The following is a 55296-nucleotide window of genomic DNA, read 5'->3' as shown; positions in this document are numbered from 1 at the left end:
ACAGCGTGGCGTCAAAAAGATCATCAACGGCGATCGTCATTCGGATATCGAGTATCATGTCGGAAAATGCAGCGGGCGCAGTCATCGTCATTTCCAGCCATGTTGTGCGTGGCTCGGTCGGAAACCGGGCAGCCGTCTTTGCTTTGGAGACGCTCGGTCATCCGGTCTGGGCCATGCCGACCATCGTGCTTCCCTGGCATCCCGGCCACGGCCGCTCGACGCGACTGACTTTTGCGGAAGCGGATTTCGACGCGGCGATCGACGACCTGATCCGCGCACCCTGGATCGGCGAAGTCAAGGCGGTGCTTTCGGGCTATTTCGGCAATGCTGCCCAGGCGCGCTCCGTCGCCCGGCTGATCGGTGCGCTCCGGCAAAACAATCCCGAGCTGCTGTATGTCTGCGATCCCGTCATGGGCGATCTCGGCGGCCTTTATGTGCCGGAAGCGACTGCAGAGGCCATTCGCGATCATCTTATTCCGCTTGCCTCGCTCGCGACGCCGAACCGGTACGAGCTCGCATGGCTTTCGGGGGCGGCGCTGGAAGACAACAGCACGATCATGGAGGCGGCGCTCGCGCTCGGACCATCGCGCATGCTCGTCACTTCAGCCGTTCCGATGATGGCAGGCGGTACCGGCAATCTTTATCTTTCCGGTCGCCACGCGCTTCTTGCCGAGCACCGTGTCGTCGAAAACCCGCCGAATGGTCTAGGCGACCTACTTGCCGCCGTCTTCCTGTCGCGCCTGCTTTCCGGGCTCGAGGACGAAAAGGCGCTGCAACTTGCCACGGCCAGCGTCTTCGAGGTGCTTGCGCGGGCCGTCAAGCGCGGCAGCAACGAGTTAATGCTGGCGAGCGATGCTTCCAGCCTTTCGACGCCGATGGCCATGGTGCAGATGCGCCGGCTCGTGCACCCGGCGCAGCGACGGAAAAAGTGACCCATCTGCCAATATGTTCATTTTGCGGTGCAGCAGTTGATCTTGTCGTCCGCGCGCGCTAATCCAGAAGCATGCAGCGTTTTCCAAACCCTCTTCTGGACGGCTATCGCAACTTCATGAACGGGCGCTATTCCGACGCCCGCGACAGGTATCGGCAGCTTGCCGAAAATGGTCAAAGTCCCCATACGCTTGTCATTGCCTGTTCGGATTCTCGCGCGGCACCGGAGCTGATCTTCGATGCCGGCCCGGGCGAGCTCTTCGTCATTCGCAACGTTGCCAACATGGTCCCGCCCTACGAGCCGGATGGCCATTTTCATTCGACGTCGGCCGCACTCGAATTTGCCGTGCAGGTGCTGAAGGTCTCGGATATCGTCGTGATGGGTCACGGCCGCTGCGGCGGCATCCGTTCAGCGCTCGATCCGAATGCCGAGCCATTGTCGCCCGGCGATTTCATCGGCCGCTGGATGTCGCTGGTCAAACCTGCCGCCGAGCAGATCCAGAGCAACGACGTGATGACGGCCGCCGAGCGGCAGACGGCGCTGGAGCGTGTCTCCATCCGCAATTCGATCAACAATCTCAGAAGCTTTCCCGACATCAAGGCGCTCGAGGAAGCGGGAAACCTGCATCTCCACGGCGCCTGGTTCGACATTTCGACTGGTGAACTCTGGGTCATGGACGCCGAGACACGCGACTTCATTCGTCCCGAAATCTAGGGACATGCCGGTTTATCAGTTTTTTAAGGATTGTTGTTAAGCTCGCCGTCAATTGGTCGCGCACGACCGACGTTTTGATCACCGTGGCGATTGGCGATGAAGTTCGAAACCATTAAAAAGGTTATCCTGGCCGCCATCATGCTGCCCTTCGTCTTCATGCTCATTGAAGGCGTCGTCGTCATACGTTCTTCGGTCAATCATTACTGGAACCTCGAAAAGGACCGGCAGTTCGCCGATGTGCTTGCCCGTGGCGGGTCGATCGCCGCCACGGAGATTCTGACTGAAATTGGCGCCACCCGCCGCTACCTCGCAGATCCCAGCGACATGACTGCTATCGACATGCAGCAAAGCCGGGTGACGCTCGATCGCGAACGCCGCGCTTTTTATGCCAGCCTGCCCTCCCGCGAGGCGCTCGACGAGGGGCTCGTCGGCGAATTATCGATTCTCAGCCTTGCCTACAGCCGTATCGTCGCGGCGCGCAGCGCCGTCGACCAGGGCCGTTATGCCGGCAGCGATCCCGGTTCCATTTACTGGTATGCGGCTCTCAAGCAGCTTGCCGTCGTCGATGCGCTTTCACCGCTGATCAGCGATCCGGTGCTGCTTGAGAAATCCAACCAGCTGATGGGCATCCTGCTGACCTATTACGGCGAAAGGCTGATCACCGGGATCGGCACCCGTTATCTCAACTAGGGGGTTTCCGCCAGATTGCCGGTCGAGCTCTTCGTGCAGGGCAAGGTCATGCTCGGCGAGGGCATGGATCACATGGTTTTCCATTCCTCCGCGCCGGTCGTGCGCAACATCGTCGCTTATCTTGGCAGCGCCAGCCAGGTAAAGGCGAATGCGATCACCGATGCCATTCTCGCCGGAGCGCGGCCGACACGCGCGGTGCATGACGTCTGGGCCGCCGCGCAGAGCGAGCGCATGAGCTTCCTGCAGCAGAGGATGATCGAGGCCGCACAGGATATTCACGAGACCGGCGAAAACCTGTCGACGCGCTCGCACATACACCTGACGCGGATCCTGGCGCTGTGTGCCGGCCTGCTGATTCTCGCCACATTGGTGCTGCTGCTGGCGGCAAAGGGCCTTCGCCTGATCGACCGACTGACCCAGGATCGGGAGACGCTGGTCGGCGAGCTGCGCAGCGCCGCCCAGACCGATCTTCTGACCGGGCTTTACAACAGGCGCGGCTTCGAGGTCGCCGCATCCGCACTTCTCACACAGGCCGAGCACGGATCACGCTGGATTTCCGTCGTGCTCTTCGACCTCGATCATTTCAAGAAGATCAACGACGTTCACGGGCATGACGCCGGCGATGCTGTGCTCCGGCATGTCGCGGGCGTCGCGCGTAAGAATTTTCGTTCCTTCGATCTGCTGGTGCGCCATGGCGGCGAGGAGTTCCTGGCGCTTCTGCCGGATTCGACGCCTGACGATGCTGCAATCGTTGCCGAGCGTGTGCGGCTGGCGATCGAGGCGGCGGAAATCCCCCTGCCGAGCGGCGATGTTCTCAAGGTGACGGCAAGTTTCGGATGCGCCGGACGGGCAAATGAAGCCACCAACCGGAACTTCGAGGATCTGGTCAAACGCGCCGACCTGGCGCTTTACGCCGCCAAGGCCTCCGGCCGCAACTGCGTCGTCTCGGGACCGACCCTGCCGGCCCCGGCCCAGGAGGAGCGACGCAAGGCGGTGTCGGGCGGTGGCTTTGATTCCCGCATATGAAAAACGCCGCATATCGCAGCGGCGTTTTGGCGTATTCAGTCGAGCTTATTTGCCGTCGATCTGCTGACCGATATAGGCGATCGCCTGCTGGTAGACGCTGGCGGCGTTCCAGCCCTGGATGGCGACGAAATTCGGCTCTCCCGGCTGATAGCCGGCGCCGGCGCGCCAGCCGTGGCCCTTGAGGAAATTCGCCGTTGAGGCCAGTGCATCGGCGCGGGAACCGACCATGTCGACGCGGCCGTCGCCGTCGCCGTCGGCGCCGAAGCGCACGACATTACGCGGCAGAAACTGCGTCTGGCCGATTTCACCATGGGCAGCGCCCTTGGCCTGTGGGCTCAGATAACCCTCGGAGACGAGCTGGAGTGCTGCATAGAGCTGGTCGGTGAAATAGTCCGAGCGACGGCAGTCATAGGCAAGGGTCGAAACAGCCGATAGCGTATGCTGGTTGCCCATATAGCTGCCGAAACCGGTCTCCATGCCCCAGATGGCAACCAGCGGGCCGGCCGGAACGCCGAAACGGCGCTCGATCGAGGCAAAAAGCGCCTTATTGGCTGCCTTCATGCTGCGGCCGCGGGAGATGACCGTGGCACCGCCGCGCTTCTGCATAAAAGCGTCGAAGGAGAGCTTGAAGCTCTTCTGGCCGCGGTCGGCGGCGATCGTCGGTCTGTTGTAATTGACGTTGGCGAAGGCGCGGTCGAGGACCGAGCGGCTGACGCCGTTTGCCGCCGCTTCCTGCTTGAAGTCGGCGACCCATGCACCGAAACCGCTGCTATTATTGCCGCATTGAGCGCCCTGGGCCGCTGCCGGCAACGCGTGGAGGACGCCCGCCGCCGTAAACGCCGCCAGAAAAAATGTTGTCATGCGCATGAGAAACCCCGCTCCGGTCTGCTGAAGCGCGCCGCGGCCGATCGAGGCCATGCGACGCGCTCAAAGTCTTCATTCTGTTCATGTCGCTGTCCCGAACCGCTGCACGGTTTTGGACGGCATGCTTTGGCTTGATGCCGGGCAGAATGCCAGCCGAAGGCGATCTTGTCACGATCACCTTTTTCAGCCAGCGCTTATGGACAGAAGCGTCCACAATTCGGCAAAAAGCCCTGCCTTCATCATCAGCAGGGCTTTAGCATATTATGGTTTACAAATGGTATCAGGCAGCCTGCTTGCGCGGCTTGACGAGACCACGATTGACGAGCAGCTCGGCGATCTGGATGGCGTTCAACGCAGCGCCCTTGCGCAGATTGTCGGAAACTACCCAGATGTTGAGGCCGTTTTCGACCGTCGCATCCTCGCGGATGCGCGAGATGTAGGTCGCATCCTCGCCGGCGGATTCATATGGCGTGATGTAGCCGCCATCCTCGCGCTTGTCGATGACGAGGCAGCCCGGTGCATCGCGCAGGATGTCGCGGGCCTGGTCGGCGGTGATCTCGTTTTCGAATTCGATGTTGACCGATTCCGAATGACCGATGAAAACCGGCACGCGCACCGCGGTGCAGGTCACCTTGATCTTCGGGTCGAGCATCTTCTTCGTCTCGGCCAGCACCTTCCACTCTTCCTTGGTGTAGCCGTCCTCCATGAAGACGTCGATGTGCGGGATGACATTAAAGGCAATACGCTTGGTGAACTTCTTGTTCTCGATCGGATCGGCGACGAAGACGGCGCGCGTCTGGTTGAACAGCTCGTCCATGCCGTCTTTGCCGGCGCCGGAAACCGACTGGTAGGTCGAGATGACGACGCGCTTGATCTTGGCGAAGTCGTGCAACGGCTTCAGCGCCACCACCAGCTGGGCGGTCGAGCAATTCGGATTGGCGATGATGTTGCGCTTGGTGAACTGGCTGATCGCATCCGGGTTCACTTCCGGCACGATCAGCGGCACGTCGGCGTCGTAGCGCCAAGCCGAGGAATTGTCGATGACGATGCAGCCCTGCTGGCCGATCTTCGGCGAGAACTTCTTGGAGACCTCGCCGCCGGCCGACATCAGGCAGATGTCGGTATCGGAGAAATCGTAATTCTCCAGATTGGAGACCTTCAGCGTCCGGTCACCGTAGGAAACCTCGGTGCCCTGCGAACGCGAGGAGGCGAGTGCCACGACCTCATCGGCGGGGAAGCCTCGCTCGGAGAGGATATTGAGCATCTCCCGGCCAACATTTCCGGTCGCTCCTGCAACTGCTACTTTGAAACCCATTTCTCAAGCTCTCTTTCTCTTCGCTCCTCTTGTCCGGTGAGGGGAAAGGCGCGATTAATCGCGTCTTCCTGTCCCCAGCCGAGCCGGGGAGAGAGCGGCAGGCCAGAGACGTCAGACGGTTTTCGTCGTCGTTTTGGCCTTGGTTTTGGCAGAAACCGGAACGGCAATGTCCACCCCGGCAACTCGTGCCCGGTCATTGCATTCGGCAATGGCGTGTTCGTCGCGAACCATGGAGATTCCTTTTCCGAAGTTGCTCTTAGAAGGTTTTCCACAGGAGTCAAGGTTTTTGCGCTTTGAGCCGGCAGGCGAAAGCAGCGCCGCAATGCTGCGACGTTTTGTCATGCCGCTGTCATCCTCGGGAGGTATCCCGACCCGGTTGTTAATGTCTGCAACGAAAACGGGGGTTTTCCATGCGTACGCTTCTTGCCGCCTTTGCGGCTACCACCATCCTTGCGGGCGCTGCTCAGGCGACGACGGTCTATCCGCTTGATCGCGCGACGATCCTTGCCGGTTCACCGTTCGATTTCAAGGTCGAGCTCAACAAGCAGGTCAAGCCCGAAGACGTGAAGATCACGGTCAACGGCCAGGACTACAAGACCGTGCTTGGGGGCGAGGCGCAGTTCGTCGAACTGGAAAAGGGCAAGGACGACAAGGCTCTCGGCTCCGCTATCCTGCTGCGCGGCCTGAAGATTTCGGCTCCGGGCGACTACAAGATCGAAGTCGCTGCCGGCGACGAAACGAAGTCCGTCACCTGGAAAGTTTACGAAACAGCCGCCCAGCCGAAGGCCAAGAACATCATCTTCCTGCTGGGTGACGGGCTTTCCGTTGCGCATCGCACCGCTGCCCGCATCATGTCCAAGGGCATGACCGAAGGTAAGGCGAATGGCCGCCTGAATATGGACGATCTCGAGCGTATGGCTTTTATCGGCACGTCGGCGACGAATGCCGTCGATACGGACTCAGCCAACACCATGTCGGCCTACATGACGGGTCACAAGACGGCCGTCAACGCGATCGGCGTTTACGCGGACCGTACGCCGGCCTCCCTCGATGATCCGCGTGTTGAAACCTTCGCAGAAGCCGTTCGCCGCCTGACCAAGAAGTCGATCGGTATCGTTGCAACGGCCGAGGTCGAAGACGCCACGCCGGCTGCGGTCGTTGCTCACACCCGCAACCGCAACGACAAGGCCGACGTCGTCGGCATGCTGCTTGACGTCAAGCCGGAAGTCCTCCTTGGCGGCGGCTCGGCCTATTTCCTCGGCAAGGAAGTCGCCGGTTCCAAGCGCAAGGACAATCAGGACTACATCAAGCAGTTTCAGGATGCCGGCTATAAGCTTGCCACCGACAAGAACGAGCTCGCAGCCAATGCATCGGCTGAAGGCAATCTCCTCGGTCTCTTCCACACCGGCAATATGGACGTCACGCTTGATCGCGAGTTCCTGAAGAAGGGCACCGTCGACAAGTTCCCGAACCAGCCGGGCCTCGTCGCCATGACCAAGGTTGCGCTCGACCGCCTCTCGAAGAATCCTGATGGCTTCTTCTTGATGGTCGAAGGCTCCTCGATCGACAAAATGTCCCATCCGCTCGATTGGGATCGTGCCGTCTACGAAACCATCGAATTCGACCAGGCCATCGGCGTTGCCCGCGAATTCCAGAAGGCCCATCCGGAGACGCTGATCGTCGTCACCGGCGACCATACGCACGGCGTATCCATCATCGGTACTGTCGATGATGAAAAGCCGGGCACGGACATGCGCGAAAAGGTCGGGACCTATGCCGAAGCCGGCTTCCCGAACTACAAGGACGAAAACGGCGACGGCTATCCCGATAAGGTCGACGTCAGCCGCCGCCTGTTCCTGAGTGCCAACAATGGCCCCGATCACTACGAGACCTTCCGTCCGAAGCTCGGTGGTCCGTTCGTTCCGGCTGTCCAGAACGAAAAGAAGGAATATGTCGCCAACGAGCAGTATAAGGATGTTCCCGGCGCGGTCTTCGTTCAGGGCAATATTCCGAAGAGCGGCGATAGTGGCGTCCACGCCGTCGATGACGTCGTTCTGCAATCGGCTGGGCCGGGCGCCGAAGGCTTCCATGGTTACATGGAACAGAGCGACGTCTATCGCGTGCTCGCCGACACCTTCGCTCTCGGCGCCGAGCAGACGAACTGATCTGCGGATCCGGCCAGGCCTGTTGCCGGCCTGGCCTCTTTTATCGATCAAGTCCCGGCCGTTCAGCGGCCGGGATTTCATTCTTGGAGATCGCCATGGAAAAGCTCCCTTCGCTGTATCTCAGCCGCCGCGGCCTGATCGGCACCATCGGCACGCTGGCCTTGGCCGCTGTTGCGCGCCCGAGTTCTGCTGCGGATTCCTTGATCAGCTTCGATGAACTTTACGGCAAGTTCGGCGTGCTCGGCCTCGAATTCTCCGACAAGGTGAAGCGCCTTGCCGGCGAAGGGATCAGCATGGAAGGTTTCATGGCGCCGCCATTGAAAGCCGAGGCCCAGTTCTTCGTGCTCACCGAGGTGCCGATGTCGCTCTGCCCCTTCTGTTCCTCGGATGCGGACTGGCCGGACAATATCGTCGTCGTCTATCTCGGCGAGAAGCAGACCTTCGTGCAGTCGCGCCAGACGATCGAAGTGCGTGGGACGCTTGAATACGGTTCGTGGACGGATCCGGAGACAGGCTTCGTCAGCCTGCTGCGGATCCGCCAGGCCGAATATTCCGTCGTCTGAACCGATATGCTCGCTCTCGATATCGAAAACCTGACCGTTGCCTTCCCGGGCCTGTCCTCGCCGGCACTGGCGATCGGCCGCCTGTCGATCGATGCCGGCAGCAGGGTCGCCATTACAGGCGCTTCCGGCTCCGGAAAGAGCACCTTCGTCAATATTGTTGCCGGGCTGGAGCGGACACGGCAAGGCCGCATCCGCTGGAACGGCGAGGATATCGCGGGTTTTTCAGAAAGCCGGCGCGACCGGTTCCGTGCCGCCAATATCGGCCTGGTCATGCAGGAGTTTCATCTCTTTGCCGGCCTGTCGGCGCTGGAGAACGTACTCCTGCCGGCGCGGCTTGCCGGCGCTGCCACGGCTGATGTCATCGAGCGGGCGCATGCGCTTTTGAGCACGGTCGGTCTTTCCCGCCCCGGCCAGAAAATCGAAACCATGTCGCGCGGCGAGATGCAGCGCGTGGCGATCGGCCGAGCACTGCTGCGCAAGCCCGGCGTCATCATCGCCGACGAGCCGACCGCAAGCCTCGATGCCCAAAGCGGCGAGGCGGTCGGCGATCTCATCCTCGATCTGGCCATTGCCGAAGGCAGCACGCTGATCGTCATTTCACACGACCACCGCTTGGCCAGCCGCCTCGACCGGCGCATCACCTTCGGTTCCGGCCGGATCCGCGAAGATTCCGCGGCAACGGCGGGAGAAGCTGCATGATCTGCTTCATCCTTTCCGATCTTCGTCGCCTCTGGGTGGGATCGCTGGTGGTCGTGCTGCTGGTGGCGCTTGCGACCGCGCTTGGCGTTTCTGTCGTCCTGCAGGAGCGGGCGCTTCGTCTCGGCAGCGCACGCGCTGCCGACAAGTTCGATCTTGTCATCGGCGCCGGCGGCAGCGAGACGCAGCTCGTGCTGTCCTCCGTCTTCCTGCAGCCCTCGCCTTTGCCGCTGATGCCAGGCGAAGTGCTGGGCAAGCTTGCCGCGGATCCACGGGTCGATTGGGCAGCTCCGATCGGCTTTGGCGATTCCTTCTCCGGCTATCCGATCGTCGGCACGACGACCATGCTGGCGCAGAACCTGTCCGGCGGCTTGGCCGAAGGCGAGATTTTCTCACACGAGGGCGAAGCCGTGATCGGCGCGGCCGTCAAGCTGTCGCTCGGCGGCGAGATCAAGCCGATGCACGGGTCGCTGGAAGAGGGCGGAGAGACCCATACAGAGCTTGTCTATCATATCGCCGGCCGCTTGCGGCCGACCGGCACCGCCTGGGACCGGGCGATTCTCGTTCCCATCCAGGCCGTCTGGCACATCCATGGCATGGAGGCGGAGGAACATGCGGAAGACGGTGAGCACGAGCATGAAGCGGCGTCCGGAGCGGATAACGCTGAACCTGCTCATGCGCCTGAGAAAGCCGGCGCTGACCACGATGGGCATGAGCATCACGGCGAGGCCGATCCGGATGCCGCGCTTGATGAGAGCTGGACTGCGGGCGCTCCAGGCCTTCCCGCCATTCTGGTCAAGCCGAAGACGATTGCCGATGCCTACAAGCTGCGGCAGGACTATCGTAGCGGCAATACCGTCGCCGTTTTTCCCGGCGAGGTGCTGACCAATCTCTACGCCACGCTCGGCGACGCCAAACAGATCCTCGTCGCGGTCGCCTCCGGCGCGCAGGCTCTCGTCGCAGCCTCGCTGGTGCTGGTCACGGTCATCCATATCGGCCAGCGCCGTCGGCAGATCGGCGCGCTGAGGGCCTTCGGCGCCCCGCGCGGGGCGATTTTCGGCATCGTCTGGCTGGAATTCTTCTTCCTGATGGCGGTCGGCATCGCCCTCGGATTCGTACTCGGTTATGCCGCGGCTCTCATCTTGTCCGGCATGTTTTCGCAAACGAGCGGGGTCGCGATGCCGGTCGGCTTCGCCCGTGAAGACGCCTGGCTTGCGGCAGTGCTGCTTGCCTTTGCCACAATTCTCGCTGCGCTGCCGGCAGTGCTCGCCTATCGGCAATCGCCGGCGCAGGCGCTGAGAGCGTAACGGGTCCACATCACAAACCGCGTGAAACCTGCTTCGAAAGCTCCGGCAGCGCAATCCTCGCGGGCGGCGGCGGGCCTGATACGCATGAGAACCGCGCGTCATTCTTAGACTAAAGTCATAATCCGAAAGCCTCTCTCTTTTTGATCTGTCGTTTCTGGCACACTCCCGTCAGGCGTGTCGCGGCCAGGGGTATGCTTTGAGGAGAGTAGGTCGCGCGCGTGATCATCACTCTGTGGAGGACAGACAATGGCAAATGTCGCAAGCATCGACGGCGCAAAGGCCGGTCCGATGACCGGTGAGGAGAAGAAGGTCATCTTCGCCTCTTCGCTCGGCACCGTTTTCGAATGGTACGATTTCTATCTCTATGGTTCGCTCGCCACCTATATCGGCGCGACCTATTTCACCCAATATCCCGAGGCAACGCGTAACATCTTCACGTTGCTCGCCTTTGCCGCCGGCTTCCTGGTGCGCCCCTTCGGCGCGCTGGTGTTCGGCCGTCTCGGCGATCTCGTCGGCCGTAAATACACCTTCCTGATGACGATCATGATCATGGGTCTGTCGACCTTCCTCGTCGGCATCCTGCCGGGTGCCGCCACGATCGGTATCGCAGCCCCGATCATCCTGATCGCGCTCCGTCTGCTCCAGGGTCTGGCGCTGGGCGGTGAATATGGCGGCGCGGCCACCTATGTCGCCGAACATGCGCCGAACGGGCGCCGCGGCTACTTCACCTCGTGGATCCAGACGACGGCAACGCTCGGCCTGTTCCTGTCGCTGATCGTCATCGTCCTGGTTCAATATCTGATGGGTGCGGCTCAGTTTGCCGCCTGGGGCTGGCGCATTCCGTTCCTGGTCTCGGTCGTCCTGCTCGGCATTTCCGTCTGGATCCGCCTGAGGATGAACGAATCGCCGGCGTTCCAGCGGATGAAGGCAGAAGGCAAAGGCTCCAAGGCGCCGCTGACCGAGGCCTTCGGGACGTGGAAAAATGCCAAGATCGCGATCATCGCGCTGCTCGGCGCCACCATGGGCCAGGCGGTCGTCTGGTACGGCGGCCAGTTCTATGCGCTGTTCTTCCTGCAGAACGTGCTGAAGGTGGACCTGTTTTCGGCCAATGTCATGGTGGCCATCGCACTTCTCCTCGGCACGCCCTTCTTCGTCATCTTCGGCGGTCTCTCCGACAAGATTGGCCGCAAGCCGATCATCATGGCAGGCCTTTTCATTGCGGCGGTGACCTATAATCCGCTGTTCAAGGCGATGACCTGGACGGCGAACCCGGCGCTTGCCGAAGCGCAGGCTTCGATTCGGGCAACGGTGACGGCCGATCCGGCTGATTGCAGGTTCCAGTTCAACCCGACCGGGACGACGAAGTTCACCAGTTCCTGCGACGTGGCAACGGCGTTCCTGACCAGGAACTCGGTGCCTTACGACGTTGTGCCCGGTACCGCCGGACAGCCGGCAACGGTGAAGGTCGGCAACGCGACGATCCCAAGCTTCGACGTCGTCGCTGCCGGCGACAAGGCGAAGGGGATGACCGCCGCCTTCGAAAAGAGCGTCAACATCGCGCTCCACGATGCCGGCTATCCGCTGAACCGCGGCGCCGTCAAGGTGCCGGATGCCAAGCTCGACGCCTTCATCGCAGCCAATCCCGAGCTGTCGCTCAACGCCGATGCCGTGCGCGCCGGCGAGAAGGAAACCGTGCCTGCGGCCAAGCTGGTCGAGACCAAGCTGCTGACCGCGGATGAGGCCAATGGCGTCACCGACATGACGGTCTACAATATCGCCAATGGCGGCACCTTCGCCATGGTCGCCGATCCGGCTCGCGTTAACTGGATCGGCACGATCGCCGTGCTGTTCGTCCTTGTCTTCTATGTGACGATGGTCTACGGCCCGATCGCCGCTCTGCTGGTCGAGCTTTTCCCGACCCGCATCCGCTATACCGGCATGTCGCTGCCCTATCACATTGGCAACGGCTGGTTCGGTGGCCTGCTTCCGGCGACGGCCTTCGCGATGAGCGCTGCCGCGGGCGATATCTACTACGGTCTCTGGTACCCGATCGTCTTTGCGACGATCACGCTGGTGATCGGCTTGATCTTCCTGCCGGAAACGAAGAACAGGGATATCCACGCCATGGATTGAGCGGCGGATTGAGCCAATCCTTGCTTAGAAAAGGCCCGGCGCACAAGGCGCCGGGCTTTTGCATATTACAGCGCCGCGCGTCTTTTCGGACGCAAAGGACGCTGTAACATTTTGAATCATGCAGTGCGAAACAGCCGCTTCGAGAGCGGCCAGCCATCCGGCGCCAGCTTGAAGAGCAAGCCGCAGCGGGCAAAGACGATCGCCGTCAGCAGCGAGAACCAGGCGCCGAAGGCAAGGCCGGCGATGACGTCGCTCGGATAATGGGCGCCGACCATGACACGCGTCATGGCGAGCCAGATGGCGCAGGCTATGAAGGCAACACGGTAGCGTGGAAACAGCAGGGCGAAGGCGGCGAAGAAGGCGCCGACCGTGGTGGAATGGCCGGACGGGAAACTTTCGAAAGCGGAATGGCCCGAAAAGGGCGTGAAGGAAAACATACCGTAGTCATGGAAATGATCGGGACGTGCCCTGCCGATCGCCCGCTTCAGCAGATTGGCGAGAAGCCCGGAGAAGACGACCGTGATGAAGAGATAAGCGCCGATCCAGCTGACATAGAGCGCCTGCGCCTTGGAGCGCGCTGTCTTCACAAGCTTGTAGCCTGCCCGGCCCTGAAAGAACAGCAGGATGCTGGTGTAGATCAGCCAGGCGGAATCGCCGAAACCGGTCAGCATTTCGCCGAGGTGCTTCACCGGTGCAGGAGCCTTGCTGGCGCCGATCGGTGCATCGAAGAGCAGCATGGAAAGGATCACGGCATTCAGCGTGATGAAAAGGCAGGTCTGCCAGCGCAAAGGCGGCATGCCGGCATTGCTCCGGTGCCAGCGCCTGTTTAGGGAAGCCCAAAATGCCCGCATTCCGTCGTCCGTTCGAATTTTGCTCTAGAGCGCCGCGCGTCCAACAGGATGCACTAAGGACGCTCTATCACTTTGAATTGGCGCACAATGCTTTCCGAACATCGATTCCGATTTCGAGGTTATGCACTGGTTAAAATCCGGCGCGAAAATACACGAGATTGTGGCCGAGGATAGTCTGCTTGGGATAATTCGACCGAGCCGATAGGGCTCGCGGTCTTGAGAAAAAAGCCCTCCGCAAGAATCCTGCGAAGGGCCGGAACTGTTTCACGTGAAATATCAGGCGGAAAGCGTCTTGAACTCGGCGAGGATCGCGTCGCCCATCTCGATGGTGCCGACCTGCCTTGCACCATCGGCCATGATGTCACCGGTGCGGATGCCCTTGTCGAGCACGTTGGCGATCGCCTTTTCCAGATCGTCGGCTTCCTTCACCAGATTGAAGGAGTAGCGCAGGCACATGGCGAAGGAGGCGATCATGGCGATCGGATTGGCGATACCCTTGCCGGCGATGTCAGGGGCCGAGCCGTGCACCGGCTCGTAAAGCGCCTTGCGCTTGCCGGTCTTGCCGTCAGGCGCGCCGAGCGAGGCCGATGGCAACATGCCGAGCGAACCGGTCAGCATGGCGGCGACGTCGGAGAGCATGTCGCCGAAGAGATTGTCGGTGACGATCACGTCGAACTGTTTGGGCTGGCGCACCAGTTGCATGCCGCCGGCATCGGCCAGCATGTGTTCGAGCTGGACGTCGGAATATTTCGCCTTATGCGTTTCGGTCACCACCTGGTTCCAGAGCACGCCCGACTTCATGACGTTGCGCTTTTCCATGGAGCAGACGCGATTCTGCCGCGTGCGGGCCATTTCGAAGGCGACGCCGGCGATGCGCTCGATCTCGTAGGTATCGTAGACTTGCGTGTCGATGCCGCGCTTCTGGCCGTTGCCGAGGTCGATGATTTCCTTCGGCTCGCCGAAATAGACGCCGCCCGTCAGCTCGCGGATGATGAGGATATCGAGGCCTTCGACCAGCTCCGGCTTCAGCGACGATGCCGCAGCAAGGGCCGGATAGCAAATGGCGGGGCGCAGGTTTGCGAAGAGCTGCAGATCCTTGCGCAGGCGCAGCAGGCCGGCTTCCGGGCGCACTTCATAAGGCACGCTATCCCATTTCGGGCCGCCGACGGCGCCGAACAGAACGGCATCGGCGGCAATCGCCTTCTGCATGTCGGCTTCCGAGATCGCAGCGCCATGCGCATCATAGGCGCAACCGCCGACAAGGCCTTCGTCGGTGACAAAACCGGCATTCATCGCCTCGTTCATATAGGCGATGATCTTGCGGACCTCGCCCATGGCCTCGGGACCGATGCCGTCACCCGGCAGCAGGAAAAGATTGCGCGCTGTCATGAAACCCTCCTGGGAAAAACAAGTTGCGGTTTCTTAGACCCCGGAATTGGGCATTTCAAGCGACAGAAGCGGTGAATCGGTACGCTTCGCTCTGAGCAGTGACGGTTGCTCCTGCGTCCGCAAACGGATTAAACGGTTACCCTATCTTTATCCTGGATGGTTCCCATGCCTTTCGTACCTCTCCATCTCGACACGCCCTTGGTTCAGACGGCACCTGGCTATAGCGCCAGCGGCAAACCTCTCTGGCTGAAGCTCGATGCTCTGCAGCCTTCCGGCAGCTTCAAGCTGCGCGGCGTCGGCCGGCTTTGCCAGCACGAGGTGGAAAATGGGGCGCGCGAGATCTTCTGCGCTTCCGGCGGCAATGCCGGCATTGCCGCGGCTTATGCCGGCCGGGCGCTCGGTGTGCCGGTCACGATCGTCGTGCCGGAGACGACGGCGGCCGATGTCCGGCAGACGATTGCCGCAACGGGTGCGAATGTCCTCGTTCATGGTTCGGTTTTCGATGAGGCCAATGCTCATGCAGTCGAACTCGCCCGGAGCCGCAAGGCAACCTATGTTCACCCCTTCGACCATCCGCTTCTGTGGGATGGCCATGCCACGCTGATCGACGAGGTGGTGGCGAAGGGGGCAAAATTCGATTGCGTCATCACCAGCGTCGGTGGCGGCGGGCTGCTTGCCGGCATTGTCGAGGGATTGAAGCGCAACGGGCTTTCCGATGTGCCTGTTATCGCCGTCGAAACGGAGGGGGCGGCCTCGCTGAACGCCAGCCTCAAGGCGAATGAGCGTATCACCCTTCCCGCCATTACTTCGATTGCCAATTCGCTCGGGGCGCGGCAGGTGGCGCAGCATGTCTTCGACTTGCCGAAGCAGCATCCGATCGAAAGTGTTGTCGTCAGCGACGCCGATGCCGTTGCCGCCTGCCTGAAATTTGCTGATGCGCAGCGCATTCTGGTCGAGCCGGCTTGCGGTGCGGCCCTTGCGGTTGCCGATGTACATGCCGGGCTGCTTCAGCGCTTCGATAATCCGCTTATCGAAGTCTGCGGCGGCATCGGCGTGTCGCTCGAAAAACTCAGGGGCTGGAAAGAAAAATTTCTTTGACCCAACCAAAGAAAAAGCCGGGCGAAAGGCCCGGCTTGATCGGTAACCGATTGGATAGGTTCAGGCTGCCCAGGGGTGCGAAGCAGCGTTCTTCTTTTCGAAGCTGTCGATCGCCTTGCCCTTTTCCAGCGTCAGGCCGATGTCATCGAGGCCGTTCAGCAGGCAGTGACGCTTGAACTCGTCGAGATCGAACTTGATCAAACCACCATCGGGGCCGGTGATCTCAAGATTCTCAAGATCGACGGTCAGGACGGCGTTGGAGCCGCGCGAGGCGTCGTCCATCAGCTTGTCGAGATCTTCCTGGCTGACCTTGATCGGCAGGATGCCGTTCTTGAAACAGTTGTTGTAGAAAATATCGGCAAAGCTGGTCGAGATGACGCAGCGGATGCCGAAATCGAGAAGCGCCCAGGGCGCGTGCTCGCGCGAGGAGCCGCAGCCGAAATTGTCGCCGGCAACGAGGATCTTGGCATCACGATAGGCCGGCTTGTTCAGCACGAAATCCGGGTTTTCTGAGCCGTCTTCGTTATAACGAGCCTCCGCGAAGAGGCCGGTGCCGAGGCCGGTGCGCTTGATCGTCTTCAGATAATCCTTCGGAATGATCATGTCGGTGTCGACGTTGACAACCGGCAGCGGCGCTGCAACGCCCGTGAGCTTCACGAATTTATCCATGACCTATGCTCCATTTCAGCAAATCTACTTTCTGAATTTGCATCTAGTCCAGTTTTTCGCCGAAATGAAGGAGAATCTTTCACAGATGGCGGCCACGCGACGTTTCGCGCGGTCCGCCGATTGCGGCCTGTCCCTTATTTGGACGGTGCGTTCAACCCCCAGAGGACGCCGAACGGATCACGAAGCTGGCCATAGCGATCGCCCCAGAACATCAGTTCGACCGGCATGACGACTTCGGCGCCGGCGGCAACCGCGCGATCCCACCAGAAATCGATATCATCGATCACCAGTTGGATGGCAAAGCCTTCATGGCCTTTGAAGGCATGGCCGTATTCGGGATAGGCGTCCGACAACATCAGGGAACTGCCGTTGATGTAGAGATGCACATGCATCGTTCTGCCGCTCTCGTCGACCGGCACGAGATATGCCTCTTCGGCGCCGAAAGCCTTCTTGTAGAATTCCGCAGCTTTCACCGCGCCATCGACCGTCAGATAAGGCAGCAGGCCATTCTTGACCGGCGGCATCTTGGTCGAGTTGCTCTCTGTCGTCGTATCCATGCTCGTCCTCCATACGTTTTTCACGAGCCGGCGGAATGCCTGGCTGTTTCAAGGACGCATGATGGAATCTGGAGCCGACAGTGTCGGTCAAAATTTTTGGAAAATCCGGTGATCAGAGATCGATGATCGTGCCGCGGCCGTCGTTCCACACGCGCATCTCACGCTTACCGTTGTTTGCCTTGGCGCGGACCGGAACGGGCTTCATCTTCATCGAAAGCGCACGTCCGACCATGAGCACGGTCAGGATGCCGCCGACGGCGAGCGTCACCGAAAAGGTGAAAAGCAGCATGGCCACGAAAACGGTGGCGCCGGCAAGCATGAGGAAGATGGAGCGAATGTTCTGCATGGTTAGAGACCTTTCTTCGGAAAGGAATGTGGTCCTTCTCCTTCCTCTCTGCAAGGCAAGCATGGCTTTTTGTTGTTCTGCTAGATGTTCTGGGGTGGGCTGCTTGCTTCGGCTTTCAAAGCTTGGCACTAATTCGCCATGAGCCGAAACCCCACGACCCGCTCCATGCGCCTGCGCCGTTCGGTGCTGAGCGTGCCTGCCATCAATCCCCGCGCCCTCGAAAAAACCCATGCGGTCGATTGCGATGCGGTGATCTTCGATCTCGAGGATTCCGTGGCGCCGGAAAAGAAGGCGGAAGCGCGGGAAAACCTGAGGAATTTCTTTTCGGCTCGACCGCTCGAAGGCAAGGAGCGGATCATCCGTATCAACAGCCTGTCCACCGATTTCGGCCTGGCGGACATGGAGCTGGTGACGGCGCTTGCTCCTGATGCCGTGCTGCTGCCGAAGGTCGACGAACCGCAGGATGTCATGGCGCTCAGTGACTTTCTCTCCGAGGCGGATGCGCCGGAAGATCTGCGCATCTGGGCGATGATCGAGACGCCGCGCGGCATCCTCAATGCGGCTGTTATCACCGAAGCCGGGCGCACGCCGGGCTCGCGGCTCGATTGCCTGGTCGTCGGGCTCAACGACCTGCGCAAGGAAACCGGCGTGCTTCCACAGCCAGGGAGGAACTATCTCGTGCCGTGGCTGATGCAGGTCGTCCTTGCTGTCAGCGCCTACGGGCTCGATGCGATCGACAGCGTCTTCAACGATTTCAGGGACGAACAGGGTTTTGATGCCGAATGTCTGCAGGGCCGGGCCATGGGCTTTGCCGGCAAGATGCTGATCCATCCGGCGCAGATCGAGCCCGCCAACCGCCATTTCGGTCCGGATCCGGCAGCGATTGCGGAAGCGGAGGCGATCATGTCAGCCTTTGCCGACCCCGCTTCCGATGGGCTGAACGTCATCAATGCAGGCGGGCGGATGGTCGAGCGGCTGCATCTTGTCCAGGCGGAAAGTCTGGTCCATAAAGCCCGCCTGATCGCAGCCCGCCAGGCTGCAGCACGAAAGACGATGTGATGAAACTCTACCGCTTCCTGACCGGTCCTGACGATGCTTCCTTCTGCCATAAGGTCACCGCCGCCCTCAACAAGGGCTGGTCGCTGGAGGGCTCCCCGACCTATGCCTTCAATGCCGCAATCGGCGCGATGCAGTGCGGCCAGGCCGTCGTCAAACATGTCGAAGGCAAGGATTACGATCCTGAGATGAAACTCTCCGAGCAGTGAGGTTTTAGCGCATAACCCCGAAAATCGTAATCGATTTTCGGAAAGGATTATGCGTGATTGAAAGTGATAGAGCGTCCTTAGCGCGTCCTTGGACGCGCGGCGTTCTATCGCTCGGCTGCTTCCTCGGCGCTTGCCTCGATCCGCTCCATGTCATCGTCGCTCAGCCCGAAATGGTGGCCGATTTCGTGGATCAGGACGTGGGTGATGATATCGCCGAGCGTCTCGTCGTTCTCAGCCCAGTAATCGAGGATGGGGCGGCGGTAGAGGCGGATGCGGTTCGGCATCTCGCCGGTTTCCACCGTGAAACGTTCGGAAATGCCCCTGCCCTCGAAAAGGCCAAGCAGATCGAAAGGGGTTTCCAGCGCCATGTCCTCGAAAACGTCGTCATCGGGGAAATCTTCGATCTCGATCGTGAGGTTGGTCGTCAGCTGGCGGAATTCATCCGGCAGATGGCTATAGGCCTCCATCGCCAGCGACTCGAAGGCGCTGATCGTCGGCGCATGGCGGTCCCGCCAATCATCGCTCTGGTCTATGCGGGCCATGAATATTCCTTCCTTTGCGGGCCCATATAGAACCTTTATCGCCGATTTTCGAGTGCGGAATCAAAGGCAGGAATATTTTCATAGAAAATGGCCGTTGACTCTTCATTAGCTCTCTGGAATCTATAAGAACATAACAGGAACAAGACGGATCGGAGAACGCCATGGCGCAGCACGCCCTGGCGCGCGAGCGGCTTTTTGCGCTCCGCGAAACCATCGCCAGACTGGAGGGAAGACTCGCGCCGGCACTTGCCGCAGCGGAGCGGGAAGCCCTGGCAGAAGGACGTAAGACCCGCCAGGAGCGCATTCTGCCGCCCCTGGCGTTTGGGGTGGAGTTGCTCGACGGCGCCCTGGAAGGCGGCTTGCCGCTCGATGCGATCACCGAATTCCGTTCCGCTCTGTCTCGCGATGCCGGTGCTGCAAGCGGGCTGGCGATGGCTGTTGCCGCGCGGCTGCAAAAACAGGAGGCGGATGCCGGCCGCCTTCTGCCGTTGCTCTGGATCGGCGATGCCGTCGGCACGCTGGAGGCCGGCCGTCCCTATGCTCCCGGGCTTCGGGATTTCGGGCTGAGCCCGGAGCGGTTTCTCCATGCCGCGCCGCGCAAGCTGGACGAGGCGCTCTGGCTGGCGGAGGTGGCGGTGGAAAGTGCTGCCTTCTCGGCCGTCATCTTTGAAGTCCGGGGCAATCCCGCCCATTTCGGCCTGACCGAAAGCCGCAGGCTCAGTCTCAGGGCGCATGCTGCCCGCCGTCCGCTCTTTCTTGTCCGTCAGGCCGGGGCGGAGGAGGCAAGCAGTGCGGCCTTCCGTCTGCATGTCGAACCGGCCCCGTCCGCTCTGCGGTCGTTGCCGGATGGATCGACACTTTCCGGCAGCATCGGCAATCCGATTTTCCGTCTGACGCTGGAGAAGAGCCGAAATCCGGCCCCGCTCTCCTTTCTTCTGGAGTGGAATCCCCATGAACGCGAATTTCTCCCTGTCGCCGAACCAAACCTCGTTCGTCCTCCAGGCGAACAGTCAGCGCATTCTGGCGCTCAGCTTCCCGCATCTGCCAACGGACCGCATCGCCCGCAAGCGATGGGGGCTCTCCTGGCGTTCGAAAGGGCGTCCTGAGACGCCGCCTATCGTCTGTTCCGGCAAGCTCAACAATGCCATGCGGCTAACGGCACTGGACGAGTTGGCCGAGAGGCTGGGGTTGAGGAAGGAGCTCGGCGTTGCCGAAGCGCGCGCCATGTACCCCATGCTCGAGGTCGCGGAAGAGGATCCGGCGGCCGACCGCCGGTTGCTGGAGGCAATTGCCGACTGGTGCGACCGTTATACGCCGCTGGTGGCGTTCGACGGCAAGGACGGCCTGTTTCTCGACATTAGCGGCTGCGCCCATCTTTTCGGCGGTGAAAAGGCGCTTCTTCGGGATGTGCTGTCGCGGCTTTTTCATATGGGGTTCGATGCCCGCGGCGCGATCTCATCGTCACCCGGCCTTTCCTGGGCCGCGTCCCGCTTCGGGCAAGGCGGCGTGATCGAGGACGAAGAGACGGAACATGTGCTGGTGTCCTTGCCGGTTGCAGCCTTGCGGCTGGAAGGACGGACCGTCGATGCTCTGAAGAAGCTCGGTCTGAAATATATCGGCGACGTCATCGATGCGCCGCGAGCGCCATTGACCCGCCGGTTCGGCCCGGAGCTGCTTCTGCGTCTCGACCAGGCGCTGGGACGTGAAGAGGAGCCGGTCTCGCCCCGGCGTCCTGTTGCCAGCCTCTCGGCCGAAAGCCGGCTGATCGAGCCCATCGGGACGGAAGAACAGATCCTTGCCGTCACCAGGCAGGTCGCCTTATCGCTGCAGCCGTCGCTGGAGGCGCGGGGTGCTGGCGGGCGGGTGTTCGAACTGGTCTTGTTCCGCGTCGACGGCAGGGTCTTTCGTATCTCCGTCGGCGCTTCGCAGCCGCTTCGCGAACCAAAGTTCATCGCCGGACTTTTTTCCGAGCGATTGCAGGCGGTCTATGACGATCTCGATGCCGGCTATGGTTTCGAGATCCTGCGGTTGAATGTGTTGCGGCACGATCCCTTCAACGAGGCGCAGGGTGATTTCGAGGGCGACCGTCAGGGAGAGGTCTCGCTTTCGGCCTTCGTCGACCGGGTCTCGGCCCGACTTGGTGCGGATTGCCTGCAAAGCTTCCAGCTCCGCGAGAGCCATGTTCCGGAACGCGCCGTCATCACGGTTCCTGTGATGGAGAGCCTTCCCAGGCGGAAGGCAGCGCAGGACATCCAGCTTCCTTTCCGCGAAGAGCGCCCGCTGCGGCTCTTTGCAACGCCAGAGCCCGTCGAGACCATCCTTGCCGAAGTGCCCGATGGTCCGCCGCAGATCTTCCGCTGGCGGCGCATTCAGCATCAGGTGGCAAGAAGCGAAGGGCCGGAACGGATCGCCATGGAATGGTGGATCGATGGGAATGACGCCGAGTCGCGCGACTATTTCCGCATCGAGGATGAGACCGGACATCGCTTCTGGATCTATCGGCGGGGCTTTTATGGTCAGGCGCTTGATCCTCGCTGGTTCATGCATGGCGTGTTCGCATGACAATCGCGCGCGCACTCTTCGAGATCGGCACAAGGACGAATTTCTCGTTTCTTGAAGGCGCCTCCGGCCCGGAGGAGATGGTCGTGCAGGCTGCTCGTCTACGGCTCGGCGGTCTCGGGATTGCGGACCGGAATTCGGTTGCCGGCGTGGTGCGGGCGCATGCGCAGGCGGAGCAGCTTGAGGAGAGATACAAGAACAAGGATGCGATTCTGGCCCAAGCGAAGAAGGAAGGAAAAAAGGAGGAGATCCTCGATCCTATCCGGATTCAGCCGGGCGCCCGTCTCGTCTTTTCCGATGGAACGCCTGATATCCTCGCCTATCCCCGGAGCCGGCGAGGCTGGGCGAACCTTTGCCGTCTTCTGAGCGCCGGCAATCTGAAGGAGGAAGCGGTCAAGGGAAGCTGCATTCTGACGGAAGCGGAACTCATGGAATGGGGGGACGAGATGATGCTTGCTCTCGTTCCCGATCGCACCCTTGTCGGTCATCAGGCGGGTCAGCCGACGCTGGAAGATTACCTGGAACGGTTTCGCAGGCGCTTCCGCAAGGCTTTTTATATGGCGCTGGCGCCAGCCTATGATGGCCGCGACAGGCAGGTCTTTGCGGTGCTTGCCATGCTTGCCGCTCGAAACCGTGTGCCGCTGATTGCAACCAACCAGCCGCTTTACCATCATCCTGAACGCCGGCCGCTTTCGGATGTCGTGATCGCGATCCGGGAGCATGTGCAGATATCGCAAGCCGGGTTCCTGCTGGCGCCGAATGCTGAACGTTACCTCAAGGATTCACGTGAAATGGCCCGGATCTTCCGGGAGTATCCTAATGCGATCGAGAATACGCAGACATTCTTCGACAGGCTGACCTTTTCGCTGAAGGAACTGGAGCACAATTATCCGCCGGAAAACGATCCTGGTGAAACGCCGCAGGAGACTCTCGAAAGGCTGACGAGAGCGGGAGCCGCAAGACGCTATCCCAAGGGTATCCCGCCCAAGGTGGCGCCACAGATCGAGTATGAACTCGATCTCATTAAAAAAAAGAAATATGCCTCTTATTTCCTGACGGTTCACAGGATTATCCAGCACGCCCGCTATGAACTTAAGGTCTTGTGTCAGGGGCGCGGATCGGCGGCAAATTCGGTCATCTGCTATTGCCTCGAGATAACGGAAGTCAATCCTGAAAAGAGTACGCTTCTCTTCGATCGCTTCATTTCGATGGACCGGGACGAGCCGCCGGATATCGATGTCGATTTCGAGCATGACCGGCGTGAAGAGGTCATCCAGTTCATCTATAAAAGATACGGCATAGAACATGCTGGGCTGACGGCGGGGGTGACCACCTACCGTACGCGCTCGGCGGGCCGCGAGGTCTCCAAGGCCTTTGGGCTGTCGGAGGATGTCCAGTCGGCGATCAGCAGCCTCGTCTGGGGCTGGTCGGAGGATAATCTCTTGGAGCGGGACGCGAAGGCGGCGGGTCTCGACATCAAGGATCCGGTGACCCGAAACGTTCTTCAGTATGCGACCGAACTTCTCGGCTTCCCGCGCCACCTCACCCAGCATGTCGGCGGCTTCGTCATCACGCGCGATAGGCTCGACGAGGTGGTACCGATCATGAAGACGGCGATGCCGGATCGCTACATGATTGAGTGGGACAAGGACGACCTCGATAACGTCAAGATCCTCAAGGTGGATGTGCTGGCGCTCGGCATGCTGACCTGCCTGCGGAAGGCCTTCTCGCTGCTTGAATTGCATTACGACGTGAAGAAGACGCTCGCAGACCTTGGTAACAAGGAGCATGGGGATGAAGGCGAGCCGGTTTACGAGATGATGGGCCGGGCCGATACGCTCGGCGTCTTCCAGATCGAAAGCCGGGCGCAGATGAGCATGCTGCCGCGTCTTAAGCCGAAGGTGTTCTACGATCTCGTCATCGAGGTGGCGATCGTGCGGCCAGGACCGATCCAGGGCGACATGGTGCATCCCTATCTGAAGCGCCGGGAGCAGCGGGCCAAGAACATTCCGATCAAATATCCGAGCAAGGAGCTGGAAACGGTTCTGGAAAGAACCCTCGGCGTGCCCTTGTTCCAGGAACAGGCCATGCAGATCGCCATTACCGCCGCAGGCTTCAAACCGGCGGAAGCCGACAAGCTTCGCAGAGCGATGGCGACATTCAAGAGAACGGGTACGATCGGCAACTTCGAAAAGCGGTTTATCGAGGGAATGGTTTCAAAGGACTATGATCCGGAGTTCGCGAAGCAATGTTTCAACCAGATCAAAGGCTTCGGCGAATACGGTTTCCCGGAAAGCCATGCCGCCTCCTTCGCACTGCTCGTCTATGCCTCCTCATGGCTCAAGGCCTATTATCCCGACGTCTTCTGCACGGCGATGCTGAATTCCCAGCCGATGGGCTTTTATGCGCCGGCGCAGCTGGTGCGGGATGCACGCGAGCACGGGGTAGCGATCCTGCCGGTCGATATCAATGACTCGAACTGGGATTGCGGTCTGGAAGAGGCCGCTTTCGATCGGAATGCTATCGATTTTCGGCATCATGAGATGCGCGAGATCATCAAGACCCGGCATGCGGTGCGGCTCGGCTTCCGGCAGATCAAGGGCCTTTCGACAGACGATATGGAACGGCTCGTCAGCCATCGCGGCGAAGGCTACAGCTCGGTGCGTGATCTCTGGCTGCGGTCCGGTCTGCAGAAATCGGTCATCGAGCGACTGGCGGATGCCGATGCGTTCCGATCCCTCAAACTGTCACGACGCGACGCGCTCTGGGCAGTGCGGGCGCTGGATGTGAGGAGTGCGACCGAGGAGCTGCCGCTTTTCGAGCAGGTTCGTCATGTCGACCTCCAGGCCGAGCCTGCGGCAAAGTTGCCGGAAATGCTGCCCGGAGAGCAGGTTATCGAGGACTATCGTTATCTCTCACTGTCGCTGAAGGCGCACCCCGTCTCCTTCCTGCGTGAGGAATTGCGCAAGGCCGGCATCACACGCAATGTCGATCTGTTGAAGGTCGCGAACGGAAAGAGGGTGACGATCGCGGGCCTCGTGCTGGTGCGCCAACGGCCTGGTTCGGCCAAAGGCGTGATCTTCATGACGCTGGAAGACGAGACCGGCGTGGCCAATGCGATCGTCTGGTCGAAAATGTTCGACAAATACCGCTCGGTCGTGATGGGCGCTCGGCTGGTGAAAATCCGCGGCAGGCTGCAATGCCAGAGCGGGGTGATCCATACCGTCGTCGAGCATATCGAGGACATGACGCCGGCACTCGGTATCCTGCAACGCGAGGTCCGGCGTTTCGGAGTCTGCGAGCGAGCAGACGAGGTGCTGAGGCCGGGTGCCGATCAGCGGCAGAAAAAGCTTGTAAATGCGCAGGAAACGGCGGACCCGGAAAAACGCATGGTTGCCACAGGCCGCCATGCGGGCGCGGCGGAAACCGCTGAGGTGATGCCGCGCGGACGCAACTTTCATTAAAAATGCATCGCACCGATCGAGACCATGCGGCGCACCTTCATTTGGCTTATGGCGTCATCATCCTGAAACCGCTGCATAATCCCGAACAACATGCATGGAGGCCTCACCGTACATCGCTGTTTGACGCTGTGGGACTCGAATTTTTTCTTGACAGCCACCATCTTCTTTAGCAGAAAACACGATAGTCAGTGTCATGTTTGGAATGAAGACGTGCTTGTCTGCAGCTGCAATTATATAACCGATAAGGAAATCCGGGAGGTTATCACCAACCTTCTCGATGAAGACTGTTGGCAGCTCATCGTGCCTGCGAAAGTCTACCACGCCATGGAAAAACGCGGCCGCTGCTGCGGCTGTTTCCCCAACGTCGTCGACATCATTATCCAGACAACCGAGGAATATCACGCCCGTCGCCACTCGACGGAGACCGAAATATTTGATTTCATGTCCCGCTTGAAACAATTCCATGAGGAAAACAGGAGAGCGGACATTGAAAGGCGACAAAAAGGTCATCGAGCGGCTTAACGAGGCATTGTTCCTCGAACTCGGTGCGGTCAACCAATACTGGGTTCATTATCGTCTTCTTGAGGACTGGGGCTATACCAAGCTCGCCAAGAAGGAGCGCGCCGAATCCATCGAAGAGATGCACCATGCCGACCGGCTTGTTGCACGCATCATCTTCCTCGAAGGCCATCCCAATCTGCAGACCCTTGCACCTCTGCGCATCGGCCAGAACGTCAAGGAAGTTCTGGAAGCCGATCTTGCCGGCGAGTACGACGCTCGCGCGGCCTACAAAAAGTCGCGCGATATCTGTCATGACGCCGGCGACTACGTTTCCATGAAACTTTTCGAGGAGCTGCTGGCGGACGAGGAAGGTCATATCGACTTCCTCGAAACACAGATCGACCTGCTCGGGAAAATCGGCGAGAGCAAATACGGCCAGCTCAACGCCGATTCCGCCAACGAAGCCGAATAATACTCGAAAGAGATGCCGGCCGCCGATGGCGGCCGGTGTTACCTCTCGAATTATCAGCTGCCGTCCTCCGCGATCGGCTGCATCAAACCGGATCGAAACCGGTGGCCCTCATTTCCATCTGCTGAAATCAAAAACGGACCTGATCAATCGCGATCGTGCTGTATCGATCAGTCTTCCGATTGTAGTGCTGCCAGATGCTGGAACTCGGCCACCACCTGGTCATAGACGGCGCGCTTGAAGGGCACGATCAGCCCCGGCAGCTGCCGCATCGGCTTCCATTCCCAGGCATCGAATTCCGGCTCATGGCCGCCAGGCGGCGGATTGATGGCGATCTCGCTGTCGTCGCCATCGAAGCGGAAGGCGAACCAGCGCTGTGTCTGGCCGCGGAACTTCCCCCTGAGCCCGATGCCGATCAGTGCCGGCGGCAAATCATAGTTGATCCAGTCTCTCGCTCCGGCAAGCAGGGTCACCGTCTTCATACCGGTCTCCTCGTAAAGCTCGCGGTAGGCAGCGTCCAATGGATCCTCGCCCTTGTCGATGCCCCCCTGCGGCATCTGCCAGAGCTGCGGCGAGCCGTCATATTCGGAATTGCCGTCGGCGATGCGCCGTCCTGCCCAGACGAGGCCATCGCGGTTCAGGATCATCACGCCAACGCAGGGGCGGTAGGGCAGATCCTCGGCTTTCACGGTCGCCTGGCTCATCATCTTCTCCGTTCAGGAATTCTTCTCAAGGATACTCTCAAGGATTCCGGGGGTCGTTGGAAAGGGCGGCAACGCCGACAATCTCGATGCCGCGCATCGCGGCCTCCTCGCTCCATTTGGCGATGGCGTCAACGCTCTCATCGAAAGCCGAGGCGACGCCGATCGCCTGACCGTTCTTGCGGGCGATGCGCTCGAGTTCGTCGAGCTTCTTCAGGACGGCATTGATATCAAGCTGGCCGTCGAGCTGCAGGTCGGCGAAGGCATAGGGCAGTTCGGTTCCCTTGGCGATTGCCGCCGTCTTCGACTGCGCCGAAGTGCCGTCGTCGAGAAACAGCAACCCGCGCTTGCCGATGTCGCGCATGACAGGTTCCATGGCGGCGGGATCGGACAGGAAACGGCCGCCGAGATAATTCATGACGCCGGTATAGTTGGTGATCTCGCCCATCGCCTTGTGCAGGTTTTCGATGTTGCGGGCGGCAGGTTTCGTGGTCAGCAGCGTTTCGGGGCCCGGATCGTTCGCCGGGTAATCAAAGGGTTCGAGCGGCACCTGGAGGAGGATTTCGTGACCGCCGCGGCGGGCTTCCTGCATCCAGCGCTGCAGGCTGTTGCCGCTTGCAGCAAAAGCGAAGGTGATCTCCTCCGGAAGCTCCGCGATGGCGCGCTGCGTTCCGGTCTGGCTGAGCCCGAGGCCGCTGACGACGATGGCGATGCGGACGCCGCGCGCGCCGGACGAAGGACGCGCATATTGATCCATCGGCCGCCGGCCATCCGGGCCGACGATAGGCAGCCTGCCAAAAGGCGTCTCTTCGAGCAGCGCATCATTGGGTTGGGCTGCCATGCGCGGATCCTGGCCGATCTGCATGGCGTCGACCAGCACCGGCCCGCCGCCGTCACGCGGGCGGGGACTGTATTTGGTGACGACCGAGCCGTCGCCGGTGACCATCTGCTCGACATTGGCGCCCGAGCGCGGGTCGGCGCGGGGCATGCCGTCAGCAGTTTGGCCCGTGGTGGCCGTCGGCGGCTGAGGCGTATTGGCAGGGGGGGGTGCGGCTTGTTCGGCCGCCGGCGGTTTGGTGCGTTCGAGCCCATCACCGCGAAACGCCGTATAGAGGGAAAAGCCGCCTATGGCGAAAAGGCAAAGACTGGCGGCGATGCGGCCAAGGCGCAGAAAACCCGGACGCTTGCGGCCGGTTTTGCGGTTGCGGCCCAGAGGCGTATGCAGGTCCGTTCCCAATTTTTCGCCCGCTCCAAAACCGGGAAACAGCAGAAAGGGTCAAGGCCGGGCGAGGTGCCCGGCCTTGACGTGATCGATTACTTGGCGACGACGGCCTTGTCAGGATTCGGCGGGAAGGCCGGATCGGTCTTCTTGCCGCGCAGGAGGTCGAGCGCGTAATTCAGCTGAACGTCGTCCTTCGGGTCCGGCGGGACGTAGGCAACGGAGCCCGAACCTTCGTCCGTCTCGCTTTGGCCCTTGATGTGGCCGCGCAGGCTGGATTCGCCTTCGGTCACCATCTTGCCCTGCAGTTCCTGCGGCAGCGGCTCCTCGACCTTGATGTCGGGGGTGATGCCGGTGCCCTGGATCGAGCGGCCCGACGGCGTGTAGTAGAGCGCTGTGGTCAGGCGCAGCGCGCCGTTTTCGCCGAGCGGGATGATCGTCTGGACGGAGCCCTTGCCGAAGGAGCGCGTACCGAGAACGGTGGCACGGCGCAGATCCTGAAGAGCGCCGGCGACGATTTCCGATGCGGAAGCCGAACCGCCGTTGATCAGCACGATCACCGGCTTGCCATCCGTCAGGTCGCCCGGGCCGGCATTGAAGCGGCGGGTTTCATCCGGATTGCGGCCGCGGGTCGAAACGACTTCGCCGCGCTGCAGCAGGGCATCGGAGACGTTGATCGCCTGGTCGAGCAGACCGCCCGGATTGAGGCGCAGGTCGAGAACATAACCCTTCAGCTTGTCGGCCGGAACGGTGTCCTTGATCTTCTTGATCGCCTTTTCCATGTCAGGATAGGTCTTCTCGGTGAAGGAGATGATGCGGAGATAACCGACATCGTCCTCGACACGCGACTTGACTGCCTGGACGGCGACGACGTCACGGACGATCGTCAGCTCGATCGGCTTGTCGGCACCCTTGCGGATCAGCGTCAGCTTGATCGGCGTGTTGACGGCGCCGCGCATCTTCTCGACTGCGTCTTCCAGCTTCAGGCCGCGCACGGATTGGCCGTCGATCTCGGAGATGTAGTCGCCGGCGAGAACACCGGCCTTGGCGGCGGGCGTATCGTCAATCGGGGTAATGACCTTGACGAGTTCGTCTTCCATCGTGACTTCGATGCCGAGGCCGCCGAACTCACCCTTGGTCTGGGTGCGCATGTCCTCGGCGTCCTTCGCATTCATGTAGCTCGAATGCGGATCGAGCGAGGAGAGCATACCGTTGATGGCGTTCTCGATCAGCTTGTCTTCCGCAGGCGGTGTCACATATTGCGCACGCACACGCTCGAAGACATCTCCGAAAACCGAAAGTTCCTTGTAGGTCGAGGATCCGGCCGCTTCTGCCGGCACACCCGCCGAGTAAATGACGCTCATTGCGGTCGCACCCATCAATGCGCCGACCAGAACAAGAGAAGCCCTACGAATCATTGCGTGCCTTTCCAGTGTCTTTGGCGGTCCACCACGGCCGGGAATCGACCGGTTTACCGTCCTTTCGAAATTCAATGTAAAGCGTTGGCCGGTTCGTTTCCAGCGCCAATGCAGTTGCGCTTGCCACTCTTTTCGCGCCCATCACGGCAAGCGGCTCGCCGGAGAAAACGAATTTTCCCTGACGGGTATTGATCGTATCCATTCCCGAGAGAACCAGGTGGTATCCATCACCCGTGTCGAGGATGATCATCTGGCCGTAACTGCGGAATGCGCCGGCGAAAACCACCAGACCATCCGCAGGCGCCGTCACCACTGTCTCTGGATTGGTGGCGACCGTCATTCCCATGGCCTCGTGCCCGGTGCCGTCGGCGTCGCCGAACTGGCGCAGGATATCACCCGTAACGGGCACCTCCAATTTCGCCTTCAATTCTCCGAAGGGATATGCGGGCGCAATGCGGTTTTTATCGGGCACGCCGCTGTCGGCAAGCGCCTTGGCCTGGGCGCGCTGCTCGTCCGTCATAAGCTTGCGGTTCTCCTCGGCCAGGCGGGCGGCAGCGGCGGCATCCCGCACCGAAGCGATCTCGGATTCCATCGAGGCGACGAGGCCTTCGAGGCTGGTCGCCTTGCCTGCCAGTTCCTCGGAACGTTTCCTTTCGGCCCCGAGTTCGGCGGCGTTGCTGCGGCTGAGCTTGTCGTTTTCGGCAAGCAGCAGGTCCATGCGCCGCTCTTCCTCGATGCCATCAGTCATCGTCCCGGTCAGCGAGGCCTTCTCGGCAGCACTTGCGGTCTGCAATGCGGCAAGGCTTGCGAGGTCTGCGGCAAGCTTATCGGTCTCCTTGCGGATGCCGGGCACGACGGCGCCGAGCAGAATGGCGCTGCGCACGGAGGCCAGCGCGTCATCAGGGGTGACGAGCAAAGCGGGCGGCGGGTTGCGGCCCATGCGCTGGAGTGCTGCCAGCACCTCGGCCAACAAGCCGCGGCGCTCGTGCAGGGAACGGCGGATGCCATCCTCCTTGACGCCGAGATCGGCAAGCTTCTTCTCGCTTTCGAGGATCTGCTTTTCGAGCGCCTTGCGGCGGGCAGCGGAATCGATCAGTGCCTGGCGGACGCTTTCCGTGCTCTTTTCCAGATCGGCGATGCTCTGCTGAAGCGCGCTCACCTTGTCGGTGGAGAGGCTGATCGTCTTCGACAGGGTTTCGAGTTCGGCACGGGTCTGATCACGCTTGGCGGCAAGTTCGGCCGCCGGATCGGGCGGCGGCGGCGGCTCGGCTGCCGGCTGCGGTGCGGATTGTGCCGCCTCGGGCGCGGCATCCTGCGCCCGGACGATGAACGGATTTGCCGACACGACAATCACCGCCACACCGACGCCGGCCGCGATAGCCGGCAGGATCATGCGGTGTCGCCTGGTGGATGCTCTCGACATGCGTGTTGGGGCACTTTCTCAAATCGCGCGGAGACTAAGCTGATTTGGTGCACTTTGCCATAAGGTTTGCAGGAGAACGGGTGGCCAAGCAAACACGGCTGCGTGACATTGCGACGCATTGCCGGGGTATCGGGCCGACGCATCAGGCCGATGCGGCATCAGACGCGGTGATAGGGGTGACCGGACAGGATGGTGACGGCACGATAGAGCTGCTCGGCGATCAGCGTGCGCACGAGTTGGTGCGGCCAAGTCATCTTACCCAGGCACAGCGTCGCGTCGGCACGGTCGTAAAGCGAGGGATCGAGGCCGTCGGCGCCGCCGATCGCGATGGTCAGCTCGCGTTTGCCCTGGTCGCGATAGGAGCCGAGCAGGTTTGCAAAGGATTCGCTGTCGAGCGCTTTGCCGCGTTCATCGAGAAGAATGAGGATGCTGCCATCGGCAAGCGATTTCAGAAGCATCGCCGCCTCTTCGCGCTTGCGGGTCTCCGCATTGGAGGCCCGGCTTTCGGCAACTTCGGCAACGCGGGTCAATTCGAGGCCGACGGCAGGGCCGGCCTTGGCGAAACGGTCGAAATAACGGGCGGCAAGATCCTTTTCTGGGCCGGACTTCAGCCGTCCCACCGCAAAAAGACCTATTCGCATTCATCCGCTCCCGCTCATGCAGCACATCGGGCGCACGTTACGCCACCGGCCGGCTTGTGATGTTTGCCGGCCAGCCAATGCCACGTCTCAGGCGCCGGACAAAATGCCGGCCCGCCTGTCAGTGCCGTGTTTCTTCATCCATATCCGGAGCCGCCCACATCTTTTCGATGTTGTAGAACTCGCGGATTTCGGGACGGAACACATGCACGATAATGTCACCGGTGTCGATCAGGACCCAATCGCCGCCTTCCTGACCTTCGACGCGGGCCGTACCGAGGCCGTCGTCCTTGAGGTCGGTGAGCAGGTGATCCGAGATCGCCATGACATGCCTGTTCGAGCGGCCGGAGACGACGATCATGTAGTCTCCCAGCGCCGATTTTCCGGCAATGTCGATGGTGACGATATCTTCAGCTTTGGAGTCCTCGAGGCTGGCGAGGACGGTTTCTAGGGCACGGGCGGCGGCATCGGCGCCACGTTCCGCACTCTTCGGGATAACGGCGAACGTTTTTCCCTTGGCGTGTACTGTTGTCAGTGCTTTCCCTTTCCTGGAATGACAAACTATGCACAACACAGATCCGATCGCGACCGGATCATGGTTAAGATAGGCATCAAACCATTAATGTTTCAAGACATGCTAAGGTACAGAACGGCCGAAAATCCGATCTGCCGTTCGAATTGAAGTATTTGACTGCTCGGGGCGGCCTCGTGCGGGCGGTGTACAGTTTCCATGCCGCAGCGTAAAGTGCGGCAAATTCCACGATCTCCAGATTCAATGACCGACTCAGCCGCAAAAACACTCGTGCCCGTCCTGCGAATCAGCTTCCCGGATGAGGATCGTCTCGGCCATGGCAAGATGGAACTGCTGGAGCATATCCGCCAGACCGGATCGATCTCGGCGGCCGGGCGGGCGATGGACATGTCCTATCGGCGGGCATGGCTGCTGGTCAGCGAGATGAACCGGATGTTTAACGAACAGGTGGTGGAATCGCAGCGCGGCGGGCAGAAGGGCGGCGGTGCGGTGCTGACGCCGTTCGGCGAGGAACTGCTCGAGCGTTTCCGTCGGATGGAAAAGACGGTGCGGACCAGCCTTGCTGAGGACCTCGCCTGGCTCGAGGCCAAGCGCAACATGCAGCAGGGCGAGCGCAACTGATCAGGCCTCCAGGGCAACTGTCTTGATGACGGCGAAGACCGCCCTTCCCGGTCGAAGATCCAGACGCTCGCAGGACAGCGTCGTGATCCGGGAAAGAATGATATCGCCGCCGCAATCGAGCCGGATTTCCACCGTTCCGTCCTCGGTCGACGAGATCCCCTCTATCCTTGCTTCCAGGATATTCAGCGCGCTGAGCCCCTCGGGTCTTGCGGTCGCCAGCATGACATCGCGGGAGGGAATGCGGATGCGGACCGATTTGCCGGGCGCAAGGGCAGCGCCCGGAATATGGAGCTGACAGGATTTCAGCGCCACCGTCGATAGACGATGACTCACATCGAAGCTTTCCACTGTGCCTTCCAGCAGTGCGCCGGCCTCGCGCCGGTCGGAGATGGTGGAGGGGCGGCTCAATATGTCGACGGCGGGGCCTGTCGCTTCCACCTTGCCGTCACGCATGACGACGACCTGGTTTGCCAGCCGCGCCACCTCGGCGATCGAGTGGCTGACATAGACGATCGGGATGTCGGTCTCGTCGCGCAACCGCTCGAGATGAGGCAGGATCTCGGCCTTACGCAGCTCATCGAGGGCGGCGAGCGGCTCGTCCATCAACAGCAGGCGCGGCGAGGAGAGAAGCGCGCGGCCGATGGCGACGCGCTGCTTCTCGCCGCCTGAGAGTTTCGAGGGGCTGCGCTCCAGCAGCGCCTCGATGCCGAGCAGGTCGACGATGTGGTCGAAGCTCTCGCCGCGCGCCGTTCTCGCCGCGAACCATCGCCCGTAGAACAGATTGGCGCGAACGCTGAGATGTGGGAAAAGCCGCGCTTCCTGGAAGACATACCCGAAGCGGCGGCGATGTTTCGGGACGAAGATGCCGGTTGCGGTTTCGGTCAGGGGCTCGCCGTCGAGGACGACGCGGCCTTGGTCCGGGCGGGCAAGGCCGGCGATGATGCGGATCATCGAGGTCTTGCCGGAGCCGGAGCGGCCGAACAGCGCGGTGACGCCACGTTCGGAGGTGAAGGCGGCATCGAGCGAAAAGGCGCCGAGCCGCTGTTTTGCCTCGACGATCAGCGTCATTCCGGATCGATCCTCCGGCCTGCGAGATGGGCGAGGAATTCGGAGGCGAGCAGGGCGGCCATGGAAATGACGACGGCGACGAACGTCAGGCGGAGCGCGCCGGCATCGCCGCCAGGTACCTGGGTGAAGGTATAGATCGCCGCCGACAGCGTCTGGGTTTCGCCTGGAATGTTGGAGACGAAGGTGATCGTTGCGCCGAATTCGCCCATCGCCTTGGCAAAAGAAAGGATCATGCCGGCGATGATGCCGGGCAGGGTCAGCGGCAGGGTGATCGTCAGGAAGATCCAGGCAGGGCCGGCGCCGAGCGTTCCGGCCGCCTCTTCCAGCTTGCGGTCGACCGCCTCGATCGACAGGCGGATGCTGCGCACCATCAGCGGAAAGGCCATGATGGCGCAGGCCAGTGCAGCACCCGTCCAGCGGAAAGACAAGACGATGCCGAAATACTGGTCGAGCAGGCTGCCGATCGGACCGCGGCGGCCGAACAGGATGAGGAGAAGAAAACCGGTGACGACCGGGGGCAGGATCAACGGCAGATGAACGACGCCATTCAGCACCGACTTGCCCCAGAAGCGGCCGCGGGCAAGCAGCAGGGCGACGAGGATGCCGAAGGGCAGGCTCGCCAACATGGCGACAATCGAGACGCGCAGGCTGAGCAGGATCGCCGTCCATTCCTCATTGCTCAAGCCCAATATGTTCAAATGCGATGGTCTCCCTGGAAATCCGGCATCACCCGATGCCTGCCACTCATCCGCCTGCCGGCACCTTCTCCCCGCTCGCGGGGCGAAGGGGAATAGCCGCAACCTCTCCGTCCCTCGCTAACGTCTCGCTGGGCACGTCCCCTCGCCCCGTTTACGGGGAGAGGGTTAGGGTGAGGGGCAACATCGGCACGAACCAGACTGCTATCTGCGGCTCGCCTTATTGAGTCTTCACGCTAAGCGGTCACTGTCGATTCCGCAATCATCTCAACTTCTCAATCATTTCAGGATGGTGAAACCCTGCGCCGTGAAGAAGGCGGCCGCCTTGTCCGATTTCAGAAAATCGAGATAGGCTGATGCATCCGAGTTCTTGCTCTCGGCGAGGATTGCAATCGGATAGATGATCGGGGGATGGGACTCGGCGGGGAAGGTGCCGACGATGGCGACACCCTTATCGGCTGCGGCATCCGTCTGGTAGACGATGCCGTAGGGCGCTTCGCCGCGGGAGACGAGGGCCAGGGCGGCGCGCACGCTTTCAGCGCCGGCAACCTTGGTTTCGACCGATTTCCAGACGCCGAGCTTTTCGAGCGCGGCCATGCCGTATTTGCCGGCCGGAACCGATTTCGGCTCACCCATGGCAAGCTTGCCGTCACCGAGGAGTCCGGCAAGATCGAAGCCCTGTTTGATCTCAACCGGCTTTGCCTTGTCCTTTTCGGCAACGAGCACAATCTTGTTGCCGAGCAGGTTGGAGCGGGTATCGGCCTTGATCAGGTTTTTCTTGGCGACATAGTCCATCCAGTCGAGGTCGGCCGAGATGAAGATATCGGCGGGTGCGGCACTTTCGATCTGCTTGGCCAGCGCGCCGCTCGCCGCATAGGAGGCGACGGCTTCCTTGCCGCTTTCCTTTGCCCAGGCGGCATTGGCGGCGTCGAGCGCATTCTTGAGGCTCGCCGCCGCAAAGACGGTGAGCTTTTCGGCTGCGGCGGCAGGCGCCGGCAGCGCTGTCGCGCCAAGCCAGAGGCCGGCGATCGCAGCGGTTGCCAGTTTCATCCATTGGCGGCGGTTTTGCATGACTTATTCCCCAGGGTTCGAAATATTGCGACGAATATAACGGGCGAGGCATCTTGGCTAGGGATATATCCAGGAAAATATAACCGTATCGGGTGCTCACGTTCGCAGCGGCGCAATGTTCACGCATTCGTGAGGTGCATGGCTTCCGGCGAAAGTCAGATCAGCATGGCGAAAATACCCAGAGTCAGTTTGCCAACCGCAAGGACTCCGGGCAGCGGGGGATGTTTCCTTAATTTTTGCTAATAAAAGCGGCAATGATGAAGCCAAATCCGCCTCGAGATTTGCGCACAATGCATTGCTGCAATGCACCAATCGATGTTCATCTTCCTGCGAAATATGGTACAACATACTCATCGAACGGCTTCTCCTCCTCCCATAGCCGTTCGATAGGGTCGACAACACTCCTCCTCCCAGTTGTCGATCGAGTTTATAAGCCCGACGGATCCTCCCCCGTCGGGCTTTCTCGTTTTCGGGATCTTCTGAAATCAGGCCGGCGCATGCGTCTTGCTGGGCGGCGGCGCTCTATTCGACGTCGCCGTGCGACGAGCCGTTGCGGATTGCCGTCGAGCTCAGGCCGGAGCGTGGTCCGTGGATGAAGGTCCAGGCCGGTGCACGTTTCTTCCAGAGAACACGGGCATCATCCTCGTCGACACGGGCGAAATCGAAGGTCCTGGCCATTTTCGAGGACAGGAAGGACAGCGTCGCGCCCGGCCGATCGATCACCGCGATCGGGAAGGTGCGGGCAATTTCCTGCCATTTCTGCCATTTGTGAAAGGTCTGCAGGCTGTCTGCGCCCATGATCCAGATGAAATGCACATGTGGATTACGCGCCTTGACGCGGGCAAGCGTGTTGGCGGTGTAGCTGGTGCCGAACGCCTGTTCGAAGGCGGTGACCTTGATGCGGGGATCGGCGGCAACACGTTCGCTTTCGGCGAGGCGCTCGGCGAGTGGTGCGAGCTGGTTGCGGCTCTTTAGCGGATTGCCCGGGGTGACCATCCACCAGAGCTGGTCGAGGCCGAGCCGCTTGAGAGCGATTTCGGCGACGAGCGCGTGGCCCTGATGCGGCGGATTGAACGAGCCGCCGAACAGACCGACGACCATGCCGCGCTCGCTGTGCGGCATGCGGAGATAGTGCCGGTCCACATTCTCGATCGCTACGTCAGGCTCGGTCGTCACGTCAGGGCCGCGTCTGTCCGGCACCGTGCACCCGATATTTGAAAGAGGTGAGCTGTTCGACGCCGACGGGGCCACGGGCATGCATCTTGCCGGTGGCGATGCCGATTTCCGCACCCATGCCGAACTCGCCGCCATCGGCAAACTGTGTCGAGGCATTGTGGAGCAGGATCGCCGAATCGACTTCGGTGAAGAAACGCGCCACGACGTCGGGGTCCTCGGCGATGACGGCCTCGGTGTGGTTCGAGGAATATGTCTGGATATGGGCGATAGCGCCCGATATGCCGTCGACGACGGCAACTGAAATGATCGCGTCGAGATATTCGGTCGACCAGTCCTCCTCGGTCGCGGGCTTCAAACCCGGTGCGACCTTCAGCACTGTTGGCGAAGCGCGGATCTCGCAGCCGGCCTCCGTCAGAACCTCGAGCAGCGGCGTCAAATGCGTACCGATCGCGGCGCCATCGACAAGCAGGGTTTCGGCTGCGCCGCAGATGCCGGTGCGGCGCATCTTGGCATTGACGATGATCCTCTTCGCCATCTCGATATCGGCCGAGGCATCGACATAGATATGGCAAAGGCCTTCGAGATGGGCGAATACAGGCACGCGGGCCTCGCTCTGCACGCGGGCAACCAGGCTTTTGCCGCCGCGGGGCACGATGACGTCGATCGCCCCGTCGAGGCCGCGCAGCATAGCGCCGACGGCAGCGCGGTCGGTGACCGGCACAAGCTGGATAGCATGCTCTGGAAGTTCCGCCGCCTTCAATCCTTCGACAAGGCAGGCATGGATAGCCTGCGATGAACGGCGCGAGTCCGAGCCGCAGCGTAGGATGACGGCATTGCCCGCCTTGAGGCAGAGGGCGCCGGCATCCGCGGTGACGTTCGGGCGGCTTTCGAAGATCACGCCGATGACGCCGAGCGGGGTGCGGACGCGCTCGATTTTCAGCCCGTTCGGCCGGTCCCAGGCAGCGATGACTTCGCCGACCGGATCTGCAAGGGCGGCGATGGCGCGGATTCCCTCGGCCATCTCGGCGACGCGCTTGTCGTTCAGCGTCAGCCGGTCGACGAAGGAAGCGAGCGTCTCGGTGCCTTCGATATCCTTCAGGTCCCTGGCGTTCTCGGCAAGAATATGCGCCTTGTTCGCTAGGATCGCATCGGCCATGGAATTCAGCGCGCTGTTCTTCGCCTCAGTGGACGCAAAGCTCAGCGGTCGCGCGGCAGCCTTTGCCTTGCGGCCGATGTCGTTCATCAGCACATCAATGTCAGGGCTTGGCGCAACGGTATCAAGCATAGCTCGCGTCCTTCTTCTGCCTTTCCGATTTCGAACCGATCTGCGCGGTCATCACCATGTCGTCGCGATGGACCATGGCGGCGCGCCCGGCATAACCGAGGATGGCCTCGATCTCCGCCGACTTGCGGCCGGCAATCCGACGGGCGTCGTCGGCATCGTAGCTAACAAGGCCGCGGGCGATCTCGCGGCCGGCCGGGCCGATGACCGCCACCGTATCGCCGCGGCTGAAGAGGCCGGAGACGCTGCGCACGCCGGCGGGAAGCAGGCTCTTGCCGGCGCCGAGGGCTGTGACGGCGCCGTCATCGACATGCAGTTCGCCGGCCGGCTGCAACTGGCCGGCAATCCAGGTCTTGCGGGCGGTAACGGGTGTGCCCGACGGCGCGAACCACGAGGAACGCGCGCCGTTTTCGATTGCCGACAGAGGATTGTCGGTCTTGCCGGAGGCGATGATCATGGCGCAGCCTGATGCCGTCGCAATCTTGCCGGCATCGATCTTGGTGCGCATGCCGCCGCGCGAAAGCTCGGAGGCCGCACCGCCGGCCATCGCCTCGATCTCGGGGGTGATTTCGGCAATCGTTTCCAGGAACGTCGCGTTCGGATCGAGATGCGGCGGCGCGGTGTAGAGGCCGTCGATGTCGGAGAGAAGGATGAGCAGATCGGCGCCGGTCATCGTCGCGACGCGGGCGGCGAGGCGATCATTGTCACCATAGCGGATCTCGCTGGTGGCGACGGTGTCGTTTTCATTGATGATCGGCACGGCGCCGATCTTCAAAAGCTGATTGATGGTGGCGCGCGCATTGAGATAGCGGCGGCGCTCCTCGGTATCGCCGAGCGTCAGCAGGATCTGACCGGCGACGATCTCGTCGCGTGACAGGCTCTCCGACCAGGCACGAGCCAGCGCGATCTGGCCGACGGCGGCGGCCGCCTGGCTTTCCTCCAGCTTCAGCGCGCCCGAGGGCAGGTCGAGCACCGAGCGGCCGAGCGCGATTGCCCCCGAGGAGACGACGAGCACATCGATGCCTTTAGCCTTCAGGCCTGAGATATCGGCGCACATGGCGTCGAGCCAGGCCTTCTTCAGCCCGGCCTTGCGGTCGACCAGAAGCGCAGATCCGATCTTGATGACGATGCGGCGGTAGCGGCCAAGCGGCTTACGGCTGGTCATCGTCCTCGTCCCCACCCTTGTCCTCGCCCTCATCGGTGACGACCATGTCGCGATGGCGCAGCTTCGGCACCTTGGCCGGCTTCTCCTCGGTATTGGCTTCGACGATGATGTCGCGCAGCGCACGCAATACCTCGGTCATGCCCTTGCCGGTGACGGCCGAAATCTGGAACGGCGTCTTGCCGCAGGCCTTGGCCAATTCCTTGGTCTTCTTCTTCAATTCAGCATCGTCGAGCACGTCGATCTGCGACAGCGCCACGATCTCCGCCTTGTCGGTCAGATCGTTTCCGTAGGCTTCGAGTTCGTGCTTGACCGTCTTATAGGCCTTGCCCACCTTTTCTTCCTGGGCGGAGATGAGGTGGAGCAGCACGCGGGTGCGCTCGACATGGCCGAGGAAACGGTCGCCGATGCCGACCCCTTCATGGGCGCCTTCGATCAGGCCCGGAATGTCGGCCAGGATGAATTCGCGCTCGTCGATCGTGGCTACACCGAGATTAGGATGCAGTGTGGTGAAGGGATAGTTGGCGATTTTCGGCCGGGCCCGGGTGACCGATGCCAGGAAGGTCGACTTGCCGGCATTCGGCATGCCGACGAGGCCGGCATCGGCAATCAGCTTCAGGCGTAGCCAGATGGTCTTTTCCTCGCCGGGCAGACCGGGATTGGCCCAATCCGGCGCCTGATTGGTCGAGGTTTTGAAATGGGCGTTGCCGAAGCCGCCATTGCCGCCATGGGCGAGACAGTAGCGCTGGCCTTCGACGGTCAGGTCGCAGATCAGCGTTTCCTGATCTTCCTCGAAGATCTGGGTGCCGACCGGGACCTTCAGCGTCACGTCGCTGCCGTTGGCGCCGGTGCGGTTCCTGCCCATGCCATGGGTGCCGATCGTCGCCTTGAAATGCTGCTGAAAGCGGAAATCGATCAGCGTGTTGAGGCCGTTAACGGTCTCGACCCAGACGTCGCCGCCGCGTCCGCCGTCGCCTCCGTCAGGGCCGCCGAACTCGATGAATTTCTCGCGTCGGAAGGAAACGCTGCCGCCGCCGCCGTCCCCGGACTTGATATAGACCTTTGCTTCGTCGAGAAATTTCATTTTACTTCCAATATTCAGTGGCAGTTGGACGGCCCGTCTTGGCCCATTCGATATAGGCGGTTCCGACGGAGGTCAAAGATTATCGTGAATTTTGCGAGCTATAACATACAGTACGGCTTCGGTCTCGACGGCAGATACGATCTGGCGCGCATTGCCCGGAGCCTCGAGGGTGCCGATGTCATCGCGCTGCAGGAGGTGACCCGCGGCTTCTCCCGCAACGGTTTTGCCGACATGGCAGCCGATGTTGCAGCCTTCTTTCCCGACTATTTCTGGGTGTATGGGCCAGCCTGCGACATGCATGTCGAAGCTGATGAAGGCGGGTTCCAGCCGGTGCGCGGGACCCGTTTCCAGTTCGGCAACATGGTGCTGTCGCGCTGGCCTGTTGTCTCGACCCGGACGCTGCTTCTGCCGCGCAGCCGGACGATCGGCAAGATCAACCTGCAGCGTGGCGCGACCGAGGCGGTGATCGACGCACCCGGCGCTGCGATCCGCGTCTACTCCGTCCATCTCGACCATGTCTCTGCCGACGAGCGCATCCGCCAATTGGAATTCTTGAACGCGCATATCAATGCCTTCGTCCAGGAGGGTGGGTCGCTGACGGGGGGTGGTGAATTCGACCTGCCGGAGCCGCCGCTGCCGGAGGATTATGTCATCATGGGGGATTTCAACATGGAGCCGGAATCGCCGGAATATTGCGCGCTTGCCGGTGCTGGCGGCGGATATTACGGCCGTGTGGCGAGGATCGGCACGCCGGTCGACGCTTTTGCGGCGCTGGAGGCTTACTCTCCGGAGAGCTACAGCTGGATGGATCCCGAAGATCACGGCAAACGCATGCATCTCGATTATTGCTTCGTCAGTTGCGGCCTGCAGAGCCGGTTGAAATCCGCCCGGATCGATACGCAATCCGTCGCTTCCGATCACTTTCCTCTATGGGTCGAGATCGGCGTTTGATGGAGACGCCGCCAGTACGGCGACGTCTCCTTTCTAGTTCTGGAGCATGATGTTGTCCGAAAACCGCGTACACTTTTCGGCACCATGCTCTATCAGGCGACCTTTCGCGGCTGCAGCATGCCAGGCTGCAGCACGGTCTCGATGTGCGACACCATGGTATTGCGGGCGAAACAATAGATTTCGCCGCAGCCCGTCATGCGGAAACCGAGCTTCTCCTGCAGTCGCAGCGAAGCCGGGTTGTCGGCGAAAACGCCGGAATGAACCGGCGTCTCCGGCATGCGGCGCGAGAAGCGCTCGATGATCGCCGCCACCGCCTCACTCATATAGCCGCGCCGCCAGTAATAGCGGTTCAGCCAGTAGCCGAGGTGCCAGCGACCGTGGCGCAGCTCGATCGAGACGTTGCCGATATGGACGTCGTCCTTATCGGTGATCGCCAGCGGCCAGTCGGGCAGGGTGCCCGAGGTGACCGGGATCAGCCAGTCCAGCGCATCCTGCCGGTCGAACGGCGCGGGTACGCGGGACAACATGCGCGTGACCGCGAAATCCGAGAGCGATTCCGCGATCGCAGGCGCATCGCTCAGCCTGTGGGGGCGGAGCGTCAGCCGGGCGGTCGAGATAACCGGCGCGGGGCCGGGCATCATCGGCTTGACCTCCGGCCTTTGCAGCGCAGTCGTGCTCATGCGATGTTCCCCCAGCTTCGGAGGGACATCCAGGTCTTGCGGTCGAGCCTGTACCATTCGACCGGCACGTTGCTGCCGAGCGCCAGCGAGGCGGCGAGCCCCGATCCCTGGAACTGGAAGCCGCACTTCTGGATGACGCGGCGCGAGGCGACGTTCATGACCCGGCAACGGGCGTCGATCTGATCGACGTCCTGACGGGTCCTGAACACCATATCGACCAGGGCATGGCAGGCCTCGGTGGTATAACCCTTGTTCCAATAGGGCTCGCCCAGCCAGTAACCGATCTCGACGGTTTTGCCGTCTGTTTGCGGCTCCACGCCGCAGCAGCCGATAAAGGCGCCGTTTTCGGCTTTGGTGATCGCATAGACGCACTTGCCAATCTCGCCATTTTTCGTGCGACGCACGAAGTCGGCAGCATCATCGGCGGTATAAGGGTGCGGCATACGCGATACCATGGTGGCGACTTTGGCGTTATTGGCGAGATGGGCAAGGGCGTCGATGTCTTCTTCGTGGGGCGCGCGCATGACGAGCCTTTCCGATAACAAGACAGGGCAATCGGTCCTTAACCGTTCCGGCCTCAGCCGCTCCGTGGAAGACCGCTGGTCTTCCTGGGGAGACCGTGATTGGTCTACCCTTAACAATTCGCCTTGCATGGTTCAGTCCTCCTTGAGGGGTAAAGAAAAAGGGGAGATGGCGCCCCATCTCCCCTGTTTTCTAGACTGAACCTGATACGGCCAGCCGGGTCGATGAGACGCCGGCTGTTTTTGAGCGCTACCGGCTTATTCCGCTGCTTCCGCTTTCGGCATGACAGACACGTAGACGCGACCGTTGGCCTTGGTTCGGTAGTTCACATTGCCGGCGGTAAGCGCAAAAATCGTGTGATCCTTGCCGAGGCCGACGTTGGAACCCGGATGCCACTCAGTTCCGCGCTGACGCACGATGATGTTGCCTGCGATGACGGCTTCGCCGCCGAACTTCTTCACGCCAAGGCGCTTGGACTGAGAATCGCGACCGTTGCGCGATGAACCGCCAGCTTTTTTGTGTGCCATTGGAGTTCTCCTTTAAACCTTGTCCCGTTGATCTTACTTGGCAGCCACGATGTCCGTGATACGGACGACCGTGTGATGCTGACGATGGCCGCGCGAACGCTTCGAATTCTGACGGCGGCGCTTCTTGAAGGCGATGACCTTCCTGCCGCGGTTCTGTTCGACGACTTCTGCCTTGACAGAGGCGCCGGTTACGAAGGGCGCACCGATCGCAGCGTCGGCGCCTTCGCCGATCACGAGCACTTCGGTGAATTCAATGGAGTCGCCAGCGGTGGCTTCCAGCTTTTCGATGGTCAGCACGTCGTTGGCTGCCACACGGTACTGTTTACCGCCGGTCTTGATGACTGCGAACATTTTTTATCCTTTCATGTTCGTTCCAGCGCTCCCCGCTAATTGAGCAGGTGGCTGTCTTTTTATCAGTCGAAGTTAAGCAGGGATTTCAGAGGTCTAATCCTCGAACTCGTCCTGCCGGTGAAGCCCCGCGCGAGCGCGGGATTGCCAAGGCGCGGATTTCTCCAAACCTATTGCGCAGCCGGGATACGCGAGTGACAAAAAGGTGTCAAGGCAAAAGGATGGAATGCTTCGACTTTTCGGCTTGCCAGCCTGTCATTTGCCCGTTATGAGAACGCCCGCGCCGAACAAGCGCCGACCAGACCGCGGAGAGGTGGCAGAGTGGTCGAATGCACCGCACTCGAAATGCGGCATACCTGCAAGGGTATCGTGGGTTCAAATCCCACCCTCTCCGCCATAAGCTTCCCGGGATTATCAGCGCTTTGTGATTGCCGGGATACTTCCGTGACTGGCCGGTAGGATCGCATCCATCCCAGGGCCACACCCGCGGTGTTTCCTGAAGTCCAAAGTTGGAAAATCCCTGCTGCTTGCACTGATTCCTGCATGGTATTCATGGCAGGAGACAAATAGGCGGGCGGGACCGTCTCTGGCACTCGGCCAGCGTCAGTTGCCCAGTGCCTTCTTCACCCAGACGACAACCTCATCGCCGCTGCTCATATCTGCCTGCACCAGCCCGTCGATCATGAAGGTTGGCGAGACGTGGATGCCGTTCTGCCGGGCATATTTGCAGTGCCACTTGATCTCCCGGTCGAGATCCGGGGTGGCGAAGGCCTCTTTCAACTTGACGCCGCTGTAGCCTTCCAGGCGCTCGATGATCTGGTTCGGCGTCGCATCCATATTTGGGCCGCCGGCATGGCGTTCAAACTCGAACTCCTCGCGATGGGCCGCAATGGCTGATATCACTTTCTTTGCTGTCTGCTTGCCGCCTTCCAACGTTGAGGCTGCGATGATGCAGCGGACGAGGACACCCGAATACATATGCCAGGGTTGCGACTGCAGGCGGATCTTCACGGTGATCTTGTCTTCGCCGGCTTGGCTCAGCAGGTCATCGAGCTTGTTGAACGTTTTGACCGAATAGGGGCAAGTCGGCTCCAGAAAGGCTTCGAAGATGCGGGGTCCAGTGCCCCAAGTCAGTGGATCGGCGTGCCAGGCGGTGGTCGTCATGGAATTCCTCCGAAGGTGATATATCTGAAGCGACTTAGGTCACCAGGCTCCAGAAGCCATGCCTCTTGCCGTGTCGACGCTTAAGTTCTGCGACATAGATGTCATGGGGTCTTGTGTCGCCGAAGTCATTGATATGAGGCGCAAGCGATGCGCAGTCCGCAAGATGCCTCGCCGCATGCTTATAGCGGCTGGACCGGCCGCTATCGAGCGCGAAATCGATCATGGAGCGCAAGAGGATGGTTGCCGCAAGCGGATGTTTCTCCGCCAGAGCTTCGGCCGCCGCCGGCATCAGCTCATAGAGATTGCCATCCAGTTCCGCCTTCCGCCTCATCACGAGTTTCGCTGCCTCGGCGGGTGCCGGCCAATTCAGGAAAAATGTAAGCGCCTGGTGGACCTCCGGGAAAGCCTGGGCATAAGCGAATGCCTTCTCCTCTGCCTCCAGATCATCGAAGTCCGGCAGTCGCTTGAGGAAGGCGCGGAGATGCTGATCGTGCAGCGACTGCTCGAAGCACGTCCATCTATAGGTTTGAGCTTCCTCTCGCCGCCCCAGGGCCTCGAGCGTCTCGACGCGCGCGCGCTGCCATTCGAATGGCATGCCGGCCTGGCCTGTCGCATCGACCTCATTCAGCACCTCAATTGCCTCCTTGGACCGGCCGGCCGAGACCAGGCGATTGGCGATGTCGGCCGCAATCATCGGCATCTTGCGCGTTTTCTCGGGTTGCAGAGCGATGTAGTCATCAACATCGCCCTGGGCATCGGCAATTTCCTGCAAGGCTATGCGCACCGTCAGATCTCGCTGAGTGCCGTAGATCTCATCTTCGTAAAGGGGGCCTGCGCTGCCCCAGCCGATGATCTCGCGCTTGTCATTAGCCGGCTTGTCTTTCGGCTCCTTTGACCATTGGACGAAGAGGGTTTTCAAGCAATCGAGACCATCCTTGCCGAGAGCTGGCGCCATCGCCGCAATCAGGTTGTCGTACTGGCCGTAACCATCGTCTTGGACGGCTTTAAACACCTTGTCGGCCAGGACATTGGAGCCGATCTTGGCGGAGGCGGCGATTGCGGCAGCATCCTCGCAAGCCTGATGAAAACTTTGGATGAGAGAACTGCTGCTGTCACTGGATCTCTCAAAGATCGGATTCGCCAATGCGAGGAACTGCCAAATTAGGTCGAACGCCTCCTGGGGATCATCGGCGGCAACCGTCTCTGCGATCGTCTTGCGCTGCGTTTCCAGGTCGTTCTTCAGCGCTTTCACTTTGCGCCAGTTGATGACGGTGCGGGCGCGGGCAATGCTGACAAGTCGCTTTCGCACCTCACGCGCCACCTCGGCGCTGCCGTGATTGCCGGCAAGCTCCATTCGAAGCCGTCGCTTGTGGGCAGCACTGCCCATGCTGATCTCGATCAGCAGCTCGGCAAGGCGCTGCGCACCAAGGGATTCGAGATTCTTCGCATTAAGTGTTGTCTTGGCTGCCATCGGTCATCGCTGTCGTTTCTGCGGTTGACCCTACCCTGCAGGCGATACGAGGCCAAGGTCCCGGAATGTGTGCACGGGATAATCCCTCGGGCACCTCGGATTAGCTAAAAACTAACGCTGCCTCGTAACGACTCCTAAAGCCGGTTTTGGCACCTTGTTGCTTGTCGAATATTGCTTCCAAATTTCTCGCTGGGGTTGATTATGAGTCATAATAAAGACGCCTGGGTCAGCCAGCGCGCTTATTCACTATGGGAATCGGAAGGCAGGCCGGATGGGCGTGGGGAAAGCCATTGGGCGCAGGCGCTGCGGGAGTTCGAACAGCTGGAGCTGACGAAGGCCTCGCCTGATGGAAACGACCTCATCGAGAAGCTGAAGGCAGCCGGACGGCTGCTGCGGATTTATGACGAGGCGGCTCCCGCCGTCGAGAACGACCGGCAGATCAAGGCGGCCCGCTAAGCCATATTATCAATCCCTGGGTTGCCGAAATATTCAGCGGCATTCCAGACGGACCACAGGTCTGGCCGGCAGGCGTCTTGCCACTTCGGTGAAACCGGCATCCAGAAACATCGATAGCGTTCCCGGATAAAGCTCGGCTCGGTTCGAAGCACGGGCTGCCTGGTCGACGGGATAGGCCTCGAGACATTCGGCGCCGTTTGCCGTCGCAAATTCGACCGCATTTTTCAGCAATAGTTGCGATAATCCCTGTCGCCGGAACGGCTTGCGGACGATGAAGCAATTGATCGACCAGACCGGCCTGTCATCGACCGGCGCAAAGGGCTTTGAACGGCGCAGCCGGTCGAACACGACGCGCGGTGCGACCCCGCACCATCCGGCCGGCTCATTGTCGTGATAGCCGAGAATGCCGGGCGGACGCCATTCGGCGAGCAGGCTTCGGAACCAGTTGCGATTTCCCTCGCCCCATCCTGCCTTGTAGTCGGCATTCGGAAGATACCAGTAGGCACAGCGACAATTCCGGCCGTCGGCGCAATCGTCGAAGACCGCTTCTATGTCGGCCAGGCGGTCGGGGGTGGCGGGGAAGAAAGAGAAGCGATCCTGCATCCGGGGAAATTATGGCGCGGGCGGACGATCGGCAAGCGGCCGCCCATGCCGGCCGATCAGCCGAGGCTGCCCTCCAGCCTGAAATGCGCGTTCTTTAGCCGCCGAAGTCGCCCGGATATCGTTGCCGATCCTCATCCGCGGGCGATCGTTCTGACGCTACTGACGTGCGGCCCAGCTCAGGCCACGGCGCAGGATGAGGGGCATGTAGGGATGGTCGAATTCGGCCGCGACATGGCCGAGGGCGGAATAGAAGATGCGGCCGGCGCCGAAATGGCGCTTGAAGACGACGGGCATCACCACATTGCGGGCCGCCGGATCGTAGGCGCCGGTGAAGGTGGTGGTCGCGAGGATTTCGACGGTCGGATCGTAATGGAGATAATATTGCTCCGAACGATAGTCGAAATCGGGAATGCCCTCCATGACGGGATCGTCCTGGCGGGTGACGGCAACGCGAAAGTCGATGATATTGCCGGGATGGGCGACCCAGGTGACGCCGGAGATATAGCGGAAAGGCGCGCTTTCCTTGAAGGATGTGGCGAGCGCGCCGTGATGGCCGGCAAGTCCGAGCCCGCCGCGCACCGCTTCGACGAGGCCGATGGCATGCTCCTTCTCAAGCTTTTCGCCGGTAATGATCGGCACCAGCAGATCGGCTTTCGCCAGCGTCGGAGATCCGAATACGCCGAGATCGCCGGTCACCTCGACGGTAAAATCGTCCTCGCGCAAGAGATCGGCGACGATATCGGCACATTGCTCCGGCTCATGGCCTTGCCAGCCGCCCCAAACGACCAATGCCTTCCTCATTCGCGCTCTCCTGTCTGATGGCTGCGGACCGTTGATCATCACATGGTGGTGCAAGCGCCTTAGATCGGGCCGCTATGCAAATCACGCGAATAATTTATGCTTCCTTCTGATCCGGCATATATTGCGCAGGCGGATCGCACCCGGTCGAACGTGGCTTCGGCATTTGACGTATTGTCCGTTGACGCCGATCGCAGTTCCTTCTTTTTATTGACGTGTATCTCGTCTAGGTTTCTCCCATCTCTCAACGAAAAATAAGGGTGGTGCATGGCAGGTGAAACGGTTCTTGTCGTCGGCGGCGCCGGCTATATCGGCTCGCATACGTGCCTCGACCTGGCGAACAAGGGCTATACGCCTGTCGTCTTCGACAATTTTTCGAACGGCCATCGCGAGTTCGTCAGATGGGGGCCGGCCGAGGAAGGCGATATTCGCGATCGCACCCGGCTGGACGAGGTGCTGGCCAAACACAAGCCGGCGGCGATCCTGCATTTCGCGGCGCTGATCGAGGTCGGCGAATCGGTCAAGGATCCGGTTTCCTTCTACGAGAACAATGTGATCGGCACTTTGACACTGCTTTCGGCGGCACAGGCGGCCGGCATCAACGCCTTCGTATTCTCCTCCACCTGCGCCACCTACGGCCTGCCGCAGAGCGTGCCGCTCGACGAGACGCACCGGCAGGTGCCGATCAATCCCTATGGGCGGACGAAATATATCGTCGAACAGGCGCTTGCCGATTACGACCAGTACAGGAGCCTGCGCTCGGTGGTACTGCGCTATTTCAATGCGGCCGGCGCCGATTTCGAGGGCCGGATCGGCGAATGGCATCAACCGGAAACGCATGCAATACCGTTGGCGATCGACGCGGCACTCGGCCGCCGTCAGGGTTTCAAGGTGTTCGGCAGCGATTACGAAACACGCGACGGCACCTGTGTGCGCGACTATATCCACGTGCTGGATCTTGCCGATGCGCATGTGCGCGCCGTCGAATATCTACTGAAGGGCGGCGATTCCGTCGCGCTCAACCTCGGCACCGGCACCGGCACGACAGTCAAGGAATTGCTCGGCGCGATCGAGGACGTATCGAACCGGCCTTTCCCGGTCGAATATATCGGCCGTCGCGAAGGCGATTCGCATACGCTGGTCGCCAATAACGACAAGGCGCGCGACGTGCTCGGCTGGGTGCCGCAATATGATCTGTCCGAGATCATCCGCTCCGCCTGGGACTGGCATGCAAAATCCAACCAGCATTGAGCCAACCAGCATCGAGAAAGCGCGCCGGCCGAACGTCCTGCTGATCACGGCGGATCAGTGGCGCGGCGATTGCCTGTCGGCTGTCGGTCATGCCTGTGTAAAGACACCTGGCGTCGATGCTCTGGCGCGGGAAGGCACCCTGTTCCGGCGGCACTATGCCGGCGCGGCGCCCTGCTCACCGGCGCGGGCCACGCTCTATACCGGTCTCTATCAGATGAACCACCGGGTCTGCCGCAACGGTTCGCCGCTCGATGCCCGCTTCGACAATCTGGCCCTGGCCGCCCGGCGGGCGGGATACGACCCGACGCTGTTCGGCTACACCGATACGGCGCCCGATCCGCGCGGGATGGATGGCGGCGATCCGCATCTAACGAGCTACGAAGGCGTGCTGCCGGGCTTTACGGCCCGCCAGCTTCTGCCCGAGCACGAAAGACAGTGGCTCTCCTGGCTCAGGTCTCGCGGCCATGCCGATGCCGTCAGCCGCGATATCCATATTCCTGTTGGTGCTGGAGCCGGAGAAATTTCAAATGCGGCGCCGGCCTATTCGCGCGACGAGACCCAAACGGCTTTCCTGGCCGGCGAGTTCATCCGCTGGATGGGCGAACAGGACAGGCCGTGGTTTGCGCATGTCTCTTTCTTACGTCCGCATCCGCCGTTCTCCGTGCCGGAGCCGTTCAACCGGATGGTCAAGCCAGGCGAGGGACCGGCTTTTGCCCGCGCGACAAACCGCGAAGCGGAACCGGTCAGCCATCCCTACCTCGCCTATGCCATGCCGCGCGCTGACAAGGGCAGCTTTATCCACGGCGCAACGGGGCCGCTCAGCGGCTGGAACGCCGAGGATTTCGCCGCGATCCGGGCGATCTATTACGGCATGATATCAGAGGTCGATGCGCAGCTCGGCCGCATCTGGCAGGCCCTCAAGGATGCGGGCGCCTGGGACGATACGCTTGTTGTCTTCACCTCTGATCACGCCGAGATGGCGGGCGATCACTGGATGCTCGGCAAGGGCGGTTTCTTCGACGGCAGCTATCATATTCCTCTGGTGATCCGCGATCCCGCAAGCAGTGCTGCGGGTGGGGTCGTCGACAAATTCACCAGCGCTGCGGATATTTTTCCGACACTTTGCCAAAGGTTTGGCATCGACGCGAAGAACGGGCTCGATGGCCGGTCGCTCATGCCGTTCGTCAGGGGTGGCAGCGGAAAGGGCTGGCGGGACGCGGCATTTTGGGAATTCGATTTCCGCGACATTGCGCATGGTGAGGCCGAGCAGCATTTCCGGCTGCGGTCCAACGAATGCAATCTCGCGGTGATCCGCGACGCGCGGTTCAAATATGTGCATTTCACCGCCTTGCCGCCGCTGCTCTTCAATCTTGCCGACGACCCGATGGAACTCGACAATGTCGCGGCGGATCCGGCCTATGCGGCGATACGGCTCGACTATGCCGAGAAGCTGCTGTCGCTCCGCGCACGCCATCTCGATCAGACTCTCGCCTATACTGAGCTGACGGAAAGAGGGCCGGTGACGCACCGGCCCTGATATTATAGCGCCGCGTGTCTTTTTAAGATCCACAAAGGACGCTGTAACACTTTGAATCGCTCCATAATTTTATCCTTAAATCGATTCCGATTTAAGGAATTATGCAGTGGTCTAGCCGGGCCGAACCGGGGGTTCAGCCGAGATAATCGCGTTTGCCGATCGGTGCGCCTTGGTTGCGCAGGATGGCGTGGGCCGTCGCGACATGGAAATAGAAATTCGGCAGGGCGAAGGTGGCGATATATTCGTCACCCGGCAGTACGATACCACTCTTTCCCGGCAGGGTGATCTGGCGGGTTTGCGTGCCTTCCAATGCTTCCGCCGAGAAGCCGGCGAGATAGGCTTCGGTCTTTGCCAGGCGCTCGCGCAGGTCGTCGAACGTCGTTTCGTTATCCTCGAACTTCGGGGCGTCGGTCGCCGTCAGGCGGGCGAGCGCAAATTTGGCGCTGTCGCTGGCGCGCTGATACTGGCCGGAGAGCGGCAGCATGTCGGGCGCCAGGCGAGCGGCGGCTAATATGGCGGGATCGATATTCTTTTCCTTCGCATAGGCTTCGGCCTTGTCGAGGTAGGTTTTCAGACTGGCGAGGCCGCGCTGGAACATTGGAACGGTGAGGCGATACATCGAAATGGACATTTGTCCTGTCTCCAAAATCTTCAAATGATTGGGTCGCGGCGAGAGGTCGAAGGCGCCTGCGGCCGTGAGCCTGCCTTCGATCCTCCCATAGATGGATGCTCGCTTGGTCTTTCACAACACGAGGAATGTGGGCGTCGGTCGTGAGGCCCCGCGGCATTTCGTTCTCATCCATATCTCGTCGCCGCTAAAGATACTTGACGCCGTTCCCAGAAAATGGAATGAATATTCCGCAGAACAGATTTAACGGTTTGTTTGTTCCGTTTTGCGGAGCGCCGCGGGAGAGGTGGCGCAGGGGAATTGCGGCTTCAGAGCAAATGCCTGGAGCTCCGGCGTGAGGAGGGTGCAGCCGGGCACCGCTTTGTGGAGGAAGTGAAAATGAAAAAGTTTATCCTGGGCACTGCGATGGCGCTCGTCATGTCGACGGCCGCTCACGCGGAAACTGTCGGCGTCTCGATGGCGAAATTCGACGACAATTTCCTGACGGTTCTGCGCAACGGCATGACCGATTATGCAAAGACACTGAGCGGTGTGACGCTGCAGGTCGAAGACGCACAGAACGACGTTTCCAAGCAGCAGAGCCAGATCCAGAATTTCATCGCCTCCAAGGTCGATGCGATCATCGTCAACCCTGTCGATACCGATGCGACTACGGCAATGTCGAAGCTCGCGGCCGATGCCGGCATCCCGCTGGTTTACGTCAACCGTCAGCCGGTCAACGTCGACACGCTGCCGGACAAGCAGGCCTTCGTCGCATCCAACGAACAGGAATCCGGCACGCTGGAAACCAAGGAAATCTGCCGCATTCTCGGCGGCAAGGGCAAGGCCGTCGTCATCATGGGCGAGCTTTCCAACCAGGCTGCGCGCATGCGCACCCAAGACATCCACGACGTCATCAAGACGGATGAATGCAAGGGCCTGGAGATCGTCGAAGAGCAGACGGCCAACTGGGACCGCACCCAGGGCGCCGACCTGATGACCAACTGGCTCTCGAGCGGCATCGAATTCGACGCCGTGATCGCCAACAACGACGAAATGGCGATCGGCGCCATTCAGGCGCTGAAGGCGGCCGGCAAGGATATGACCAAGGTCGTCGTCGGCGGCGTCGACGCCACGCAGGATGCACTTGCCGCCATGCAGGCGGGCGATCTCGACGTCACGGTGTTCCAGGATGCCGCCGGCCAGGGCAAAGGCTCGCTGGATGCAGCGCTCAAGCTCGCCAAGGGCGAAAAGATCGAGAAGAAGGTCTACATTCCCTTCCAGCTCGTCACGCCTGCCAACGTCAAGGACTTCGTCACCAAGAACTGAGGCGAACGCTAAGAGGATGCGGGCTTTGTCCGCATCCTTTTCGCCTGCCCGTATCCGGAGGAGATGATATGGCCGTCAGCCCGACAACCATGGCCGCCGTGCGCGCGAGCGGCGCGGTCCCGAATGCGGAATATCTCTTGAGCGCCGAGGGTGTCCGCAAGGAATTTCCTGGTGTCGTCGCACTCGATGACGTGCAGTTCCGGCTGAAGCGCGCCTCCGTGCATGCGCTGATGGGCGAAAACGGCGCCGGCAAATCGACATTGATGAAGATCCTCGCCGGCATCTACACGCCCGATAAGGGCGATATTCGGCTGAAAGGGATCGAGATCCAGCTGAAGTCCCCACTCGACGCGTTGGAGAACGGCATTGCCATGATCCATCAGGAACTGAACCTGATGCCGTTCATGACGGTTGCCGAAAATATCTGGATTCGCCGCGAACCGAAGAACCGCCTCGGCTTCATCGATCACGGCGTGATGCATCGCATGACCGAGGAACTGTTTACTCGGCTCAATATCGCCATCGACCCCGATATCGAGGTCCGCCACCTCTCGGTCGCCAACCGGCAGATGGTCGAGATCGCCAAGGCGGTTTCCTATAATTCCGACGTGTTGATCATGGACGAGCCGACTTCGGCGCTGACGGAGCGCGAAGTCGAGCATCTTTTCCGTATTATCCGCGACCTCAGGGCCCAAGGCATCGGCATCGTCTACATCACCCACAAGATGAACGAGCTTTTCGAGATCGCCGACGAGTTCTCCGTCTTCCGCGACGGACGATATATTGGCACGCATGCCTCGACCGACGTCACCCGCGACGACATCATCCGCATGATGGTCGGGCGCGAGATCACCCAGATGTTTCCCAAGGAAGAGGTGCCGATCGGCGAGGTCGTGCTCTCCGTCAAGGATCTTTGTCTCAAGGGCGTCTTCAACAACGTCTCCTTCGAGGTCAGGGCCGGCGAAATCCTCGGTGTGGCCGGCCTCGTTGGCTCCGGCCGGTCGAATGTCGCCGAAACGCTGTTTGGGGTGACGCCGGCAAGCTCCGGCTCGATCGAGCTCTACGGCAAGCCGGTGACCATTTCTTCGCCGACCGAGGCCATCCGCAATCGGATGGCGTTCCTGACTGAGGACCGCAAAGATACCGGCTGCCTGCTGATCCTCGATATTCTCGAGAATATGCAGATCGCCGTTCTACAGGACAGATACGTCAAGGGCGGCTTCGTGCAGCAGGGCGCAGTCGAGGCAACCTGCGAAGACATGGCAAAAAAGCTGCGCGTGAAAACGCCCAATCTTTACGAGCGGGTGGAAAATCTTTCGGGCGGCAATCAGCAGAAGGTGCTGATCGGGCGCTGGCTGCTCACCAATCCGCGCATCCTCATCCTCGACGAGCCGACGCGTGGCATCGATGTCGGCGCCAAGGCGGAAATCCACCGGCTGGTCACGGAGATGGCGCGAGATGGCGTGGCGGTGGTGATGATCTCATCCGAGATGCCCGAAGTTCTCGGGATGAGCGATCGCATCATGGTCATGCACGAAGGACGCGTGACCGGTTTCCTCAATCGCGACGAAGCAACGCAGATCAAGGTGATGGAGCTGGCTGCGCAGTGATGCGTTGACGGCGATTGCCCAAGGGAGGTTTGACATGACTACCAAGGCAGCAGAGGGCGCGGCTCCGCTCGCAACCCGGCAAAGGCGGCGGCGCATACCGACGGAGCTCAGCATTTTCCTCGTGCTCGTCGGCATCGCGCTCATCTACGAAGTGCTCGGCTGGATGTTCATCGGCCAAAGCTTCCTGATGAATTCGCAGCGTCTGACGATCATGATCCTGCAGGTCTCCGTCATCGGCATCATCGCCGTCGGCGTCACGCAGGTCATCATCACCGGCGGCATCGACCTTTCATCAGGGTCGGTCGTCGGCATGACGGCGATGATCGCAACAAGCTTTGCTCAGTCCTCCACCTGGGGACGAGCCGTTTTTCCCTCGCTGACCGACCTGCCGGCTTTCGTGCCGATCGTCGTTGGTCTGCTGATCGGGGCGGCGGCCGGTCTCGCGAACGGCGCGCTCATCGCCTACACGAAGATCCCGCCGTTCATTGCCACGCTTGGCATGTTCGTTTCGGCCAGGGGCGTGGCGAAGTGGTATACGAAGGGGCAGCCGGTTTCCGGGATCACCGAGCAGTTTCATTTCATCGGAACGAAAGCCTGGCCGGTTGTCGTCTTCCTGGTGGTTGCGCTGATCTTTCATATTGCGCTGCGCTACACCCGTTATGGAAAGTTCACCTATGCCATCGGCGCGAACCCGCAGGCCGCACGCGTTTCCGGCATCAACATCGAGGCGCATCTCGTCAAGGTCTATGTGATTGCTGGATTGCTCGCCGGCCTTGCCGGTATCGTCACGGCGGCACGTGCTGAAACCGCACAGGCCAGCATGGGCGTCGGATATGAACTCGACGCGATCGCCGCGACCGTCATCGGCGGCACCTCGCTCACCGGCGGTGTCGGGCGCATCACCGGCACCGTCATCGGCACGATCATTCTCGGCGTCATGACCTCGGGCTTCACGTTCCTCAGGATCGACGCCTATTACCAGGAGATCGTCAAGGGCCTCATTATCATCGCGGCTGTCGTCATCGACGTCTACAGACAGAAGAAACGCCGCAAGCACTGATTTCTGGCATGCAATGATTTTTTACGGGAGCTTCGGCTCCCGTTTCATTTCAGCATCGACGGATTTCTGAAAAAAGAGGTGGCGAATTCCGTCAGCTTTTCTATTCTGCCGCTTCATTCGCCCGCCCGGGCAGCGCAGGAAGACAGATGCAATTCGTATTTGACGGTCACAACGACGT

The 55296-nt window shown here is 60.9% G+C and carries 56 protein-coding genes, 1 tRNA gene and 1 pseudogene (1 of these 58 only partly in view); 26 read left to right on the top strand and 32 right to left on the bottom strand.

The genetic code is table 11. The annotated features are described in order from the left end of the window. Positions 1-56: 56 nt before the first annotated feature. The 3 genes and pseudogenes from pdxY to AC25BC_RS21445 all read left to right on the top strand — a co-directional run bounded on the left by pdxY (position 57) and on the right by AC25BC_RS21445 (position 3361). Positions 57-932: a pyridoxal kinase PdxY gene (gene pdxY, locus AC25BC_RS21455; RefSeq protein ID WP_012759517.1), complete on the top strand. Its 876-nt coding sequence runs from the start codon at positions 57-59 to the stop codon at positions 930-932. 71 nt (positions 933-1003) lie between these two features. Further along, complete coding sequence (locus AC25BC_RS21450) at positions 1004-1645, top strand: carbonic anhydrase (protein ID WP_012759516.1); 642 nt, start codon at positions 1004-1006, stop codon at positions 1643-1645. 96 nt (positions 1646-1741) lie between these two features. After that, positions 1742-3361: pseudogene (locus AC25BC_RS21445) on the top strand (GGDEF domain-containing protein). Between the two features lie 45 nt (positions 3362-3406). On the opposite strand, the gene AC25BC_RS21440 reads toward AC25BC_RS21445, so the two are convergent. The 3 genes from AC25BC_RS21440 to AC25BC_RS21430 form a co-directional block, all read right to left on the bottom strand. Beyond that, complete coding sequence (locus AC25BC_RS21440) at positions 3407-4228, bottom strand: lytic murein transglycosylase (RefSeq protein WP_041935703.1); 822 nt, start codon at positions 4226-4228, stop codon at positions 3407-3409. Positions 4229-4505: 277 nt separating this feature from the next. After that, positions 4506-5540 (bottom strand): aspartate-semialdehyde dehydrogenase, encoded by a 1035-nt coding sequence (locus AC25BC_RS21435; protein ID WP_012759513.1) that lies wholly within the window; start codon positions 5538-5540, stop codon positions 4506-4508. Between the two features lie 111 nt (positions 5541-5651). After that, positions 5652-5882: a hypothetical protein gene (locus AC25BC_RS21430; RefSeq protein WP_012759512.1), complete on the bottom strand. Its 231-nt coding sequence runs from the start codon at positions 5880-5882 to the stop codon at positions 5652-5654. Positions 5883-5950: 68 nt separating this feature from the next. On the opposite strand from AC25BC_RS21430, the gene AC25BC_RS21425 reads away from it, so the two are divergent. The 5 genes from AC25BC_RS21425 (at position 5951) to AC25BC_RS21405 (ending at position 12404) form a co-directional block, all read left to right on the top strand. Then, positions 5951-7705, top strand: coding sequence for an alkaline phosphatase (locus AC25BC_RS21425; RefSeq protein WP_012759511.1), 1755 nt, complete (start codon positions 5951-5953; stop codon positions 7703-7705). A 95-nt stretch (positions 7706-7800) separates the two neighbouring features. Next, positions 7801-8268: a hypothetical protein gene (locus AC25BC_RS21420; RefSeq protein ID WP_012759510.1), complete on the top strand. Its 468-nt coding sequence runs from the start codon at positions 7801-7803 to the stop codon at positions 8266-8268. Between the two features lie 6 nt (positions 8269-8274). Then, positions 8275-8967 carry an ABC transporter ATP-binding protein gene (locus tag AC25BC_RS21415; RefSeq protein ID WP_012759509.1) on the top strand — a complete coding sequence of 231 codons (693 nt, stop codon included), beginning with the start codon at positions 8275-8277 and terminating at the stop codon, positions 8965-8967. Beyond that, positions 8964-10271 carry an ABC transporter permease gene (locus AC25BC_RS21410; protein WP_128438344.1) on the top strand — a complete coding sequence of 436 codons (1308 nt, stop codon included), beginning with the start codon at positions 8964-8966 and terminating at the stop codon, positions 10269-10271. The genes AC25BC_RS21415 and AC25BC_RS21410 overlap by 4 nt, the downstream gene beginning before the upstream one ends. A gap of 246 nt (positions 10272-10517) precedes the next feature. Next, positions 10518-12404: an MFS transporter gene (locus AC25BC_RS21405; protein ID WP_012759507.1), complete on the top strand. Its 1887-nt coding sequence runs from the start codon at positions 10518-10520 to the stop codon at positions 12402-12404. A 116-nt stretch (positions 12405-12520) separates the two neighbouring features. Here the strand turns inward: AC25BC_RS21405 and lpxE are convergent, their stop codons facing one another. Together lpxE and leuB are read right to left on the bottom strand one after the other, a co-directional pair. Continuing rightward, on the bottom strand, positions 12521-13255 hold the full coding sequence (gene lpxE / locus AC25BC_RS21400) for a lipid A 1-phosphatase LpxE (protein ID WP_080518565.1): 735 nt from the start codon (positions 13253-13255) through the stop codon (positions 12521-12523). Between the two features lie 276 nt (positions 13256-13531). Next, on the bottom strand, positions 13532-14644 hold the full coding sequence (gene leuB / locus AC25BC_RS21395; RefSeq protein WP_012759505.1) for a 3-isopropylmalate dehydrogenase: 1113 nt from the start codon (positions 14642-14644) through the stop codon (positions 13532-13534). A gap of 165 nt (positions 14645-14809) precedes the next feature. On the opposite strand from leuB, the gene AC25BC_RS21390 reads away from it, so the two are divergent. Further along, entirely contained in the window at positions 14810-15742 is a 933-nt protein-coding gene (locus AC25BC_RS21390; protein ID WP_012759504.1) for a pyridoxal-phosphate dependent enzyme, read from the top strand. Between the two features lie 60 nt (positions 15743-15802). Here AC25BC_RS21390 and leuD read toward each other — a convergent pair whose 3' ends face one another. From leuD to AC25BC_RS21375, 3 genes are all read right to left on the bottom strand, one after another. Continuing rightward, positions 15803-16411, bottom strand: coding sequence for a 3-isopropylmalate dehydratase small subunit (gene leuD, locus AC25BC_RS21385; protein WP_012759503.1), 609 nt, complete (start codon positions 16409-16411; stop codon positions 15803-15805). A gap of 134 nt (positions 16412-16545) precedes the next feature. Then, entirely contained in the window at positions 16546-16968 is a 423-nt protein-coding gene (locus AC25BC_RS21380) for a VOC family protein (protein ID WP_012759502.1), read from the bottom strand. A gap of 112 nt (positions 16969-17080) precedes the next feature. After that, the gene (locus AC25BC_RS21375) at positions 17081-17314 is read right to left on the bottom strand and encodes a hypothetical protein (protein ID WP_012759501.1); all 234 of its coding nucleotides are present in this window, start codon (positions 17312-17314) and stop codon (positions 17081-17083) included. A 138-nt stretch (positions 17315-17452) separates the two neighbouring features. Between AC25BC_RS21375 and AC25BC_RS21370 the strand changes: the two genes are divergently transcribed. After that, positions 17453-18373, top strand: coding sequence for an HpcH/HpaI aldolase/citrate lyase family protein (locus AC25BC_RS21370; RefSeq protein WP_113546688.1), 921 nt, complete (start codon positions 17453-17455; stop codon positions 18371-18373). Further along, positions 18373-18579, top strand: coding sequence for a DUF1737 domain-containing protein (locus tag AC25BC_RS21365; RefSeq protein WP_012759499.1), 207 nt, complete (start codon positions 18373-18375; stop codon positions 18577-18579). Before AC25BC_RS21370 ends, AC25BC_RS21365 begins: the two co-directional genes overlap by 1 nt. Positions 18580-18683: 104 nt before the next feature. Here the strand turns inward: AC25BC_RS21365 and AC25BC_RS21360 are convergent, their stop codons facing one another. Further along, on the bottom strand, positions 18684-19121 hold the full coding sequence (locus AC25BC_RS21360; protein WP_003543974.1) for a metallopeptidase family protein: 438 nt from the start codon (positions 19119-19121) through the stop codon (positions 18684-18686). Positions 19122-19282: 161 nt separating this feature from the next. Here AC25BC_RS21360 and AC25BC_RS21355 point away from each other — a divergent pair, with 161 nt between their 5' ends. The 5 genes from AC25BC_RS21355 to bfr all read left to right on the top strand — a co-directional run bounded on the left by AC25BC_RS21355 (position 19283) and on the right by bfr (position 26117). Further along, positions 19283-20227: an ImuA family protein gene (locus tag AC25BC_RS21355; protein WP_012759498.1), complete on the top strand. Its 945-nt coding sequence runs from the start codon at positions 19283-19285 to the stop codon at positions 20225-20227. Between the two features lie 40 nt (positions 20228-20267). Next, the gene (locus AC25BC_RS21350; protein ID WP_041935600.1) at positions 20268-21683 is read left to right on the top strand and encodes a Y-family DNA polymerase; all 1416 of its coding nucleotides are present in this window, start codon (positions 20268-20270) and stop codon (positions 21681-21683) included. Beyond that, positions 21680-25144, top strand: a complete 3465-nt coding sequence (locus AC25BC_RS21345) for an error-prone DNA polymerase (protein ID WP_012759497.1) — start codon at positions 21680-21682, stop codon at positions 25142-25144. The genes AC25BC_RS21350 and AC25BC_RS21345 overlap by 4 nt, the downstream gene beginning before the upstream one ends. Positions 25145-25234: 90 nt before the next feature. After that, positions 25235-25666: a (2Fe-2S)-binding protein gene (locus AC25BC_RS21340; RefSeq protein WP_113546691.1), complete on the top strand. Its 432-nt coding sequence runs from the start codon at positions 25235-25237 to the stop codon at positions 25664-25666. After that, positions 25632-26117 carry a bacterioferritin gene (gene bfr / locus AC25BC_RS21335; RefSeq protein WP_012759495.1) on the top strand — a complete coding sequence of 162 codons (486 nt, stop codon included), beginning with the start codon at positions 25632-25634 and terminating at the stop codon, positions 26115-26117. The genes AC25BC_RS21340 and bfr overlap by 35 nt, the downstream gene beginning before the upstream one ends. Before the next feature lie 167 nt (positions 26118-26284). On the opposite strand, the gene AC25BC_RS21330 is transcribed toward bfr, so the two are convergent. The 6 genes from AC25BC_RS21330 to rsfS all read right to left on the bottom strand — a co-directional run bounded on the left by AC25BC_RS21330 (position 26285) and on the right by rsfS (position 32078). After that, positions 26285-26818, bottom strand: coding sequence for an RNA pyrophosphohydrolase (locus AC25BC_RS21330; protein ID WP_012759494.1), 534 nt, complete (start codon positions 26816-26818; stop codon positions 26285-26287). Between the two features lie 37 nt (positions 26819-26855). Next, positions 26856-28052 (bottom strand): divergent polysaccharide deacetylase family protein, encoded by a 1197-nt coding sequence (locus AC25BC_RS21325; RefSeq protein WP_012759493.1) that lies wholly within the window; start codon positions 28050-28052, stop codon positions 26856-26858. A 77-nt stretch (positions 28053-28129) separates the two neighbouring features. After that, on the bottom strand, positions 28130-29452 hold the full coding sequence (locus tag AC25BC_RS21320; RefSeq protein WP_017995549.1) for a S41 family peptidase: 1323 nt from the start codon (positions 29450-29452) through the stop codon (positions 28130-28132). After that, positions 29442-30845: a murein hydrolase activator EnvC family protein gene (locus AC25BC_RS21315; RefSeq protein WP_012759491.1), complete on the bottom strand. Its 1404-nt coding sequence runs from the start codon at positions 30843-30845 to the stop codon at positions 29442-29444. Before AC25BC_RS21315 ends, AC25BC_RS21320 begins: the two co-directional genes overlap by 11 nt. Positions 30846-31033: 188 nt before the next feature. Next, positions 31034-31516, bottom strand: a complete 483-nt coding sequence (gene rlmH / locus AC25BC_RS21310; protein WP_012759490.1) for a 23S rRNA (pseudouridine(1915)-N(3))-methyltransferase RlmH — start codon at positions 31514-31516, stop codon at positions 31034-31036. A 118-nt stretch (positions 31517-31634) separates the two neighbouring features. Continuing rightward, complete coding sequence (rsfS, locus tag AC25BC_RS21305) at positions 31635-32078, bottom strand: ribosome silencing factor (protein WP_003589592.1); 444 nt, start codon at positions 32076-32078, stop codon at positions 31635-31637. Positions 32079-32288: 210 nt separating this feature from the next. Between rsfS and AC25BC_RS21300 the strand changes: the two genes are divergently transcribed. Beyond that, positions 32289-32666, top strand: coding sequence for a winged helix-turn-helix domain-containing protein (locus tag AC25BC_RS21300; RefSeq protein ID WP_012759488.1), 378 nt, complete (start codon positions 32289-32291; stop codon positions 32664-32666). On the opposite strand, the gene modC is transcribed toward AC25BC_RS21300, so the two are convergent. The 8 genes from modC to obgE all read right to left on the bottom strand — a co-directional run bounded on the left by modC (position 32667) and on the right by obgE (position 40204). Further along, a complete protein-coding gene (gene modC, locus AC25BC_RS21295) occupies positions 32667-33734 on the bottom strand; it encodes a molybdenum ABC transporter ATP-binding protein (RefSeq protein WP_012759487.1) in 1068 nt (355 codons plus the stop codon). Next, on the bottom strand, positions 33731-34432 hold the full coding sequence (gene modB, locus AC25BC_RS21290) for a molybdate ABC transporter permease subunit (protein WP_012759486.1): 702 nt from the start codon (positions 34430-34432) through the stop codon (positions 33731-33733). The genes modC and modB overlap by 4 nt, the downstream gene beginning before the upstream one ends. A gap of 276 nt (positions 34433-34708) precedes the next feature. Beyond that, complete coding sequence (modA, locus tag AC25BC_RS21285) at positions 34709-35500, bottom strand: molybdate ABC transporter substrate-binding protein (RefSeq protein WP_012759485.1); 792 nt, start codon at positions 35498-35500, stop codon at positions 34709-34711. A 96-nt stretch (positions 35501-35596) separates the two neighbouring features. Beyond that, positions 35597-35854 (bottom strand): hypothetical protein, encoded by a 258-nt coding sequence (locus tag AC25BC_RS21280; RefSeq protein ID WP_128438343.1) that lies wholly within the window; start codon positions 35852-35854, stop codon positions 35597-35599. A gap of 168 nt (positions 35855-36022) precedes the next feature. Further along, the gene (locus AC25BC_RS21275; protein ID WP_050563532.1) at positions 36023-36757 is read right to left on the bottom strand and encodes a nicotinate-nucleotide adenylyltransferase; all 735 of its coding nucleotides are present in this window, start codon (positions 36755-36757) and stop codon (positions 36023-36025) included. Next, positions 36678-37961 carry a glutamate-5-semialdehyde dehydrogenase gene (locus AC25BC_RS21270; protein WP_012759483.1) on the bottom strand — a complete coding sequence of 428 codons (1284 nt, stop codon included), beginning with the start codon at positions 37959-37961 and terminating at the stop codon, positions 36678-36680. Before AC25BC_RS21270 ends, AC25BC_RS21275 begins: the two co-directional genes overlap by 80 nt. Next, positions 37954-39123 carry a glutamate 5-kinase gene (proB, locus tag AC25BC_RS21265; RefSeq protein ID WP_012759482.1) on the bottom strand — a complete coding sequence of 390 codons (1170 nt, stop codon included), beginning with the start codon at positions 39121-39123 and terminating at the stop codon, positions 37954-37956. The genes AC25BC_RS21270 and proB overlap by 8 nt, the downstream gene beginning before the upstream one ends. Continuing rightward, complete coding sequence (obgE, locus tag AC25BC_RS21260; RefSeq protein ID WP_012759481.1) at positions 39110-40204, bottom strand: GTPase ObgE; 1095 nt, start codon at positions 40202-40204, stop codon at positions 39110-39112. The genes proB and obgE overlap by 14 nt, the downstream gene beginning before the upstream one ends. Positions 40205-40288: 84 nt before the next feature. Between obgE and AC25BC_RS21255 the strand changes: the two genes are divergently transcribed. Next, entirely contained in the window at positions 40289-41155 is an 867-nt protein-coding gene (locus AC25BC_RS21255; RefSeq protein WP_012759480.1) for an endonuclease/exonuclease/phosphatase family protein, read from the top strand. A gap of 92 nt (positions 41156-41247) precedes the next feature. Here AC25BC_RS21255 and AC25BC_RS21250 read toward each other — a convergent pair whose 3' ends face one another. The 4 genes from AC25BC_RS21250 to rplU form a co-directional block, all read right to left on the bottom strand. Next, positions 41248-41835, bottom strand: a complete 588-nt coding sequence (locus AC25BC_RS21250) for a GNAT family N-acetyltransferase (RefSeq protein WP_041935599.1) — start codon at positions 41833-41835, stop codon at positions 41248-41250. Further along, positions 41832-42488 (bottom strand): GNAT family N-acetyltransferase, encoded by a 657-nt coding sequence (locus AC25BC_RS21245; protein ID WP_003543911.1) that lies wholly within the window; start codon positions 42486-42488, stop codon positions 41832-41834. The genes AC25BC_RS21250 and AC25BC_RS21245 overlap by 4 nt, the downstream gene beginning before the upstream one ends. Positions 42489-42614: 126 nt before the next feature. Then, on the bottom strand, positions 42615-42884 hold the full coding sequence (gene rpmA, locus AC25BC_RS21240) for a 50S ribosomal protein L27 (RefSeq protein ID WP_003543909.1): 270 nt from the start codon (positions 42882-42884) through the stop codon (positions 42615-42617). Positions 42885-42917: 33 nt separating this feature from the next. After that, positions 42918-43235 carry a 50S ribosomal protein L21 gene (gene rplU / locus AC25BC_RS21235; RefSeq protein ID WP_012759478.1) on the bottom strand — a complete coding sequence of 106 codons (318 nt, stop codon included), beginning with the start codon at positions 43233-43235 and terminating at the stop codon, positions 42918-42920. 304 nt (positions 43236-43539) lie between these two features. Between rplU and AC25BC_RS21230 the strand changes: the two genes are divergently transcribed. After that, positions 43540-43629 (top strand) — tRNA-Ser (locus AC25BC_RS21230). A 206-nt stretch (positions 43630-43835) separates the two neighbouring features. Here AC25BC_RS21230 and AC25BC_RS21225 read toward each other — a convergent pair. Next, positions 43836-44396, bottom strand: coding sequence for a DsbA family protein (locus AC25BC_RS21225; RefSeq protein ID WP_012759477.1), 561 nt, complete (start codon positions 44394-44396; stop codon positions 43836-43838). 34 nt (positions 44397-44430) lie between these two features. Further along, on the bottom strand, positions 44431-45867 hold the full coding sequence (locus AC25BC_RS21220; protein WP_012759476.1) for a DUF6880 family protein: 1437 nt from the start codon (positions 45865-45867) through the stop codon (positions 44431-44433). 201 nt (positions 45868-46068) lie between these two features. Between AC25BC_RS21220 and AC25BC_RS21215 the strand changes: the two genes are divergently transcribed. Further along, positions 46069-46323, top strand: coding sequence for a DUF2934 domain-containing protein (locus AC25BC_RS21215; RefSeq protein WP_012759475.1), 255 nt, complete (start codon positions 46069-46071; stop codon positions 46321-46323). Positions 46324-46356: 33 nt separating this feature from the next. Here the strand turns inward: AC25BC_RS21215 and AC25BC_RS21210 are convergent, their stop codons facing one another. Beyond that, on the bottom strand, positions 46357-46926 hold the full coding sequence (locus AC25BC_RS21210; protein ID WP_012759474.1) for a GNAT family N-acetyltransferase: 570 nt from the start codon (positions 46924-46926) through the stop codon (positions 46357-46359). Between the two features lie 156 nt (positions 46927-47082). Continuing rightward, positions 47083-47727, bottom strand: a complete 645-nt coding sequence (locus AC25BC_RS21205; RefSeq protein WP_012759473.1) for a ThuA domain-containing protein — start codon at positions 47725-47727, stop codon at positions 47083-47085. A 264-nt stretch (positions 47728-47991) separates the two neighbouring features. On the opposite strand from AC25BC_RS21205, the gene galE reads away from it, so the two are divergent. Then, positions 47992-48975, top strand: coding sequence for a UDP-glucose 4-epimerase GalE (gene galE, locus AC25BC_RS21200; RefSeq protein ID WP_012759472.1), 984 nt, complete (start codon positions 47992-47994; stop codon positions 48973-48975). Next, entirely contained in the window at positions 48953-50512 is a 1560-nt protein-coding gene (locus AC25BC_RS21195; protein ID WP_012759471.1) for an alkaline phosphatase family protein, read from the top strand. Before galE ends, AC25BC_RS21195 begins: the two co-directional genes overlap by 23 nt. 133 nt (positions 50513-50645) lie before the next feature. Here the strand turns inward: AC25BC_RS21195 and AC25BC_RS21190 are convergent, their stop codons facing one another. Beyond that, positions 50646-51143: a DUF1993 domain-containing protein gene (locus AC25BC_RS21190; protein WP_012759470.1), complete on the bottom strand. Its 498-nt coding sequence runs from the start codon at positions 51141-51143 to the stop codon at positions 50646-50648. Between the two features lie 375 nt (positions 51144-51518). Here AC25BC_RS21190 and AC25BC_RS21185 point away from each other — a divergent pair, with 375 nt between their 5' ends. From AC25BC_RS21185 to AC25BC_RS21170, 4 genes are all read left to right on the top strand, one after another. Further along, on the top strand, positions 51519-52448 hold the full coding sequence (locus AC25BC_RS21185) for a sugar ABC transporter substrate-binding protein (protein ID WP_012759469.1): 930 nt from the start codon (positions 51519-51521) through the stop codon (positions 52446-52448). A gap of 68 nt (positions 52449-52516) precedes the next feature. Further along, positions 52517-54058 carry a sugar ABC transporter ATP-binding protein gene (locus AC25BC_RS21180; protein WP_012759468.1) on the top strand — a complete coding sequence of 514 codons (1542 nt, stop codon included), beginning with the start codon at positions 52517-52519 and terminating at the stop codon, positions 54056-54058. 34 nt (positions 54059-54092) lie between these two features. Continuing rightward, complete coding sequence (locus AC25BC_RS21175) at positions 54093-55118, top strand: ABC transporter permease (RefSeq protein ID WP_012759467.1); 1026 nt, start codon at positions 54093-54095, stop codon at positions 55116-55118. 146 nt (positions 55119-55264) lie between these two features. Continuing rightward, positions 55265-55296 carry the 5' portion of a dipeptidase gene (locus AC25BC_RS21170; RefSeq protein ID WP_012759466.1) on the top strand. 1027 nt of this gene lie beyond the right edge of the window, so the window shows 32 of its 1059 coding nt (coding positions 1-32); the start codon lies at positions 55265-55267; the stop codon falls past the right edge of the window.

The organism is Rhizobium sp. WSM409, assembly GCF_057653825.1.
The sequence above is the reverse complement of the archived record's forward strand: the minus strand, read 5'-3'. Positions and strand labels throughout refer to the sequence as shown.

Coding starts and splice junctions, on each gene's coding strand:
- pdxY (WP_012759517.1), top strand. CDS start 57: ATGTCGGAAAATGCAGCGGGCGCAGTCATCGTCATTTCCAGCCATGTT.
- AC25BC_RS21450 (WP_012759516.1), top strand. CDS start 1,004: ATGCAGCGTTTTCCAAACCCTCTTCTGGACGGCTATCGCAACTTCATG.
- AC25BC_RS21440 (WP_041935703.1), bottom strand. CDS start 4,228: ATGCGCATGACAACATTTTTTCTGGCGGCGTTTACGGCGGCGGGCGTC.
- AC25BC_RS21435 (WP_012759513.1), bottom strand. CDS start 5,540: ATGGGTTTCAAAGTAGCAGTTGCAGGAGCGACCGGAAATGTTGGCCGG.
- AC25BC_RS21430 (WP_012759512.1), bottom strand. CDS start 5,882: ATGACAAAACGTCGCAGCATTGCGGCGCTGCTTTCGCCTGCCGGCTCA.
- AC25BC_RS21425 (WP_012759511.1), top strand. CDS start 5,951: ATGCGTACGCTTCTTGCCGCCTTTGCGGCTACCACCATCCTTGCGGGC.
- AC25BC_RS21420 (WP_012759510.1), top strand. CDS start 7,801: ATGGAAAAGCTCCCTTCGCTGTATCTCAGCCGCCGCGGCCTGATCGGC.
- AC25BC_RS21415 (WP_012759509.1), top strand. CDS start 8,275: ATGCTCGCTCTCGATATCGAAAACCTGACCGTTGCCTTCCCGGGCCTG.
- AC25BC_RS21410 (WP_128438344.1), top strand. CDS start 8,964: ATGATCTGCTTCATCCTTTCCGATCTTCGTCGCCTCTGGGTGGGATCG.
- AC25BC_RS21405 (WP_012759507.1), top strand. CDS start 10,518: ATGGCAAATGTCGCAAGCATCGACGGCGCAAAGGCCGGTCCGATGACC.
- lpxE (WP_080518565.1), bottom strand. CDS start 13,255: ATGCGGGCATTTTGGGCTTCCCTAAACAGGCGCTGGCACCGGAGCAAT.
- leuB (WP_012759505.1), bottom strand. CDS start 14,644: ATGACAGCGCGCAATCTTTTCCTGCTGCCGGGTGACGGCATCGGTCCC.
- AC25BC_RS21390 (WP_012759504.1), top strand. CDS start 14,810: ATGCCTTTCGTACCTCTCCATCTCGACACGCCCTTGGTTCAGACGGCA.
- leuD (WP_012759503.1), bottom strand. CDS start 16,411: ATGGATAAATTCGTGAAGCTCACGGGCGTTGCAGCGCCGCTGCCGGTT.
- AC25BC_RS21380 (WP_012759502.1), bottom strand. CDS start 16,968: ATGGATACGACGACAGAGAGCAACTCGACCAAGATGCCGCCGGTCAAG.
- AC25BC_RS21375 (WP_012759501.1), bottom strand. CDS start 17,314: ATGCAGAACATTCGCTCCATCTTCCTCATGCTTGCCGGCGCCACCGTT.
- AC25BC_RS21370 (WP_113546688.1), top strand. CDS start 17,453: ATGAGCCGAAACCCCACGACCCGCTCCATGCGCCTGCGCCGTTCGGTG.
- AC25BC_RS21365 (WP_012759499.1), top strand. CDS start 18,373: ATGAAACTCTACCGCTTCCTGACCGGTCCTGACGATGCTTCCTTCTGC.
- AC25BC_RS21360 (WP_003543974.1), bottom strand. CDS start 19,121: ATGGCCCGCATAGACCAGAGCGATGATTGGCGGGACCGCCATGCGCCG.
- AC25BC_RS21355 (WP_012759498.1), top strand. CDS start 19,283: ATGGCGCAGCACGCCCTGGCGCGCGAGCGGCTTTTTGCGCTCCGCGAA.
- AC25BC_RS21350 (WP_041935600.1), top strand. CDS start 20,268: ATGCGGCTAACGGCACTGGACGAGTTGGCCGAGAGGCTGGGGTTGAGG.
- AC25BC_RS21345 (WP_012759497.1), top strand. CDS start 21,680: ATGACAATCGCGCGCGCACTCTTCGAGATCGGCACAAGGACGAATTTC.
- AC25BC_RS21340 (WP_113546691.1), top strand. CDS start 25,235: ATGCATGGAGGCCTCACCGTACATCGCTGTTTGACGCTGTGGGACTCG.
- AC25BC_RS21330 (WP_012759494.1), bottom strand. CDS start 26,818: ATGAGCCAGGCGACCGTGAAAGCCGAGGATCTGCCCTACCGCCCCTGC.
- AC25BC_RS21320 (WP_017995549.1), bottom strand. CDS start 29,452: ATGATTCGTAGGGCTTCTCTTGTTCTGGTCGGCGCATTGATGGGTGCG.
- AC25BC_RS21315 (WP_012759491.1), bottom strand. CDS start 30,845: ATGATCCTGCCGGCTATCGCGGCCGGCGTCGGTGTGGCGGTGATTGTC.
- rlmH (WP_012759490.1), bottom strand. CDS start 31,516: ATGCGAATAGGTCTTTTTGCGGTGGGACGGCTGAAGTCCGGCCCAGAA.
- AC25BC_RS21300 (WP_012759488.1), top strand. CDS start 32,289: ATGACCGACTCAGCCGCAAAAACACTCGTGCCCGTCCTGCGAATCAGC.
- modC (WP_012759487.1), bottom strand. CDS start 33,734: ATGACGCTGATCGTCGAGGCAAAACAGCGGCTCGGCGCCTTTTCGCTC.
- modA (WP_012759485.1), bottom strand. CDS start 35,500: ATGCAAAACCGCCGCCAATGGATGAAACTGGCAACCGCTGCGATCGCC.
- AC25BC_RS21280 (WP_128438343.1), bottom strand. CDS start 35,854: ATGAGTATGTTGTACCATATTTCGCAGGAAGATGAACATCGATTGGTG.
- AC25BC_RS21275 (WP_050563532.1), bottom strand. CDS start 36,757: ATGCCCGTGGCCCCGTCGGCGTCGAACAGCTCACCTCTTTCAAATATC.
- AC25BC_RS21270 (WP_012759483.1), bottom strand. CDS start 37,961: ATGCTTGATACCGTTGCGCCAAGCCCTGACATTGATGTGCTGATGAAC.
- proB (WP_012759482.1), bottom strand. CDS start 39,123: ATGACCAGCCGTAAGCCGCTTGGCCGCTACCGCCGCATCGTCATCAAG.
- obgE (WP_012759481.1), bottom strand. CDS start 40,204: ATGAAATTTCTCGACGAAGCAAAGGTCTATATCAAGTCCGGGGACGGC.
- AC25BC_RS21250 (WP_041935599.1), bottom strand. CDS start 41,835: ATGAGCACGACTGCGCTGCAAAGGCCGGAGGTCAAGCCGATGATGCCC.
- AC25BC_RS21245 (WP_003543911.1), bottom strand. CDS start 42,488: ATGCAAGGCGAATTGTTAAGGGTAGACCAATCACGGTCTCCCCAGGAA.
- rpmA (WP_003543909.1), bottom strand. CDS start 42,884: ATGGCACACAAAAAAGCTGGCGGTTCATCGCGCAACGGTCGCGATTCT.
- rplU (WP_012759478.1), bottom strand. CDS start 43,235: ATGTTCGCAGTCATCAAGACCGGCGGTAAACAGTACCGTGTGGCAGCC.
- AC25BC_RS21225 (WP_012759477.1), bottom strand. CDS start 44,396: ATGACGACCACCGCCTGGCACGCCGATCCACTGACTTGGGGCACTGGA.
- AC25BC_RS21220 (WP_012759476.1), bottom strand. CDS start 45,867: ATGGCAGCCAAGACAACACTTAATGCGAAGAATCTCGAATCCCTTGGT.
- AC25BC_RS21215 (WP_012759475.1), top strand. CDS start 46,069: ATGAGTCATAATAAAGACGCCTGGGTCAGCCAGCGCGCTTATTCACTA.
- AC25BC_RS21210 (WP_012759474.1), bottom strand. CDS start 46,926: ATGCAGGATCGCTTCTCTTTCTTCCCCGCCACCCCCGACCGCCTGGCC.
- AC25BC_RS21205 (WP_012759473.1), bottom strand. CDS start 47,727: ATGAGGAAGGCATTGGTCGTTTGGGGCGGCTGGCAAGGCCATGAGCCG.
- galE (WP_012759472.1), top strand. CDS start 47,992: ATGGCAGGTGAAACGGTTCTTGTCGTCGGCGGCGCCGGCTATATCGGC.
- AC25BC_RS21195 (WP_012759471.1), top strand. CDS start 48,953: ATGCAAAATCCAACCAGCATTGAGCCAACCAGCATCGAGAAAGCGCGC.
- AC25BC_RS21190 (WP_012759470.1), bottom strand. CDS start 51,143: ATGTCCATTTCGATGTATCGCCTCACCGTTCCAATGTTCCAGCGCGGC.
- AC25BC_RS21185 (WP_012759469.1), top strand. CDS start 51,519: ATGAAAAAGTTTATCCTGGGCACTGCGATGGCGCTCGTCATGTCGACG.
- AC25BC_RS21180 (WP_012759468.1), top strand. CDS start 52,517: ATGGCCGTCAGCCCGACAACCATGGCCGCCGTGCGCGCGAGCGGCGCG.
- AC25BC_RS21175 (WP_012759467.1), top strand. CDS start 54,093: ATGACTACCAAGGCAGCAGAGGGCGCGGCTCCGCTCGCAACCCGGCAA.